The following is a 46,895-nucleotide window of genomic DNA, read 5'->3' as shown; positions in this document are numbered from 1 at the left end:
GTGATTCCGAGTCAGTATCAGGAAGCACCTCAGAATCTACTTCAGAAAGTGGATCTACAAGTACTTCAGAGAATAATTCAACGAGCGGTTCAGAATTAAATAATTCTTTGCCGATCACAGGATATTCAGATTCAGAATACTTTGAACTCCTTGGTGGTTTATTACTAAGCTTGGCCATTATTGGTATTAAGCGTAAGAAATCATAATCAAGATGATTAGATTAGTTTGCAAAAAAGTAGTTGCACAAGTTGCAGCTACTTTTTTTGTGTAAAGATATACATTTTTTGACCGATTGTTCAATAAGGTGAACTTAATAACTTGATAAAAACAAATCATTCAAAAGGACATCCATTTGGATATCAAAGGGTGGGAATTGATATTTGCAAACTTCCCTTGTTGCATTTGTTTACTTGTGATAAGATTATCAGGTGCTCGTTTGTGATTTGCAAACGAAGATATTTTTGTAGGAACAGTAAGAGGGGAATTAGAAATGTCACAAATTTCAGTAACGCCAGAGACGTTGATCCAACAAGCTAAGGTATATACCCAAGCACGTGATCAAATTGAAGCAGCAAAGCAACAAGTTAAGTCAATGAATGATCAGATTGCTTCTGAATGGCAAGGTCAAGCTTTCCAATCATATTTGCAACAATATGCTCAATTGGAAAAGCAAGTTAATCAATTCGAAGAACTTTTGACCAACATCAATCAACAATTAAATCAGTATGCTCAAACAGTTCAAGAGCGTGATCAACAAGATGCTAAAAGTTTTGGGTTCTAAAAATAATTGGTGAGTAAATTTTGATGAGTTCGTTTGAACTCATCTTTTTTTTGGGGATTAACAGGAGATCAAGTGAATGAGTGGGTTGCGGAAGAAGTTAAAGACCGCTTCGATAATTATTACGGGACTAGTGCTGATCTGTGGGCTAGGCTGGGTTGCTTTTGGTAATCAGGCTGTTCATCGTGTGAATACACAAAAAACAGGTAGCATGAATTATGTTCTAGTAAACGAAGATACTGGTGGTAGCTTCAATAACAAAAAATATAATCTAGGACAAGAACTATTAAATTTGATTGGTAAGGATACAAACAATACTTGGGCGAATGCAACGTTAGACGTTGCGAATGCCGGACTGAAGAATGGATCTTATGATGCTGAGATTGTGATTCCACAAGATTTTACAGCTCACTTATTAGATTTAAAAAGTATCAATCCAACGCAAGCGGAGATTAGTTATCAAGTTCGAGATGGTAAAAACGCGCTTGCAACTTCGGCTATTAAGCAACAAGTTGGCGGAATATTGAACACTTTTGATAAAAAGATTGTGGAGATGTATCTGACTAGTATCGTTGATAATTTGTCAGAGGCGCAACGAAACGTTTCAGGAATTGTAACCGGACAGTCAACTCAAGCTCAGACATTAACGAATAGCGTTGCAAAACCATTGAACGATTTACCAGATACGTTTTCAGCGGTTACAAGTGATGCAGATGGACTTGAACAGCAGAACAATGCTTGGGAGGATCAACAAAATCAATTCTCTAAGAGTACGCAAGAACTTTTGACACAAAATAGTGATAGTATTTCGCAGAATGCATTAACTCTGCAGGACTATGTTAAATTACAAGAAATAATTAGTAAGCTAAATCAGAAGACTAGCCAAGATGTGGTTACAAGTCAATCTGATGAAGATACAAAGATTTACAAAGAATATTACGATAATTTGGATACGAAAGTTTTGCAAGAGTTCTTATTGCTGAACTCTGAAGATGGCGCAACAGGAATTTTGCCGGAGTTAAGTGCAACAGGAAAAACATTTTCTGATAACCAATCGGCGCGAATTGAGGAGCTGAAACATGAATTGGCGTCCTTGACTAATCAACAGAGTGATGTTCAAACCCTTCGTAAGCAGATTGCGACGAATTTCTTTGGGGACAGTTCATTGGCCGACGGCACGAAGAAATTATCAACAAACGATCTTTCTGATGACAAAGTTAAAGAAGCTTTGCAAAAATGGATTGCCGGTAGCAATGACGATGGTCAAACGAACTTACCAGAAAAAACATTCACGGATATCAATGCCAGTTTAGAGACTCTGAATGTTGATGATCTAACGCAAATGCTTAAAGCTTTGAAAACAAATGGCCTAATTAGCGCGGATCAGTGGACGCAGTATATGGCTGATATTAAAGTTATCCGGCAATACGCAACAGACAATGGAGTTACATTTCCAACAAGTGATGCATCAGCATTTAAATATGTTTCTGATGGCACTAGTGATGCAGCGGTAACGAAAACGGAAGAGAAAACGAGTTCATTTGGTACATCAATTGACTTGAGCAAGACAACTACTCTGACGCTAACGGGTACTGGTAGTGGAACTGTTGATTTGAAAAATACAAGTGACTTAAAGCGTGCGATCAATAGCCAGCTTGGAAGTTTGGGCGGACTAGTAACACCAGTTGATGTAAGTTTTGATGGCAATAAAATTACAATTACCCCAACGCCGGATAGGAATAATCAGCCAACTTCTACTGAGACAAAGACATTAGATGCGATACCTTTGGACTTTGAATGGACACTGGGGGATGATACACCGAGTGGATATTTTGATATGAACGTCAAGTTGGTTAAAAATACGGATGGTAAGGATTTGGGCAATCTTCTTGGTGATAACGACGACGGACAGGACTTCTCGGAGTTCTTTGACATCACAAAGTCAGCACGTGCCCTTAAAACAGATTTGCCTCAGTTGCTGGGACAACTTAGTGTGCTAGATACAAATGCAGCTAATATCGCACTGATTTATAGTGAACCAGATAATGTAAACATAACTGCTTTAGCGAAGTTATTAACTGATGGGAAAACATTGAATTCTGTTGCGGCGTCAGGCTCAATTTATAAACTTTATAATAAGTTGACAACAACGCAGCGAACGGACATGATCACCGACGCTATGCTCAAGAGTTTTAAAGAAAACGGGCTTGAAGTTTTCAACTCCAGTACAGATCAATACAACGCACTCGGTGCGGTAATTGGTGGCCCTGATGCTGACAACTCATTGAGTAAAACATTGAACCTGATGACCGATCCACAGACTTTGACTAATCAAGCTAACAATGTCTGGAGTTGGTACGGCACAGCAATGACCGAGATTGATGCGCAGTATAAAACATGGCAGAAAAACCCAAGTAAGACTGTGAAATATGAGCAGTATCACGAGGGAACGGCTGATGAGAATACGATTTATTATGATGATGATCAAGGAAAGTCACTTAATGAGCAATTCCAGTCATTGGCCAAATCATCGAAGGATTCAGCGGACTCAACTAAAGAATCGGCAGCTGAAATTAAGCCATTAACTGACGAATTCAAGAGCCTGACTAGTACAACTAAAGATGTAAAAAATTCGGTAACCAATGTTTTGGATGATATGAACGGCTTAAGCTCAACGATGACTAAGACTGTGACTAATAACCAGACCTATTCGAATAACTTTGGTAAAGTTCTAGCGAATACTCATAATGGTGGTGCTAATAACATGAATGTCTTTGGTTTCTTAGCGAATCCTTTGACGAGTGTTGGAAGAACGGGTGTCTATCAACAAACAACGCTTGTACCATATTTGCTAACGATTATTAGCAGCGTAGTTGCGATTGTTGCAGCGTACCTACTTATGAAAGGTGATAAACTTCGTAAACTGACAGAGGCTGATCGGATGCGTGTGTTAACTCGTAGATGGTACAACACGCCAATTGCCATTAAGATCATTGGCGGTGCACTTGGTTTGGGAATCCTTTTAGCAGTGATATTAAAGCTTGCTTTCAGAATGGCATCGCCGCTTTTGATGGTGACCTTCGGTATGGTGATTGTACTGGGAATTCTATTAACGACGATCATATGGCGCTTAATGGGTAAATTTGGTGCAATGATTGTTGCTGCAGTGATTGCCTTCTATTTGATGCTCACGCCAGTCTTGGGACTGACAGTTTCGTCTGGAACATGGTTCATCTGGCTGTATCGCTTGTCTCCTTTGCAAAACATCGAGAACTTATTCACGGTGATATATGGTGGCGGCACAGTTGGTTGGCAAGCAGTGTTGATATTTTTGATAATTGCACTGATTGCGCTATTTGCTAACTTCTTTGTAAAGCCAAAAAATACCTACAGCTTAGAGGAGTTAGATGGGGAATGAAAAAGATAGTGGGATTAGGGTTTGTTGTCATACTACTGATGACTTTGACAGCTGGCAGTCCAGTTCATGCGGAAAATGGTAATTTGGATTTGAATGATCAGGTGCTATCGGGAACCGATGAGTCAACAAAAGTTAGTGATCAGAATATTGAATACGAAGTTGCGCCGGACTTGTTCATGAAGACGAAAACGACGATTGTAAAAAAAGCCCAACAGGCGGATGAAGATAAGATTGCGGTAGCAAATACGGTTAATTTTTCGAAATCGAAAGCGGAAGATGATCAAATTAATAGTAATCAAAGTGAAAAAGGTTTGTTTGCAAGTAAAAGTGTTGACTGGAATAAAACGGGGACTGGTGGTCAAAGTTCAATCGCAAGCTATAGTGAACAAATATTTACAACTTGGTTAATCAGAATAGTGCTTGGCTTACTAGCTTTAGCGGTAGTGATTGCTGGTATTTTCATTGGGCAGAAATATTCTGAGCGTATCCGGACCTTAGGACGTAAGAAAAATTAATGGGGAACAAAATGGCAGAGAGAACAGTAATAAATATTGGGGTTTGGTATCAGGGACAGGTTGTTGATTTGGCGGTACCGGTCGCTGTGACCTTACCACGATTGAAACAATTATTGATTGCAGTATTTAAAGAATTAGGAATTGGGCTGCCAGAGAATTGGCAATTAAGTATAAAAAATAAGAGACTAAATTTATCAGAAGATGTACCACTGAGTGCGTATCCGGTTGGTAATGGGGATCAGTTCGAGATTGAGGTTGGGAAGTAAAAATGGAAATTCAAGTGGGAAAAGAGTTATTGGACATTACACGGGTTAAGAATGAAGTAACCGTAGTATTGAATGCAAGTCAATACCGTGATGTATCAGAGTCAATGTTAACAAGGCTGGTTACTGCCAATTCAACCTTTGTTCCGGGAATGGGACAAATTGAGGATAGCCAGATTCGTTTCCAATATGAATTGCCAAAGGGTGCCTTAACATTGAATCAAGCACTTACAAAGCAAAGTACTATTGAACGTTTACGATTGGCACAGAAGGCAATTAAGTTGGGCGACTGGTTTAATGGCGATATCATTCCAGTGTTGAATCCAATGAATTTATTTGTAGTAGCAGGTGATATCAAGATTGCTCATCGTGGTTGGCGTGGTCTTTGGGCACCTATGCAAAATAATGATGTTGCAGATTTGACCGCTCTACGTGCTTTGGTTGCATCAATTGTCAATTCAAAATTAGCTTTTGAAGATGCAATGGGCGATGCGAAAGTAGTCCGAGACGCCTTTAGTCGCGATATTTTGACGGCAAACTCAATCGATGATTTGAGAGTACTGATTGATAATCAATTGCAGATTGCGCTAAATGAGCAGGCAATCTCAAAGGAGGTTGTTAAGAAGACAACTTTCAAGACTTACAAATATGGCTTTATGTTGGCAATTATTGCTGTTTTGGCGATTGGTGGCTATGCCATTTATCAAGGTGTTGAAGTTGGACCTAAGCAAGGGCGTGTGATTGCAAGTCAAGCTGATTTTATGACGAATGACTATGATGAAACTACTAAAACGTTAGAAAATGATCAGCCGGAGTCATTACCAAAATCAGCTCAGTATGTATTGGCGGCCAGTTATGTTAATTTGGATTCTTTAACTTCAGCACAGAAGAAGACCGTTTTGAACAATCTCTCTCAAAATACCGAAACTAATATCTTGTTGTACTGGATTTATTTGGGTCGAGGTGACTTTGATAAAGGCTTGAGCTTGGCGAAAAACGTTGGCGATGATCAACTAATTTTACATGCTTACGCAAAGCTCTATGATAGTACACAAGCAAACACCAAGATGTCTGGAAGTAAGAAACAAGAATTGTTGGCAACATACAAGGAACAGATTAACAAATATGTTAAGAAGCTAGGGGGCAGCACTGATGGCGTGGAAAAGTAATGAATCAGATGCGTTTCCTGATGTAGCTAACATTGATGATCAAATCCTTAGTAAAACTGATGTTAAATTGGACGTATTTTATCTTTCGGATCGTTTTGAACATGGTGAGATATCACAAACTAAGCCGACTTATCAATTGCGCAATAACAACGTGATTGATATAGATGGACAGATCTTAGCTAGTGAAGCCCCTTTGAATAATTCGCTCCTGATTAAAGCGCACAGTGAGCTTGAAACAATTGTGACGAACTTACCGGGTCAAACGATGACTGTCAGTAGCGATGAAAGCGCAACTGTTAGAACAGCAAGTGGCAACAGTATGGCAGTTATCAGTATGGATGAGCAGGGACTAACGTTTAGTGTCTATGGACGTGGGGGAGATTTGTTCGTAAATGATCAACGAGTTCCAGTTCTAACGGGTGCATTTACTGTTGGAACGCGATTGCTATTGAATGGTGTGTTGATTGAACGTGCGGAAGAGCAGTTGAAGATTACTGGAATCTGGAACGAATATGATTTGGATGAAACTGTGTTACGCAAAGCCAAATTTGAGCCAACCTATCCAGTCGAATTTCCGGATTATCGCAGGTCACCACGAATTATATATACAAAGCCTACTAATGAAATTGCATTGGCACTTCCAGAAGCTGAGCAACCGGCGCAAAAGGGCGAATTAATGCGAACGATTTTGCCACCATTAGGTATGTTTGCGATGAGTGGTTTAATGGCAGTGATGTCTGGGCGCAATCCATTGCTATCCCTAGGAATGGGCGGAGCGGGAATCTTTACCGCAGGATTAACAACTTCATCCTACTTTAAAAATAAGAAGCTTGATAAAGGTGCGAAAGAAGAGCGACTTGATCGTTACCAACACTATCTTTTACAGAAATCAGTTGAATTAAAAGATGTCGCTGAGACCCAAAGGCACGCAGAGGCGTATCAATATCCTGATATGGGTGAGCTGACGCAGTTGATTGAACACTATGATTCACGAATTTACGAGAAAACAGCCGATAATAGTGATTATCTAAATTTCTCTTTGGGAAAAGGAACCGTTGATGCATCGTATAAAGTTGATTTCAAGTTGGAAGGTGATCCAAAGGATGATTTAGAACGAAGCGCATTAGACTTGGCGGTACATTACCGGCAATTAGCGGATATGCCGATTAGTACGACATTACGGAACCAGACGTTAGGGCTTGTTGGTGTTTATCCAATTTTGAAAAATGCAGTTACAACAACGTTATTGCAGATTGCAACTTTCCATTCTTATCGTGATGTTCAGTTCATCGCTTTAGTGCCTGAACAGAGCTATGATGACGATTGGGCTGAATGGCGTTGGTTGCCACATTTCCAAATGCAAGAATTGAACTTACGTGGTATTATTCACAACGCACAATCTCGCGATATGGTTTTGGGGTCGTTTTATCAATTGCTGAACAAACGACGTCAGTTGGTTCGCGAGGCCGGGCGTGATTTGCCACAATTTGCAGTTCAATATGTCTTAGTAATCTTGGACAGTTCATGGCTTGCTGGTCATGGTTTGAATGAATTTTTGGCTGAGGATATGAACCAATATGGTGTCTCGGTGATTTGGGGTAAAGAAGATCGGGCGATGTTACCAGAAACGGTAACGACGATGATTGAATATACCTCAAATGCCTCAGCTGAATTGGTCACAGAAGACCAAAAACTGCGCGAAATTAATTTCAAGCCGTTGCAACTGCCGAAGGATGTAACGATTAGTGATTTGACAACTCGTTTGGCTAACTTAAAACACGTCGAGGTTGAAAAGAATGCAATTCCGACAGCAGTAACGTTCTTGGATATGTACAACGTTAAGCGAATTGAAGAATTAAATATCGTTAACCGTTGGCACAAGGCAGATACCAGTAAATCGTTGGCAGTTCCACTTGGACTACGTGGAAAAGATGATGTGGTGGACTTAAATTTGCATGAACGTGCTCATGGTCCGCATGGATTAGTTGCTGGAACGACAGGTTCAGGTAAATCTGAAACCTTACAGAGTTATATTTTGTCATTAGCCGTGAATTTTGCACCTGAAGATGTTGGTTTCTTGCCAATTGATTTTAAGGGTGGTGGAATGGTTAATTTGTTCCAAAACTTACCGCATTTAATGGGCGCGATTACTAATTTGGATGGAGCTGCATCGGCACGTGCCTTGGCATCAATTCGGGCTGAATCACAAAAGCGTCAAGCCATGTTCAATCAGTATGGTGTCAATAATATTACCAAGTATGCGAAGTTATATAAGAAGGGTAAGGGAATCTCAAATGATGACCCAGATAAGGCAAAGTATCCAACTGAGCCGATTCCACATCTTTTCTTGATTTCTGATGAATTCGCTGAATTGAAAGCCAATGAGCCAGACTTTATGGCTGAGTTAGTTTCGGTTGCTCGAATTGGTCGTTCGCTTGGAATTCATCTGATCCTGGCAACTCAAAAGCCATCTGGGGTAGTCGATGATCAAATTTGGTCGAATTCACGCTTCAAGTTGGCTTTGAAGGTTCAAGATGTCCAAGATTCACAAGAAATCTTGAAAACACCTGATGCAGCCAGTATTGTTGAGCCTGGTCGGGCGTATCTACAAGTTGGTAATAATGAAATTTATGAATTGTTCCAAAGTGCCTGGTCGGGTGCAACTTATGATCCAGAAGCAGTTGTCGAGGAAAAAGTTGATGAGCGGATTTGGCTAGTTAATGATCTGGGGCAACGTCAATTAGTGGCAACGGATATGGATGAAGATGATGCACAGGCTGATGCAGTTGCACTTAATAAAGCCGAGCAAGTCTCACAGCTGGAAGCAGTCGTTGATTATATTGCTGAGTTAGCAAAAGAGAATGCGGCTGTAATTCCTGAGAAGCCATGGTTGCCACCACTTGGTGAACATATTGTTACACCAGTTGCTGACTTTGAAAGCAACTGGGCAGACGGTGAACGCCGCCTTGCTGTGCCATTTGGTGTAATGGATCTACCTGCAAAGCAAGCGCAAGAAGTTTTGAATTTTGACTTAGAGGAAATGGGTCATACTGCTATTTTCGGCTCTGCCGGATATGGTAAGACGATTGCCTTGCAAACAATCATTATGAATCTAGCGCGTGTGAACACACCTGAGCAAGTTCAATTTAATTTGTTGGACTTTGGAACCAATGGACTGTTCCCAGTCAAGAATTTGCCGCATGTTGCTGATTTGGCAAGGCTGGACGAAGAAGAAAAAGTTGTGAAGTTTGCTAAGCGGATTCGCGAAACATTGGATGAACGAAAGGCTGCATTTGCACAAGCTGGAGTGGCTAGCCTGTCACAGTATGAGAGCAAAACTGGTCAACAAATGCCAGTGATTGTTACCGTCGTGGATGCGTATGATGCACTTCGTGAGAGTGATCTGGAAGATGGGCTTGAGCCGATCTTCAATCAGCTCTTACGTGAAGGTGCAAATGTGGGGATGTATTTCATCACAGCGGCATTGCGTGAAAACACCTTCAAGATTTCGATGATGTCAAATATGCCAAATCTACTAGTTTATTATTTGGTTGATGATACATCGGCACGCAGTTTGATTGGTAACGATGCGATCTTACAGCAGGAAATTATTGGAAGAGCCCAAATCAAGTTAGATGAGCCCGTTGGTTATCAGACATATCTGTCAGCTGAAGGGGAAGCTGATTTGGATCGAATGCATGCAATGGAGACTGAGATTAAGGCGATGGAAGCAATGTGGTCAGGTGATCGACCAATGGCGGTTCCAATGTTGCCAGCTGAGTTGTCGATTGCGGACTTCTACGCCCTACCAGCGGTTGAAAAGCAGTTGGAGCTTGGTAATTTACCAATGGGGATGGATGTTGAAACAACTGAGATTGTTGGTTATCAACCTGAAAAGGATGATTTCTTCTTGATTGTTAACGAAACACCAACTCAGGCAGAATTACTAACACCGGTCATTGTGGAAGATTTGGCACGTCTGCAAAATCAAAAGAACACCGAAGTATATATTTTTGATGCGGCGGATCAATTTGCTGAGGATGATGCTAGATTCACACAGGTACTGAAGGAAGATAAGTTTGCTGAAGTTTTGCCGAACCTTGCGATGACTGTTGATAATCGAATCATGCAAGCAGAAGGTAATACGCCAGCAATCTGGTATTTCCCTAGCTGGAAAGAATTTACGATGAAGACAATGCCTTCAGAGGCCTTCTTTAGTAAAATTATTAAACATGTTAGAGAAAGTAATATCCATTTGATCATTCAAGCGGAGAAGAGTGCTTTAGATTTCGATATGAACGAAGCTTCAAATTATTTGAAGCAGATTGTTCGATCAGGCTTGGTTGGCTCAAAGCTGAACGATCAGAAATATGTCAAAGTTAAGACGAGTTTCAATGAACCCGAGGTTCCTGAAGATCAAACAAATTACTTTGATGGTCGGCATGCTTCACGGATAAAAATTCCCGGCGGAGAACTTTAATCGGTTTTACGTTGGTTAAATAATAGAATTGACAGTTGGTAATATTATTACTAACTGTCTTTTTGTTAACAGTCGCGGACAGCCATGATTAAAATTAAATAAAACCTAATCACAATGACTAGTACAATGCGCTATAATAGGTTAGGAAAATAAAAGAGGTCGATTAGATGTACGAATATTTAAATGGGGTCATTACAATGATTGATCCAACTTTTATCGTTGTGGAAGTTAGCGGAGTTGGATACCATGTCCAAGTGGCTAATCCGTATGCGTTTACTTTAGATAAGACGACGCGCGTATATATTGAACAAGTCGTCCGTGAAAATGAAATGGCTTTGTATGGCTTTGCAGATAGTAATGAAAAGATGCTATTCTTAAAGTTACTTGCCGTATCGGGGATCGGACCTAAGTCAGCGTTAGCAATCTTAGCGCGAAATGATCATCTTAGCTTGGTCCAGGCAATTCAAGACAATGATGTGACTTATCTGACTAAGTTTCCAGGCATTGGGAAAAAGACTGCTCAACAAATTGTCTTGGATCTGCAAGGTAAGTTGGGTGAATTACCATTCATTAATGAAATTGATGTTGATTTGGTAGTACCAATTAAGACAGTTGCAGATAATCAAGCGTTGGCTGATGCCTTAGAGGCCTTGGGGGCCTTGGGTTATACTGCCAAACAATTACAAAAGGTAGAAAAGGAATTAGGTCAGGCAAGTTTGGTTGATTCAGCCGCCTATATTTCTGCAGGACTAAAATTATTGAACTAAAAAGTGAGGCAGCGATATGGATGATGAAATATTAAATAATCAACCGCTTGATGCTGGCGAGGAAAGTATTGAGAAGTCACTGCGACCAAATCGACTTGACCAATATATCGGTCAGCAAGCACTCAAGGAGCGGCTGGCGGTTTATATTCAAGCGGCGCTTCAACGGGAAGAGCCACTTGATCACGTTCTTTTATACGGCCCGCCAGGTCTTGGGAAAACAACTTTAGCCATGGTAATTGCGAATGAACTTGGCGTGAACATTCGGACGACAACTGGTCCAGCAATCGAAAAGAGTGGCGATCTACTAGCTTTGCTTAATGAACTAACTCCAGGTGACGTCTTATTTATTGATGAAATCCATCGAATGCCACGGGCGGTCGAAGAAATGTTGTATTCGGCCATGGAAGATTACTACGTTGATATTATCGTTGGTGAAGGTCAGGTTGCACGACCAGTGCATTTCCCATTACCACCATTTACTTTGATTGGGGCAACTACCCGCGCTGGAATGTTGTCTCAGCCGTTGCGTGACCGTTTTGGAATTGTAGAGCACATGAACTATTACAATGCACGGGAATTGACTGATATCGTTCAGCGCTCAGCGGATATCTTCGATACGGAAATTCAGTCAGCTGGTGCGTTTGAGTTGGCCCGCCGTTCACGTGGGACACCACGAGTTGCGAATCGCCTATTACGGCGGGTGCGTGACTTTGCAATGAACCGTCAGCAAAACCTAATTGACGATCAATTAGTTGATTATGCTCTGCAACTATTAGAGGTTGATGTAGCAGGATTGGATCAAGTTGACCACAAAATCTTGCATACGATGATTGACTATTATCAGGGCGGACCTGTAGGCGTGAATACTATCGCGGCTAATATTGGTGAAGAAGTGGAGACGATTGAGTCGATGTACGAACCATACTTACTACAAATTGGTTTTCTACAACGAACGCCACGTGGACGAGTTGCTACTCAGGCTGCGTATGAGCACCTGCAAATCCCATTTGAGAATAAGGAGCATTAATAATGGAAGAGAAGCATTACACATTAGAAGATTTCGATTATGATTTGCCACATGAATTGATTGCCCAAACTCCTTTGAAACAACGTGATACATCACGTTTATTGGCTTTGAATGCAATTACTGGTGCATGGGCAGATAAGCACTTTTATGACATTATTGACTATCTTAATCCCGGCGATGCTGTGGTTATGAACAATTCACGTGTATTGCCAGCCCGGCTATACGGTGAGCGTCCAGAGACTGGTGGGGCGGTTGAAGTGTTGTTGCTACGTCAGGATCATGACGATGTTTGGGAGACGTTGGTCAAACCCGCCCGAAAGTATCCAGTTGGTCAAACAATCACTTTTGGTGATGGAAAGTTGACGGCGGTTGTGACCGAGGAACTTGAACATGGCGGCCGAATGATTGAATTTAAGTATGACGGAATCTTTTTGGAGATTTTGGAAAGCTTAGGTGAAATGCCTTTGCCACCATATATTAAAGAGAAATTAGCAGATCAGGAACGTTATCAAACCGTTTATTCAAAGGTAAATGGTTCAGCGGCAGCGCCAACAGCGGGATTGCATTGGACACCAGAATTATTGCAAAAGGTTGCGGATAAAGGAATCAAGTTAGTTGAGTTAACTTTGCATGTAGGTTTGGGGACGTTTAGACCGGTAGAAGAGGATAACATTGAAGATCATAAAATGCATTCTGAATTCTATCAGTTATCAGCAGAGGCAGCTAACACCTTGAATGAGGTACGTGCTAACGGTGGTCGTATTATCGCCACAGGCACAACGTCAATCAGAACGTTGGAGACAATTGGTTCAAAATTTGATGGTGTGTTACAGGAAGATTCAGGATGGACAGATATCTTTATTAAGCCAGGCTACCAATGGACAGTTGTTGATGCATTTATCACTAACTTCCACTTACCAAAGTCGACATTGGTAATGTTGGTCGCTGCTTTCACTGGTCGAGAGAATATATTGAACGCTTATCAACATGCCATTGATGAACGTTATCGGTTCTTCTCATTTGGTGATGCAATGTTTGTTCATAAATAAGGAGTAACCAATGAAGCGAAGTAAGTTTGATGAGTATCTATTAGAAAAGTACCCAATCAAAGAAGAATATGTTAATGACCCGAACCGGCCAGTTATTTATGAGCTTTTGCATGTTGAAAAAGATACAGGGGCACGCTTAGGTCGGATTTATACGCGTCATGGAATTGTACACACACCGATGTTCATGCCGGTTGGAACACAGGCGACGGTTAAAAATGTTTCACCACGTGATTTGGATGAGATTAATGCACAATTTGTGTTGTCCAATACTTATCATTTATGGTTACGTCCAGGTGATGATTTAATTGCCGAGGCTGGTGGATTACATAAGTTCATGAATTGGGATGGGCCAATGTTGACTGATTCTGGTGGATTCCAAGTTTGGTCACTCGCAAAGCATAATAGTATCGCCGAAGAAGGTGTTACCTTTAAGAATCATTTGAATGGTGATGAGATGTTTCTCTCTCCAGAAGTTGCGATGCGAATTCAGAATAACCTCGGATCTGATGTGATGATGCAATTGGACGAAGCAATTCCGTATTTTGAGAGTTATGAATATGTGAAAAACTCGGTTGAACGAACAACTCGTTGGGCAATGCGCGCAAAAGAGGCGCATCAACGACCAAAGGATCAGGCCTTGTTTGGGATTATCCAAGGAGCTGGTTTTAAGGACTTGCGTAAGTTGTCAGCGGATGGATTAGTTGGTCTTGATTTACCTGGTTATGCGGTTGGTGGCCTCTCAGTTGGCGAAACAAAGGAAGAAATGAATCGAGTTTTGGACTTTACGATGCCAATGCTACCAAGCGATAAACCACGCTATCTAATGGGAGTTGCAGCGCCCGATTCATTGATTGATGGGGCAATTCGCGGAATTGATATGTTTGATTCTGTGTTGCCAACTCGAATTGGTCGTAAGGGAACGTTGATGACTAGTCACGGACGAATTGTGATCAGAAATCATAAGTATGCAAATGACTTCTCATTGATTGATATTGAGACTGAAGATTATGGTTCACAGACCTTTACGAAAGCTTACTTGCATCACTTGTTTAAGACAAATGAATTGTATGGACAAAATATTGCCAGTGTTCATAATCTACGTTATCTGTTAAAGTTAATGGAGGACATGCGCCAAGCAATCGACGAGGATCGCCTTCTGGAGTTCCGAGCTGATTTAATGGAGCAATATGGGTATAATAAGGCTAATGCCCGGCTATTTTAATGTAATGAGGAGCTATTTTACATGAATTCTATGAATATTTTACTTATCTTGGGTCTTTTTGTTGTTATGTACTTCTTTATGATTCGTCCACAACAACAACAACAAAAGAAGCGCGTTGAGATGCTTTCAAACTTGCAAAAGGGTTCTGAAGTTATCTTACGTTCTGGGTTGCACGGAAAGATTGATAGTCTTGATAACGAAAACAAGACGATGACAATCGATGCTGATGGTGTATACATGACTTTCGAACAAAGTGCAATCCTTTCAATTGTTGCACTAGATAAGCATGTTGAAGCTAAGCCTGACAAGCGTGAGGTAAAGCGTGAAGAAAAAGCAGTTGAGTCAGAGGCGCCAGTCGAAGAGGCTGTAGCATCAGAAACACCTGCTGAAGATTCAGCAACTGAAGCTAAGGATTAGTTCTTAATTTAAAAGGACCCTATGAAATGAAGAATCTGCTAAAAATGCTTTTAAATTTTTAGTAGCTCTTTATAAATTAGGGTTTTTTTATTGGGCAAATATTTGATGGTGGGAGGGGCGTATGGCTGATTTGTTAGAAATACCGATTAATTTAAAAAGTGAACGTCGAATTTTGCACATCGATATGGATGCCTTTTATGCGCAAGTTGAAATGCGCGACCATCCTGAGTATCGATCAGTCGCTTTGATTCTTGCGCGTGATCCTCGTACATCCGGTGGGCATGGAGTAGTTGCGACTGCAAATTACCCGGCTCGTAAATTAGGCGTACACTCTGCGATGAGTTCGGCGGAAGCACTGCGCTTGGCTCCCAATGCGGTTTTCCTTCCACCAAATTTTGATCTATATCGAGAGGTATCTGAACAAGTTCATGAAATCTTCTATCGACTTACACGGAAAGTTGAATCGGTGGCCTTGGATGAGGTTTATTTGGATATAACGGACTCGTATACCACCTTTCAAGATGCGATCATGGTTGGACATCAGTTACAGCAGTCAATTTATGCAGAGTTGAATTTAACGAGCTCAATTGGCATCTCGTATAATAAATTTCTAGCGAAATTGGCCTCGGAACATAATAAGCCGGTTGGGCTCACGGTGGTCAAGCCGAGCGAAATTCGGTCATTTCTTGATCCAATGCCAATCGAGGAGATTCGGGGCGTTGGAATAAAGACTGCCGAAAAGATGCATACCCTAAAGATTGAAACTGGTCACGACCTGTTCTTACAAGATCAATCAACCTTGTTACAAAACTTTGGCAAAATGGGGTATGAATTTTACCGAAGAATTCGGGGTGTCGATGATCGTCAAGTGGAGTGGCAGAGAGAACGTAAGTCGATTGGTAAAGAACGAACCTATAACCCTTTCCTCGACACGGAGGAACAAGTAGCAAATGAACTAAGGCATATTACCGAGCTATTAGTTGCGTCGCTGGATCGACGTCAAATGCAAGGAAAGACGCTTGTAATTAAGACGCGGACAGAGGATTTTGAGACTGAGACACGGCGTAAGTCATTTCCCGATCTGATACCTAATGACATTCAGTTTATTCTTGAAGAGGGGCAGGCCCTTTTTGAAGAGTTAGGCGGTTATCAGCGCCCGTTACGGTTGCTGGGACTTACAATTACGAATCTGCAGAATCAAAGTCAGGCAGAAATTCTGTTGCCATTATTTTGATTTGATCCGGTGAAAATAGCTGTCCTATGCTATACTTAGAACATTATTAATCCTAGCAAATTACCTAGATATAGAAATGGAAAAAAGCATGACAGCGCAAACTGCAATTTTAGCAGAAATAAAAAAAGCTTCAAAAATAATTATTCATCGGCATCAACGGCCTGATCCAGATGCTTTTGGGTCACAATTTGGGTTGGCTGAACTAATAAAAACATCTTTTCCGGAAAAGCAGGTATATGTTGTTGGAAAACAAGTACCTAGTTTATCGTGGATGGGCGATATGGATGTGATCGAGGACGCCGTTTATCAAGACGCACTTGTGATAGTTACAGACACTGCCAATGAACCAAGAATCGATGATCGCCGTTATGATATGGGGGCAACGGTGGTTAAAATTGACCATCATCCAAATGAGGATCCGTATGGCGATTATAATTGGGTGGTTGAGGGTGCTTCTTCAACGAGTGCTCTAATTTTTGCCTTTTACAAGGAATTTGAAAATGAGTTAAAAATGTCAAACCAAGGTGCAGCCTACTTATATGCTGGAATTGTTGGTGATACCGGACGTTTCCTCTATGCAACAAAGTCAGAGACGATGCAGGTTGTTGCTGACCTAATGAAGTTTGATTTTGATTGGTTTGAGATTAATCAAAAGCAAGAGACAATCTCTCTAGAAGCGGCACGTGCATCAGCTTATGTTTATGACAACATGGTGATGTCAGAAGCAGGGCTCAATTACATTATTTTAACTAATGAAGTTGTTGCTAATTTTGACCTTGGTGAATTTAGTACAGCCTTTATTGTGCCACTATTAGGCCGGATTAACACAGTCAAAGTATGGATTGTATTTGAGCAACAAGATGAGGGTTACTATCGTGTCCGCTTACGTTCACGTAACACCGTTATTAATGAAATTGCTAAACGGCATGGCGGCGGAGGACATCCCTTTGCATCAGGTGCGTTGGCAAAAGATGAAGCTGAAGTTCAACAAATTATTGAAGAGACAAATGCTTTACTAGAAGAGGAGGCCTAATGGCTAAGTTTACAGACTATAATCTGCGTCCAGAAATAAATGGCGCGTTAGAGAAGATAAGATTTAATGAACCAACAGAGGTACAAGCACGTCTAATCCCAGTCGTTATGCAAGGGCGCTCAGTTGTTGGTCAATCACAAACTGGTTCCGGAAAGACGCATACTTTCTTAATTCCGATTTTTCAGAAGCTTGATACAAACAATCAAGGTGTTCAGGCGATTATTACGACACCTTCACGTGAATTGGCGCAACAGATTTATGCAGCTGCCAAGCAAATTGCAAGTAATTTTGCTGAAAATACTGAGCCACGAATTGGTTTGTATATTGGTGGAACGGATAAGGCTCGTCAATTGCAGCAATTGAAGTCCCAACAACCACAAATCGTAATTGGGACACCAGGACGAATTAAGGATCTTTATGAGGCAAATGCAGCCTTGGATATTCACACAGCAGCAACCTTGGTAGTTGATGAAGCTGATATGACCTTAGATATGGGCTTCTTGAACGAAGTTGATGCAATCGCAGCAGCATTACCAGCCGATCTACAAATGTTGGTCTTTTCAGCAACGATTCCACAAAAGTTGCAGCCCTTCTTGCGTAAATATCTAACAAATCCGGTTGTTGAAGAAATTCCTGCTGAAACAGTTATCTCGCCAACCATCGAGAATATTTTAGTTGGAACAAAGGGACAGACCAAGGATGAATTGGTTTATTCATTGTTGACAATGGGGACACCATACATGGCCTTGGTTTTCGCCAATACCAAAATTCGTGCCAAGGCCCTTGCAAAGTACTTGCGTAATCGTGGGCTAAAGGTTGCCGAAATTCATGGTGATATTCAACCACGTGAGCGTAAGCGGACAATGCAAGCGATTCAAAATTTGGATTATCAATATGTAGTTGCGACTGATCTAGCAGCGCGTGGAATTGATATTCCAGGTGTGTCTCTGATCATCAACGATGGTATTCCAAATGAACTTGAGTTCTTCGTACATCGTGTGGGTCGGACTGGTCGTAATGGTCAACCAGGAACTGCCATTACGGTTTATAACCCTGATGAAGAAGATCGGGTTGGTGCTGTTGAACACATGGGTGTTGCATTTAAGCCGATGACGTTGACAAAGAGCGGTGAGCTTCGTGATGGTTATGATCGTCGCCGTCGTGAGCAGAGAAATAAGACGAACGTTAAACTTGATCCAACGATGATTGGATTGGTAAAAAAGAAGAAAAAGAATGTTAAACCTGGCTATAAGCGTCAAATTAAATCTGCAATTGCAAGGGATGCTCGTTATAAGAAGCGTGTCGAAGAACGTGCATCACTTCGAGCAACTCGCAAAGCTAAAAAGAAGGCTAATAACGGTTAAAGAGCGCAAACTCCGGATCTAATTTAGTCTGATCAAAACCACTACTTATGCAAGCGTACTAGTAGTGGTTTTTTATCGCCGTGGCAGTTAGATCTTATATAGAACAAATTGGAAGCGGTATATAATGTTTCAAAATGTGCTAAAATTATACGCTAGATAAAGAAAAGTGAGGAGCTGAACTATGGAAGTTATTTATTTACATCATCCATTTCGGCCAGATGAAATTAAAACAGATGCAGTTGTGCTAGCAATGGGGTTCTTTGATGGGTTGCATTTAGGACATCAGGCTGTGATCGAGCGGGCGCGTATCGAAGCAGAACGCCGACATGTACCTCTTGCAGTTTTGACGTATGATCAACATGCTTCGGTGGTTTTCAAGCAACATACAGAACGCTTGACCTATTTAACAACCATTGAGAAAAAGCAGGCCTTGTTAGCGGACATGGGCGTTGATTTGATGTACATTATCAATTTCACATCAAATTTTGCGAAGTTGACGCCACAGCAATTTGTTAATCAATACATTGTCGAGATGCATACGGTTGCAGCAGTTGCCGGTTTTGATCACACTTATGGACCAAAAGATGCTAATATGGCACATTTGGCAGAATACGCGCAAAATCGCTTTGATGTGATTGAGGTTCCGGCAGTTGCTGTTGACGGCATCGAGGGTGCCTCGACAAGCGGCCGAATGTTTGTTGATAGAGGCGATGTAACTTCGTTAAACAAGTTGCTTGGACGGGTCTACGAGACGAGTGGGGTTGTTGTACATGGTGAAGCTCGTGGACGAGAGATGGGCTTTCCCACTGCTAACATTGAAGCACCAAGCGACGAGCGCCTACCGGGAGTTGGCATCTATATTGTCGAATTGGCGATTGGTGGTAATTGGCATCAAGGAATGGCCTCAATTGGCTATAATGTTACCTTTGGTGATAATCGTCCAAAGACAGTTGAAATTAACCTGTTTGATTTCAAAGAGGAAATCTATGGTGAGGCGGTCAGCGTACGTTGGCATAAGTATCTGCGTGGTGAAGTGAAATTCACGGGGATGCCTGCTTTAATTGAACAATTACACGATGATGAACGTCAGGCGCGTCGTTATTTTAAGGAAAAAGAATAGGAGGATACCATGTCATTTGATGGACTATTTACACATGCGATGGTAAAGGAACTTGATGACACGCTTGCAGGTGGTCGAATTATGAAAATTCATCAACCATATGCGAATGAAGTGTTTTTGATAGTTCGAAATAATCGTAAAAACTATCCACTATTATTAAGTGCTCATCCAACCTTTGCACGAGCACAAATTTCAAACATCAAATATGTTAATCCACAGACTGCACCAAATTTTGCGATGATGTTGCGTAAACATTTGGAGGGTGCGACTTTATTGCATATTGAGCAATTTGAAAATGACCGGATGATTAAAATCACTTCATCTGGGCGAAATGAAATTGGGGATGAGGAAAAAACTTCATTGGTCTTGGAGATGATGGGGCGACATTCCAATCTATTCTTGATTGATGAGGCTAGCCAGAAGATTCTAGATTTGATTAAACATGTGTCAGCAGATCAGAACCGAGTGCGGACTTTGATGCCAGGAGCTAAGTACATCTTGCCGCCAAAGCAGGATGTGATAAATCCTTATGCAAGTTTGGATGGGTTAGCGAATCTCATTCTTGATAACCCAGCTCAAAACGATTTAGCTAAGGCAGTTCAGAGTCGCTTTCAAGGTTTTGCCCGGGATTCAGCTAATGAGTTGGCACAAGTTGTGTCACAAAGTGGTGATGCACTTAAGTTAGCAGAAGATTGGTTGCAACATTTCAATGAAGTTGATCCGCAACTGATTTTAACTGCAAAAGGGGTTAATTTCGCTCCATTTGATTGGCTTAGTTTGCCAGGTGAAAAACAGCAATACGATACCTTGAGCGAGATGTTGGACGGTTATTTTGCTGAGAAATCAGAACGTGACCGTGTGCAACAACAGGCGGCGGTAGTTTTGCGAGTGATTCGAAACGAATTAAAGAAGAATCGAACCAAGCTAAAGCGACAACAAGCCGAGCTTAATGCAGCCGCCAATGCTGATGAATTTAAGGTCAAAGGGGAGTTGCTGACAACCTATCTGTATCAACTTGAGCGTGGGATGGAGCAAATTACGTTACCTAACTACTATGATAATGAGAAGCCATTGCAAATTACGTTGTCAAATCAATTAGGGCCATCGCAAAATGCTCAGAAATATTTTACTCGATATAATAAATTAAAAGTGTCAGTTAAATATCTGAACGAACAAATGGCATTGGCACAAGCTGAGGTTGATTACTTTGAGAATCTCTTGGCGCAAGTTGATATTGCTAGCCCACGTGATATTGAGGAAATTCGTGTTGAGTTAGTGCAAGAAGGTTATTTGCGTCAACAAAGTAAGAAGAAGCAGAAACCACAGGTTAGTCAACCTGAGAAGTTTTATGCTAGTGACGGGACTTTGATTGAAGTTGGTAAGAACAACCTGCAAAACGAACGTTTATCGATGAAGTCAGCCAATAAGAATGATATTTGGTTACATACGAAAGACATTCCAGGATCACACGTAATTATTCATGACCCTGAGCCAAGTCCCGATGTTTTGACAGAGGGAGCAATGTTGGCAGCATACTTTTCTAAAGCTCGTGAGTCAGCCAATGTACCGGTGGACTATTTGCCGGTGCGACGACTACGAAAGCCCAATGGTGCAAAGCCTGGTTTTGTGATTTTTGAAGGGCAGACAACGATTAATGTCACGCCTGATTATGCATTAGTACAAAAATTGCGTACGAACAAAAATCAATAATTTATTAAAAAAACATGAGCACTTAACAGTGTTCATTTTTTTTACATAAATTAAAGGTAAAATAGGTTAAATACAGGAGGGCAGACATGATTAAAGAAATGGCTGTTGCCGATTTACAAGGCATACAAGCAGGGATTGATGCTGGCGTTGACCGAATTGAATTGAATAATCATTTAGAACTTGGCGGTTTAACACCAAATTTTGATTTGGTCGCTAAGGCGGTTGAGCTTACGACAGCCGCGGGAATTGATTTAATTGTGATGGTTCGGCCAAGGTCGGGCGATTTTAATTACTCTCATCTTGAAATTGAAACGATGTTACAAACAATCTTACACTTACGGGCCTTAGGGGTTCGTGGAGTTACCTTTGGTGTTTTAACTCCAAAGGGGAATCTATCACGACATTATATGGTTGAACTACTTGAAGCAGCAGGATCAATGGAGGTCGTTTTTCATATGGCCTTTGATGATATCCCACATGAGAACCAGTCAATGACAATGGATTGGTTACTTGATCACGGTGTTCGACGAATTTTGACGCATGGTGGAGCATTAAGCCAATCAATTAACACAACAATGGATTGGCTGAAGGAGACGATTGCCAATGCGCCAGCAGGGATGACGATTCTGCCAGGTGGTGGGGTCAATTACGAGAATGCTGGAATAATTGCCAATGAATTATCAGTGTCTGAATTACATGGAACAAGAATTGTGAAGCTGGTGTAATTATGAAAACAATTTTGGAAGCCCTTTGGGATACAGAAAAAATTTATCGTGCAGATTTAACTAAGATTACTAAAAATAGTGGGGTAACGATTGCTGAGTGGCAATTGCTTGCACGAGTAAGTGCAGGGATTGATACACAAGACAAGCTGGCCAAAGATATGCTATTGGATAATTCAACTTTATCACGGCAATTAAGCTCACTGTATAAAAAGGAATTGGTTGATAACACTGCGATTGGCCGTGACAAAAGGCAACTTGTTTACGGTATTACAGAGGCAGGTGATACTGTTTTAACGACCGTAAATCAAGCCCATGAAGCGATTGAAGCCAATTTATTCCAACGCTGGGATCAAGAAGAGCAGCGAATGTTGCAAATTCTTCTGAATCGACTGGAAAAATCAATGACAAATGTAAGAATCAAGTCAGAATAATGACGAAAGTAAGTTGTTTTTGTGTTAAACTTATATATTATCATTTTGAATGGGTAGACAAACGGCTATCCTGGAGAGGATCTTTAACATGAAAATCGCGATTGTAACGGATTCAACAGCCTATTTGACGGCTGAAGAAGTTACAGAAAATAACATAAACGTCATTCCTATTCCTTTCATCTTGGATGGTGAAGTGTTTCAGGAAGGTGTTTCGATTTCTAACTCAGAATTTTACGAACGGTTAGCCCAATCGAAAAGCTTCCCTTCGACGTCGCAACCTTCTGCAGGAGAGACAGTTGAATTATATGAAAAACTTCGGGATGCAGGTTATGATACCGTGATCGCAATTCATCTTGCGTCAACAATCTCAGGTTATGTAGAAAATGTAGCTGCGCTTGGCGATGAAATTGAAGGTATGCATGTGTATGCATATGATTCAAAAATAACGGTTCGATTGATGGGTGCCTTAGTTATTAAGGCTGCTCAGCTTGCAAACGCTGGGAAAGAAGTTGCTGAGATTATTGCAACTTTGGATGAGCTACAAGCTTCAATGGATGAGTATCTAATCGTCGATGATTTACAAAATCTGGTGCGTGGTGGACGGTTATCAAACGCTTCAGCAGTAATTGGTAGTTTGTTGAAGGTAAAGCCAGTTCTGACTTTTGATGATGAGAGTGATTATATTGTTCCCTTTGAAAAGGTGCGCTCAATGAAAAAAGCAATGGCGCGGGTTGAAGAACTCTTTGAGCAGGGACGTGCAAAGGCGACTTATCCGCTACAGGCGACGGTTTATCATACTCATGCACATGAGGCTGGACAAGCATGGCGTGAAAAAATCCAAGCTGCAAATCCGGATATGAAGATTGATTTCGCAGAAATTGGTCCAGTTGTCGGTGTTCATCTAGGTGCGGGAGCATTGGCGTTGGCATGGATGCGCGATATTAATTCGCTGTAAGTTGATGGTACTTAATTTATTTAATAGTTTTAAGAACTAGTTTAGATAGTTTCGTTTGCTAAAAGACTTGCAAAAAGAATTATTAAAGGCGATAATAAGAGTAATTATTATAGATTTGACGGGGAAATGGAACTATGGCCCAAGTAAAAATTGTAACTGATTCAACAGCACGTTTATCAGACGAAGAAATTGCTGAATATGGTATTAAGGTTATTCCGCTGACCGTGATGATTGATAATACGGTCTATGCTGATGGTGAGACACTATCAGCTGTTGATTTTATGGATCGCATGGCAGAAGCTAATGAATTGCCAATTACGTCACAACCGGCTTTAGGGGCATTTACAGATGTCTACGAGGGTTTTGCACCGGATGATGAAATTATTTCATTGCATTTGACGCGCAATCTTTCAGGAACTGTGACGGCCGCTGAGCAAGCTGCTCGAATGGTGGATCGGGATATCACAGTTGTAGATACAACCTTTATCGATCGAGCATCCGCATTTCAAGTGTTGGAGGCGGCTAAGTTAGCGCAAAGTGGTGCCTCTAAGGTTGATATCTTGGCCAAAATAGCTGAAACACAGGCTAATACAAAATTGTTTGTTACGATTGCCGAGTTGAAGAACTTGGTTGCTGGTGGACGTTTGTCTAAGACAGCTGGATTCATTTCATCTGTGTTAAACGTTAAGCTGGGTGCACGGGTTGTTGAAGGTAACATTAATGTCGAAGCAAAGGGTCGCGGTCAGAAGGCGATCGCAAAGTACATTGATGGAATCATTGAGGAAGTCCAAGCTGATGCTAAGGATGTTGCATGGATTGGCTTATCTTATGCTGGTAATCCAGAAAGTGCCAAGGAATTGAGTCTTAAGATGCAGGAAGTCTTCCCTGGTGTAAAGATTGATGTCCAACAAACAACGCCGGTAGTTGCAACGCATACAGGTGTTGGTGCGTATGGCCTTTCATTTTTGGAAAAGTAAAATGATGGGTGAATCTAACTAAATTGGCAGATATAATCCTGTCACCATTTTAAAGCCGGTTAGCATTATTGTTAACCGGCTTTAAAATGGCCTTTGATAGTTAAGGTATAAATATTAGAATTTGGTAAAATAGAATAACGAGTAGGGAGGGACAGCTATGAAAAGAAGATTTCAGCTGATATTGGTTCTCCTTGTGACACTTGGATTTAGCTATGTTGGTATTTGGAACCAGCCGGTTGCCGCCAAAGAAAAAGCAACGATTCATTTAGTTGCAGTGGGTGATTCCTTAACTGAAGGGATTGGTGATACCACTGGACAGCAAGGGTATACTAAAAGAACGGCTAAATTGATTGCCAAAGAAAACAATGTCAAAGTGGTGACAGCAAATTATGGTAAGGCCGGCGATCGTTCGGATCAAATTATTAAACGTTTAAAGAAGAATAAGCAGGCACAAAAGGATTTAAAGAATGCAGACGTTATTACATTAACTGTCGGAGGCAATGATTTACAGCAGACATTGTTTACTGCTTTCCTCGCCGAATCAGAGGCAGACGTGACTAAGACGGTTGATGAAAGTATACCAACATATACGAAAAACCTGGAAAAACTTACCGATTATATTGAGAGTCAGAACAGTACCGCACCGATTTATTTGTTCGGTAATTATAATCCGTTATATGTTTATTTAGCTAATCGTGATGATATAAATAATGATGTCAAACGGTATAATGCAATTAATGCGGGAATGGCAGCAAGTGATTCGCAGATAAACTATGTATCTACATTTTCAACATTAACCTATGGACAATATAAGACGGCTAAACAGAAAAAAGCGCTGGTAAAGGCGGCAGTCAAGGCTAGTAGCGGTTCGTTAGACAATAAATCAGTTCAAGAGACTTTGAATGGTGACGATGAAGAGAAAAATGCGTATATTACGAATGAGGATCATTATCATCCCAACGATATTGGTTATGACAAAATGAGTGCGCTATTGGTTAAGCAGATGCAAAAAGATAAGAAAGCATGGCTAGGAGGATAAGGTGGAAAAGAGAAAAGTAACGCGGTTTGGGACACTGTGGCCTAGTCGTGAACGACGACAGGGAATGATTACCGGAGCAGGACTTATGCTGATCCTAGTTGTGCTTGCAGCTGTGGTTTTAATTTTTATGCCACAAAGCCAGAGTAAAACAACTGAGTCGAGCACAAAGATTGGGCAAGCGGGCTTTGAGGTTTCTGTTAATCGATCAGAGCTGAATGGTTTAGTCGATCAATATATAAATCAAGACGCCACATTAAACAAGTCACTTAGATTTCAGATGCAGTCTTCTGGCATGATTGTTTATGGCACATACCGATTGTTGGGTCAGAACGTAGACTTTGGGTTGAAAATGAATCCTGAGGTTACTTCAAAGGGGAATGTACTATTAAAGGCGAAGTCAGTTGCCGTAGGACAACTGCCCTTGCCAGTGAATTATGTGATGGGGTATGTTGAGAGTAATGTAGATCTTCCAAATTGGATCACAATTGATAAGAACGAGAAGACACTGCTAATTGATTTATCAAAGATGCCAGAAGTGCAAGGGGTCCGTTTTAAGGCTGAGAAGATTGATCCACAAGCAGATAAATTTGTCTTCCGAGGAGGCTTTGAATAATGCGACGATCTTTTTATCAATGGTTAATGACACAGCGGCAACCGGTTTCTGCTAACGAGGTAGAGACGTTTGCTAATGCAGCATTTTTTGATCAACAATTTCCTAAACAGAGTGATAATTTTGAACAAATATCATTATATTTGGAAGAAAATGCAAGCTATTTGCACTCAATGACGATCTTTGATCAGGCATGGAGCTTGTACTTGGCAAGTGAAAAATAGAGGTTATAATGGCACAAATTATTCAATGGTTCCCAGGACATATGGCAAAGGCGCTACGCCTGATGCGGGAAAATCTTAAATATGTCGACATTGTATTCGAATTGGTTGATGCACGCATTCCTTTGAGTTCACGTAATCCAGAATTGGATGAACTCTTAGGACAAAAGCCGCGACTATTAGTGATGACAAAAACCGATTTAGCGGATCCCGAGCGAACAAAAATGTGGAAGCAATATTTTGAAGCCCAGGGGATGACAGTTGTTGCTTTGGACACTCGCGGACACAAAACTCCTCAAGTAATGACTAAGGCTGCTCGGAATGTGTTGGCAGATAAGTGGGCCGCACTGGAAGAGAAGGGCGTCAAAGATAAGGCGATTCGGGCATTAGTTGCAGGAATCCCAAATGTTGGGAAGTCAACTTTGCTTAATCATTTGGTGACCAAAAATGTTGCGATAACAGGGGATCGTCCGGGTGTGACTAAAAAGTTGCAATGGTTGAAAACACCAACGAATTTGGAATTGCTTGATACGCCGGGAGTGTTGTGGCCAAAGTTCGAGGACCAGCGCGTTGGGTTACATTTGGCGATGACTGGAGCTATTAAAGATCAGTTGATTAATCAAGATGATGTTGCCTTGGCAACGCTTGCGTTCTTCCGTGATTATGCGCCCAAAGCGATCGTTGAGCGCTATCATTTACCTGCAGACGCGTGGGAATTGAATACTGATGTAGAGCTGTTATTGTTGATTACACAAAAATTAGGCTTTAAGGACGACTATGATCGGGCATCAGAACGTTTACTAATTGATTTGCGCCGGGGAAAACTGGGAACTTATACAGTTGAATTACCCGAAGATAACATTGGAACTGTGATTGATGGCAACAAATAAGTTGACAGTCGGTCAAATTAAAACTCATTTGGTAGATGGCGAATTTAGCCGAATTGAGCTCGAAGAGTGGCGGAGCGATTCACGAAAGGGTGTCAGAACACTGATGGGTCAATTCGATCGGCAAATCGATCAGAGGAAAGCAAAAAAGGCCGCCTTTAATGAGCGACTTGCTTTTGAACGAATTGCTTGGGCCGATCAAGAGATAGTTGCGGGTATTGACGAGGTGGGCCGAGGGCCACTAGCTGGACCAGTGGTCGCGGCTGCGGTGGTAATTGATGAGAATTTTGATTTGCAGGAGGTCCATGATTCGAAGCAGCTTTCGCTAAAAGCGCGACAGGAATTGGACCTTGCAATTAAAAACAAAGTTGTTGATTATGCTTTTGGCGTGATTTCAGTTGAGATGATTGATCAGGTTAATATTTATGAAGCTAGTCGGCTGGCCATGAAGTTAGCTGTCGAGAATCTGACAGTCAAACCGCAACGTTTGCTGATTGACGCCATGACTGTTGACCTTGATTTGCCTCAGGAAAAGCTGATTAAAGGTGATGATCGTAGCATTAGTATCGGAGCGGCTAGTATTTTAGCAAAAAACTTTCGGGATGCACTAATGCAAGACTATGCGCAGACTTATCCAGGTTATGATTTTGAGCATAATGCCGGTTATGGTACCGCAAAGCATTTGCAAGGAATGGCTGAATTGGGAATTACGCCTATTCATCGGCGAAGTTTTGCGCCTGTAAAAAAATATCTATGAATTTTTGATAAAATCACGAGTGAGTTAGTCCTTTATTACTAGAGGGATTGATATGAACATTCGTGATTTTATTTTGGCGTTGTTTTTAGTAAAGCATTTGAGTTATCGTGGTCGAGCGAAAGTTTGGCAATATTTATCAGAACATCCGACGGTCGCTTTACCTTTGCCCATTAATCTGTTGAAAAAGATTACTGGCTCTGAACATCTCGGTAATTATCCTTCTATAAATGAACTAATTGAATTGAAGCGATTAGCATACATTACGATTATTGACGAATGCTATCCGGCTATGTTGAAAGAGATTATTCATCCACCGCTAGTGCTTTTTTATTGTGGTAATCTGCAACTACTAGCGATGAAGAAGGTTGGTATTGTTGGTGCGAGAATGCATAGTCAGTGTGCGACCAAGATTATTAAAGGTTGGGGTAAAGGTCTAACCAAGCAGGCATATGCGATCGTTTCGGGTTTAGCACAAGGGATTGATAGTTTGGCGCATGATACAATGCTTAACAATGGTGGGAGCACGATAGCCGTTATTGGAACTGGATTGAATGTTGTTTATCCGGCACGACATAGGACGTTGCAACACAAGATTGGGCAACACGGTTTATTACTTTCTGAGTATCTACCAGATACGGGGCCGCGACAATATCATTTTCCAGAGCGCAACAGGATTATCGCGGGGCTTTGTTCAGCAATTGTAGTGGTCGAGGCGCGAAAAAGATCGGGTTCGCTGATTACAGCTCGGTTAGCATTGGAGGCTAATCGGAGTATTTTTGCTCTACCGGGACGAATTGATGATCTTAATTCGTTTGGGACTAATCAGTTAATAAATGATGGCGCAATTCCAATTTTGTCGAACGAGGATTTGTTTGAAAAGTTGGCCGAACATCAGTTCTATATTTGATATTTTCTGAACACTGTACTTGACATATTTGAATGATGTTAATAATATGAGTGGTACTCAATTCGCTACGACGTAAATGTCGATAAATTTTGTCAAATCTGATAAATAGTGTAATATTGAGCTATATTATTAATAAAAGAGAGGTGCACGCATGGCAAGTACAACTGAAGCAAAGCCAGCTAAGAAGCCTGCGAAAAAGCGCGCCACAACGAAGCGTAAAAAGAATTTGGTGATTGTGGAGTCGCCTTCAAAGGCAAAGACGATTGAAAAGTATCTAGGAACCAACTACAAGGTTGTTGCAAGTATTGGTCATATTCGTGATTTACCAAAGTCACAAATGGGTGTCGATATTGAGAACAATTATGAACCAAAATATATCAATATTCGCGGTAAAGGCGATGTAATTAAGGGACTTAAAAAAGAGGCCAAGGCGGCAAAGCACGTTTATCTTGCATCTGATCCGGATCGAGAAGGTGAGGCGATTGCTTGGCATCTATCACATATTTTGGATTTGGACCTTGATGCTGGTGAAAATCGAGTTGTCTTTAATGAAATTACGAAGGATGCGGTTAAAGAAGCTTTTAAACATCCCCGTCAGATTGATATGGATCTAGTAGACGCACAGCAGGCGCGTCGTGTTTTGGATCGATTAGTTGGCTATTCAATTTCGCCAATATTGTGGAAAAAAGTTAAAAAGGGTCTTTCAGCAGGCCGTGTACAATCGGTTGCTTTGGGTCTCGTAATTGCTCGTGAAAATGAAATCCAAGCTTTCCAACCAGATGAGTATTGGACTTTAGATTCGGAGTTCACTAAGGACCGGCATAAGTTCAAGGCTGCATTTTGGGGGCTTGATGGTAAAAAGACGGACGTTCCTGATAATACCAAAGTTCAAGAGATTTTGGAGCGCCTTGATCAAAAAGGTAATTTTGCAGTCACAAAGGTGGAAGCAAAGGAGCGTAAACGTAACCCGCAACCACCATTTACAACTTCAACGATGCAACAGACTGCCAATACCCAATTGAACTTCCGGACTCGTAAAACCATGATGGCCGCGCAGCAACTTTACGAGGGAATTAATCTTGGTGGGAAAGAAGGAACGGTTGGGTTGATTACGTATATGCGTACCGACTCTACTCGTATTTCAAGTCTTGCAAAGGGTGAGGCGGCAACATTTATCGTTGATGAATATGGCCCCGAATATGCGGCAAGTAAGCCCGTCGCTAGTAAACAACAAGAAGGCGCTCAAGATGCCCATGAGGCAATTCGGCCAACTTCTGTCATGCGAACACCAGACTCAATCAAAGATAAGTTGACTAGTGAGCAGTTCCGGCTGTATTCATTGATCTGGTCAAGATTCGTTGCTAGTCAAATGACCGCTGAGGTCTTGGACACAATGGCAGTTACAATTGAGCAAAATGGGGTAATGTTCCGAGCAAATGGGTCGAAAACAAAGTTCGCCGGTTTCACAAAGGCGTACCCGGCTGCACGTGAAAAGGATAATAAACTACCTGAGTTACTCGTTGGGGATGATGTCAAATTGGCGCAACTTTCACCAGAGCAACATTTCACACAGCCACCTGCCCGGTATACCGAAGCTGCCTTGGTTAAGGCCTTAGAGGAAAATGGGGTTGGTCGTCCATCGACGTATGCTGCTACGATTGAGACAATTCAAAAGCGTAATTATGTACGATTGGATGCCAAAAAGTTCGTACCGACAGAGCTTGGAGTCTTGGTACAGAACACGGTTCAAGAATTTTTCCCCGATGTAACAAATATTAAGTTTACCGCCGGAGTTGAGACAGACTTAGACAATGTTGAGCGTGGTCAAGAAGAATGGGTCGAAGTAATCGATGAGTTCTTTAAGCCTTTCCAAAAAGAACTGCTTAAGGCAGAGGTCGAGATGGAGAAGATCGTCTTAAAAGATGAGCTTGCCGGCTTTGATTGTGACGTCTGTGGAGCGCCAATGTTGACCAAGATGGGACGATATGGAAAGTTTTACGCTTGTTCACGTTTCCCAGATTGCCGTAATACACAAACGATTGTCGAAGAAATCGGTTTGACTTGCCCAAAGTGTGGGATTGGTCAGATTGTAGAACGCAAGACAAAGCGTGGTCGAACTTTCTATGGTTGCTCACGTTATCCAGATTGTGATTTTGTATCATGGGATAAGCCAACTGAGAAAACACTTGCTGATGGGACTACTCCTAAGGAAGATGATGAAAACAAGGATGACGATAAGGCATCTGAGACCACAAAGACTACAGAGGTAAAGTCCTAAAATGATGACATCAGAGACGAACTACTTAGATTTATTTGTTGAATATCTAAGAGTTGAACGTCAATATTCTGCTGAAACAATCAAAGCATATCGGTCAGATATACGACAGGTGATCGACTTTATTAAGATTGAAGATGAAAAAAAGAATATTTTGTTGATGGATCAATTGGATGTGCGGATTTATTTAGCGCAACGATATGAGGCTGAAGATAGTCCGCGGACGATTGCGCGTAAGGTAAGTTCCTTACGTGCTTTTTTTCAATTTATGATTCGCAATGACTTGGCAAAAGAGAATCCTTTCGCTGACGTACAACTTAAAAAAGGTGGTCAACATTTGCCACGACATTTTTATGAACAAGAGTTGAAGCGATTGTTTGAATATGTAAAAGAAGGTGACGGTCCACTTGAGATTCGTAATCGCTTGATATTGGAAACACTGTACGGAGTTGGGCTGCGCGTTTCAGAGCTGGCAAACTTGAAGATTAACGCTGTTGATCGACGTAACAAGATTATCACTGTGCTGGGTAAGGGAAATAAAACACGGACCCTACCATTTGGTGATTATCTGGCGGATGCATTTTCGGAATATCTAACAGTTGCTCGGCCAATTTTGGTGGCGAAGGCTGAACAAGACGCAGGATTTGTTTTTTTAAATCAACGGGGCAACAATATTTCGGCATCTGGCGTTGAATATATTCTGAAGCAATTGGCGAAGGCTGCTGGTATTAGTCAAAATGTGACTGCCCATATGTTCCGGCATACTTTTGCCACTGACTTGCTAAACCATGGTGCTGACTTACGTTCCGTTCAAAGTCTGTTGGGGCATAGCAATTTATCGACGACCCAAATTTATACACATGTAACGACTCAGGATTTACAAAAAAGTTATCGGAATTTTTTCCCACGAGCTTAAATTATGAAAGCGCTCCCCAAATTAATAGTAAAGCCTTCAGAACTTTGTTAAAATATAGCTGTGAAGGCAGAAGTATACGGAGTGATAAATTATGTCAGTAAAATTAGATAATGGTAGTATCTGTGTTGAAGTGTCAGAGCATGGAGCAGAGTTGATCTCAGTTATTAATAAAGAGACTGGTTTAGAATATATGTGGCAGGCGGATCCCAATTTTTGGGGACGACATGCACCAAATCTGTTTCCGATTGTGGGGCGGCTGCGTGGAGATCGTTATAAGTATCGTGATAAAACATACTTCATGACACAACATGGCTTTGCCCGTGATAATGAATTTAATGTCGTTGAGCAAAGTGATACTACAGTAAGGCTTCGATTGACTGATAGTGAGGAGACTCATGCAATCTATCCTTTTCGATTCCAGTTCGACGTTGAGTACCGTCTTACCTCACAAGATACACTGGGAATTGCCTATATCGTGACGAATACCGATAACCATGATATTTATTTCTCAGTCGGTGGTCACCCGGGGTTCAATGTTCCACTGGTTGAAGGTGAAAAGTTTACGGATTATTATCTCAATATTGAGCCGCGACGACATTATGAGCGTGCTAAATTAATGGGACCATATTTGGATAATAATTTAGAGAGTTCTTTTGATACGCGAGTACCGCTACGTTTGCGACGCGATGACTATAAGGACGATGCGATTATTCTGCGCTTAGGGGGGAATCCAGTCTCAATCGTGCTTGCACGTCTGAATGAATCACATGGAATTACGATGCATATTCAAGATGCAAAGTATGTAGGACTTTGGACACAATATGTAAAAGAAGCGCCCTTTGTGGCAATTGAGCCTTGGTGGGGAATTGCGGACACAGTTGATGCAGATGGAAATATTGCTCATAAGTACGCAATTAATGAGCTGTCGCCGGCGCAAACATTTACAGGATCATATTCACTGACATTCTTTTAGACGATAATTAGGTCGTACATTTTCAACTTTGGTTACACCATTGTTCTTGAAAAGCGTATGGCTTTTCTTTTTTGAAGATTAAGGAGGCAGATATTAATGAAGAAATATTCATGGCTGCTAGGATTATTGGTTGTACTTGTCATTGGTGGAGTAATATTTAAGCACTTAAATACACAGACAACAACTAGTGATTCGAGTAAAAGCACCAGTTCAAAGGCTACCTCAGCTACCTCACAAAGTGATCTACCAGCGGCGAGGGCTTCTGATTGGAACTTATTAGTAGTTAATCGAGACCATCCGCATGATGAGCTTAATCCAACGCTTACGACGGTAGCGGGGGTGCAAGTTGACCAGCGAATTGCAAACGCTACGACTGATTTTTTGGCCGCTGCGCAGAAGGTTGATTCGGCAGAACACCTGATATCTGGATATCGATCGGTCGCTTATCAGACACAGTTATATGACCGATATGTTGACCAAGAAATGGCCGGAGCAGCTGGAACCGTAAATGCAGGTGGCGGTTCAATAACGCGTGCACAAGCGGAGAAAAACGTTCAGACTTATTCCCAGCCGCCAAAGATGTCCGAGCATCAAACGGGGCTGGCTATTGATATGAGTACCGTAGATTCTCTTAACGAGAGTCCCAAGGCAGTCGTAAAGCAAATTGCGGCTCTTGCACCAAAGTATGGGTTTATTCTCCGTTTTCCAGCGGATGGAAAGAAGAGTACTGGTGTTGGTTATGAGGATTGGCATTATCGCTACGTCGGGGTTGCAAATGCAGAGTACATCACGAAACATAATCTGACGCTTGAGGAATATGTCGCAATGTTGGATAAATAAGTGCAAAAAAACGAATAAGATTTAGCAGATAGCTAATCCTATTCGTTTTTGTTGTTTTAAGATTGACGATGTTTTGACCAATAGTATAATCCAAAAGGCACTAGGCTTTCGGTGCCAGCTTTAATTCGCTTAATATTCTCACGATGCCGATAGAAAACAAAAATTGTCAGGGCAACGGCAATAACGGTTAAGAGCCAGTCTTGTTCAATAATGGCGGCTAGCGTTACGAGCGTGAAGCCAATCATTGATCCAAGTGAAACCATACTTGATAATAGGATAACCGTAATAAATACTAGCGACGCAAAGACAAATAAATGCGGTGTATATGCCAGTAAGACGCCGGCACTGGTAGCGACTGCCTTACCACCGCGGAACTTGATCCACATTGAGAAGGTGTGACCAATGATGGCGCCTAGACCAACGAAGAAAAGCCACTCTTTACTAGGGACATTGCCCCAGATTGCCGCCATATACGCACCAGCAGTTCCTTTTAAAATGTCCAAAACAAGGACGGTAAGTCCGGCGCGATTGCCTAAAACGCGGAAGGTGTTAGTGGTTCCAATGTTTCCTGAACCTGCATTCAATATGTCTTGATTATAAAATAGCTTGCCAATCCAGTAGCCAAAGGGAAGTGACCCCAAACAGTAGGCTAAAATAAATGAAATGATGAAGTGCATTGAACTCATCAAATTTCCTCCTAGAAATATTTTGCAAATTTGCAAAAATAAAAATCAAATCTTATTATAGCAGGAATGACCGAAAAAAAAGTAAGATATTGCTATGATTTTATGTGAGTTTAAAAACAAAACTTGCAAAAAAACAAGACCTTGCGATATTATGAAAAACAGAGTGTACTAAAAACATAGATTAAAAAAAAGAAAGGGAGCGTCCATGGCAAGTAAAAATAGTTATTCGGATGATTCCATCACAGTCTTAGAGGGACTTGAAGCAGTTCGCAAGCGTCCCGGTATGTACATCGGTTCAACTGATGGACGAGGGCTGCACCACCTAGTATATGAAATCTTTGATAACGCAGTTGATGAAGCGTTAGCAGGTTATGGTGATGAGATTAATGTAATTATTCACGCGGACAACTCAATTACTGTAGTTGATCATGGTCGTGGAATGCCAGTTGGGATGCACGCATCCGGAAAACCGACACCTGAGGTAATCTTGACGGTACTACACGCCGGCGGAAAATTTGGTCAAGGTGGCTATAAAACATCTGGTGGACTCCATGGTGTGGGTTCATCGGTTGTTAATGCACTATCAAAGTCACTTACAGTAACGATTGTTCGTGATGGGGTTAAATACCAAGAGCATTTTATTGACGGTGGAAAGCCTGACGGTACGTTGAATAATTTGGGTAAGACCAAGGAGCCAAACGGAACAACCGTAACCTTCAAGCCAGATCTTACAATTTTCTCAACTACAATTTATAATTTTGATATTTTGGCTGAACGATTGCGTGAGTCGGCCTTTCTACTAAAGGATATCAAGGTAACTTTGACTGACGAACGTATTGGACAAGAACGTGCTGAAGAGTATCACTACCCAGAGGGCATTCAAGCATTTGCAGCTTATTTAAATGAAGATAAGGATACACTTGGTCCTATCATGTACTTTGATGGTAAGTTACAAGATGTTGAGGTAGAGGTGGCTGCTCAATATAACGACGGATATTCGGAGACGATGATGTCTTTCGTTAATAATGTGCGGACGCCAGGTGGTGGAACACATGAGGCCGGTTTAAGAACGGCATGGACTAAGGCATTTAACGATTACGCGCGTAAGGTTAGCCTTTTAAAAGAGAAGGATAAGAATTTAGACGGATCCGATGTTCGAGAAGGTCTGGCAGTAGTGATTTCGTTACGAATCCCGGAAGACCTCCTACAATTTGAAGGTCAAACCAAGGACAAGCTTGGAACTCCAGAAGCTCGTTCAATCGTTGATACGGTGATTCAAGAACAATTAGGATTCTATCTGATGGAGAACGGTGAATTCTCGCAAGGGTTGATCCGTAAAGCGCTACGTGCCCGTGAAGCGCGTGAGGCGGCCCGTAGAGCACGTGATGAGGCTCGTTCAGGTAAGAAGAAGGGGAAGCGCGAAAAGCTCTTGTCAGGTAAGCTATCACCCGCACAGTCAAAGAACGCATCCAAGAATGAATTGTTCTTGGTTGAGGGAGATTCTGCCGGAGGCTCAGCCAAGCAAGGGCGAGATCGCAAGTTCCAAGCGATCTTACCTTTGCGTGGTAAAGTTTTGAACACTGAGAAGGCCAAGCTGGCGGATATCATGAAAAACGAAGAGATTGCCACGATTATCTACACAATTGGTGGCGGTGTTGGAGCAGAGTTTGATGTTGCGGACATTAATTACGACAAGATTATTATTATGACCGATGCCGACGACGACGGCGCGCATATCCAGACATTGCTATTGACCTTCTTCTATAAGTACATGCGACCATTAATCGAAGCTGGTAAAGTATATATTGCTTTGCCACCACTGTATATGTTGCGTAAAGGGACTGGTAAAAAGCAAGATATTCAATACGCATGGACAAATGCTCAACTTGCAAGTAAACAAGAAGTGACTGGCGATCGTGGTGTGACATTGCAACGCTTCAAGGGGCTCGGTGAAATGAATGCCGATCAGCTTTGGGATACCACGATGAATCCAGATTCACGGACTTTGATTCGCGTAATGATTGATGATGCGATGTTGGCAGAAAAACGAGTCACTACGCTGATGGGTGATAAGGTTGAGCCACGACGTAAATGGATTGAGGCTAACGTGGCTTTTACCCTTGAAGAAGGTGGTTCAATTTTGGAGAGTGATGACGAATCAACTGCTGTGGCGGTTGAAACGGATGATTTTCAAGTGCCGGTAATTGAAACATGGCAAGATAGTGAGGACTCAAATGGCTGATCAAAATATTCAAGAATTAAGCCTAGAATCCGTCATGGGTGACCGTTTTGGGCGCTATTCAAAATACATTATTCAAGAACGTGCATTACCCGATATTCGTGATGGCCTGAAGCCAGTACAACGACGAATCTTGTATGCCATGAATAAGGACGGAAATACTTACGACAAGCAATTCCGTAAGTCCGCAAAGTCGGTCGGAAATGTAATGGGTAATTTTCATCCACATGGTGATTCATCGATTTATGAAGCCATGGTGCGGATGTCGCAAGATTGGAAATTACGTGCACCACTAGTTGAAATGCATGGTAACAACGGTTCAATTGATAATGATCCACCAGCCGCAATGCGTTATACGGAAGCTCGTTTATCAAAATTAGCCGGAGAAATGCTGCGGGATCTTGATAAAAAGACTGTTGAAATGGTTTTAAACTTCGATGATACGGAGTACGAGCCAACGGTGCTACCAGCACATTTTCCAAACTTATTGGTAAATGGGGCGACCGGAATATCAGCAGGTTATGCTACCGATATTCCACCACATAATCTAGTTGAAGTGATTGATGCCTTGGTATATTTGTTAGCGCATCCGAATGCCAAACTAGCAGAATTGATGGACTTTATCAAAGGACCTGATTTTCCAACTGGTGGAATTATTCAAGGAATTGATGGGATTAAGTCTGCTTACGAAGACGGTAAGGGACGCGTTGTATTGCGTTCAAAGACGCAGATTACACCGCTTAAGGGTGGCAAGTCGCAGATTGAAGTCACAGAGATTCCATACGAAGTTAACAAGGCCGCTTTGGTTAAGAAGATGGACGAAATTCGTTTGAATAAAGATGTTGCTGGAATTGTCGATGTTCGTGATGTTTCTGATCGTGACGGACTATTAATCGTAATTGAATTAGCAAAAGATGCTAATGCGGACGGGATTTTGAATTATTTATTCAAAAAGACGGATTTGCAGATTACTTATAATTTTAATATGGTTGCGATTCATAATCAGCGACCTGAGCGGGTTGGCTTGAAGACGGCCTTAACAGCCTTCTTGAATCATAAAACTGACATTATTACTAAGCGGACGCAGTTTGATTTGGTAAAGGCGCAGGAACGTCAGCATATTGTAACTGGTCTGATTAAGGCATTGTCGATCTTGGATGAGGTGATTGTCGCAATTCGAGCATCAGAAAATCGTAAGGATGCTAAACAAAATCTGATTGAACAATTTAATTTCACCGATGCGCAAGCTGAAGCAATTGTAACTTTGCAATTGTATCGTTTGACGAATACCGATGTGACTCAGTTACAAGCTGAGTTTGCTGAATTAGAGGAGAAGATCGCCAAGTATCAAGAGATTCTATCTGATCCTAAAGCCTTGCGTCGGGTTCTACGTGGCGAATTACAAGCAATCAAAAAGGAATACCGCTCCGATCGTCGGACAGCAATTGAATCAGAAGTGCAAGAGCTAACCATCGATCGAACGGTCACAGTTGCTGATGAGGATGTGGTTGTCTTAGTATCGCGCGAAGGTTACGTTAAACGTGCCTCACAGCGTTCATATTCAGCTTCTGGGGATGAGAATGGTCTTCGTGAAGATGATGAGCCAGTTTACCTTAATAAGGTCAACACACGTCAACATATGTTCATTTTGACTAATCTGGGAAATGTGATCTATCGTCCAGTACATGAGATTCCTGAGGCAAAGTGGAAGGATGCGGGGGAACACTTATCACAAACGATTACTGGAATGGCTTCCGAAGAGCTAATTATTGCGGTGAAGGTGATCGATGACTTGAATCAGCTAACTGGTGATTGGTTGGTTGCAACTAATGATGGCATGATTAAGCGGACCGCCTTTGCTGACTTGGCACCGCGTTCGTCATATAAGAAACGGGCGATGCCTGTAATCAAATTGAAGGACGCACATGCCCAAATTGTAGGTCTGCAATTGTTGGATCAAACCCAGCTATTGCAAGCAGATGTATTGATAGTAACGCACAGCGCTTACGGATTACGTTATCCGATCAACGAAGTGCCGACAACTGGTCCGCGAACGGCCGGGGTGAAAGCAATTAATTTGGGTGCCGACGATTACGTCGTTAGCGCGATGGCAATTACCGAGCAACAGGCTGTAGCAGTGGTCTCGAATCGTGGAGCCTTTAAGTGGATGCCAGTGAGTGAGGTGCCAGTTACAAGTCGTGCTCGTAAGGGTGTTGCAATCATGCGTGAGCTAAAAAAGGATCCGCATCGTTTAGTTGCCGCATTAGCAGTCGCACGTGAGCATCCGCAGGCAATTACAATCGTTACCGAACGTAATAAACGGTTTGATTTCGTCCCTAATGAGCATCCTTTGGGACAACGTTACAGTAATGGTAGCTTTATCATTGATGTCGATTCAGATGGACTGCCTATCCGGATGACAACTTTCTTGGAAAGTTTAGTTCTGGCATAAAGACGTTACTTAAAATGTGTTAAACTAAAATCATAAATTTTGAATGGAGATTCTAAACATGGCAAAGACGCTTGTTTTTGGACACCAAAATCCTGATACAGATACAATTTCCGCTGCTTTGGCGGCTTCATATTTGTTAAACAATGCTTATCATGAGGAGACCGAGGCAGTTGCACTTGGTAAGCCAAATGCTGAGACACAGTATGCTTTGGATTATTTCAAGGTTGCTGCTCCACGTGTGATTAAGGAAGCTGATACTGAAACAGTTGTTTTGGTTGATCATAATGAAGCTGGTCAATCTGTTGCAAATATTGCTGATATTACTGTTACGGGTGTCTACGATCACCATAAGATTGACTTTAAGTCAGCAGCACCAATGTACTTTATTAACATGCCATATGGTTCAACGGCTACGATTTTGTACTACGAGTTCAAGAATGCTAATGTGGAAATTCCAGCAGAGCTAGCAGGAATGATGGCGTCGGCAATTATCTCTGATACTTTGTTGTTGAAGAGCCCTACGACTTCACCGATGGATCAACCAGCACTTGAGGCTTTGGCAACGTTAGCTGGACTAGCAGATTATCAAGCTTACGGATTGGCAATGCTTAAGGCAGGGACTGACCTGTCATCACGCACAGCTAAAGAGTTGATTGATGGTGATGCTAAGTCATTTGATATGGCTGGTCAGAGTGTTCGAGTTGGTCAAGTCAATACTGTCGATGTCGAAGATGTCTTTGCACGTCGCGATGAGGTTGTTGCAGCAATCGAGGAAGAGCTTGCCAGTGAAGACTATGATACATTCATTTTTGTTGTGACAAACATTCTGGAATCAAACTCAGATGTGCTTGTCTTGGGAGCAAATCAAGATAAGGTTGCAAAAGCCTTTGCAACCACTTTGATTGATGGACGTGCATCGTTGCCTGGTGTGGTATCACGTAAGAAGCAAGTTGTACCACCATTGCAAGCAGCATTTGAAGCATAAGAATCCTGAATTATCCGATTCATAAAACTATAAAACTGTTAACTTTCATCTGTCATGAAGGTTAGCAGTTTTTTTGTGACAAATAGAAAAGTTTTTTTACCAAATCGCGACAATTTGGCGACAGTTATGTTATATTATTATCTATTGATTACAAATGAAGGTATGAACATGAAAAAGCTTATTTTCCTAATTAATCCGGCGGCACAATCCGGAAACGCCATGCAGATTTGGCAAAAATTTGAAGCTTACCTAAAAGGAAAACAAATTGACTATCAAGCTCAAATCAGCACACGACCACGTGATATCTATAATTGGAGCTATATTTGGCAAAAACATAACAGCTATAACAGTGTCTTGGTAATTTTGGGCGGTGACGGCTCACTCAATGAGGCTGTTAACGGTCAATTAGCAGCGAATATTGGTTGGTCGGCGCCAATTGCTTATATTCCAGCGGGCTCTGGCAATGATTTTGCACGCGCTTATAATTTATCAAATAACTTACAGCCCGAGGTAATTATTCCACAGTTAGTGACGGCAATTGAGACTGAACAGGTTCAGCAGCTTGATATTGGTCGGATGCTGGATCGTGTTAATCATACAAGGCGTTATTTTGTTAATAATCTGGGCGTTGGATTTGATGCCGCAACAGTGGCGGCGACGAATGATTCGACCTTAAAGAATTCACTGAATCGGCTCCATCTGGGGAAATTAGCTTATTTTCTATCACTTTTTGGTGTGCTAAGGACACAAGATACTTTTAATGTATCTTTAAAGAGCGATCAAGGGCAGGTGCAGTTTAATCATGGATATTTGTTAACTTTCTCAAATCATCCCTATTTTGGTGGTGGAGTGCAGATCATGCCTGACGCGAATCCAACAGATGGCAAGATGGATTTAATTATTATTGAGAAAAGGAATATGCCACAACTGTTGCATACTTTATTCAAGGTTTTACGTTCAGAGCATTATGGCATGCAACAGGTTTACCGTTGGACAAGTGACAAGTATGAAATGGTTATCCCACGATTGGAGTATGGACATGTCGATGGTGAAGAACTAGGGGTACATGCTTTTGACTTTGAAGTAACAAGCCAAAAGCATTCATTTTATTTAATTACGACAGACAAATAAAAAGGTTCCGGAAATTTCCGGAACCTTTTTCATTTAGATAATCGCCCCAGAATATTTTCTTGGGGTAATATCGAGGAAATTATAGTTAGTCAGTTCTTTTGGATCTAGGACAAATGAATCGGCGCCAAACGAGATCATTAAATTGATAGGGGTGATATTAAGGTCACCGGTATACGTGGTGATAACAGGTTTGTGGGAGGCAACAGCGTACCCAACTTCCATCGCAGTTCCAATATCTTGAGATTCAGCGGGGAAGAGGGCGACAACTAGATCAGAGTTATCAATAGCCTTAACATCGGACTTGTAAGTCATCGTAGCCCATTCAAAATTAGGAGAAAACTCGCCGTCTTCAATAAACTCCTCACCGCCATATTGATGAAGTAATGGGACGTGAATGTGAGCAATTGTCGGATTTTGTAGCAGTGCCCGGTAAGCATCCAACAAGAGCGTTGTTTGGAGTTCGTCAAACCAGCCAGCGGCTAAGTAAATTGATTTAGCACCAAGGTCTTTTTTAGTACTTGCAGGTACTTGCATCTGAATAGTGTTGAGTTGTTCAATTACGTCGGTTACGGTCATTATCACTGTCTCCTTAATTAATAAAACGAAAGTATCTAACAAATTTAGTTTATCATTAATCGCTATAAAAATATGGGTGAAGGCAGTGTTGCAGGCAGAAAAAAAGGATTAATAGCAATTGCTATTAATCCTTTTTAGAATGTTAATTAATTTTGAGCCGACTTTTCATTAATCATAATGAATTCGGGTAAGATTAGCGGACGTCGCTTAGTCTTTTCATACAAGAAACGCTGCAGATGAGAAACGACTGCGTTACGAATTGTATGTTCAGATGCGTTTTTGTCACGCATTGCGGTCAGAATAGCATGGAAAATTTCCTTGCGACCTTCATTGATCAATTCTTCTGATTCACGCATGTAGATGAAGCCACGTGATAAAATATCAGGGCCGGCAGTGATTTCCTGGCTGTTCAAGTCGATTGTTGCGACAACCACAACCAATCCATCTTGCGATAACATTTGACGGTCACGTAACACAGCTGCGCCGACATCGCCAATACCATTACCATCCACATAAGTGTCTTCGGCAGGGAAATGATCAGCCAAGCGTGCAGAATCAGCAGTCAAAGCCAATACATCACCATTATCTAGCACGAAAGTGTTCTCAGGTTCGACGCCAATCTCGTGGGCCAAGCCTTCATGAACTTTGAGCATCCGGTATTCACCGTGGACGGGCATAAAGAACTTAGGCTTAATCAGAGAAAGCATTAGTTTCTGCTCTTCCTGACCACCGTGACCAGAGGCGTGAATGTTGTTTACTTTACCGTGAATAACTCGAGCACCAGCTTCTTCTAATTCATTGATAACACGATTAACTGATTGAGTATTACCAGGAATTGGTGAACTTGAGAAAATCACTGTGTCATCAGGTTGAATTGAAATCTGTTTATGCGTACCATTAGCAATTCGAGCTAAAGCAGCCATTGGCTCACCCTGCGAACCGGTTGAGAGAATCAAAACTTCGTTTGCAGGTAGGTGATTGATTTCATGAGCGTCGACAAGCATTTCCTTTGGAATATCGAGGTATCCAAGAGCCATACCATTCGTTACGGCTGACTCCATCGAACGACCAAATACAGCAATTTTACGTCCGTGTGCCAAAGCGGCTTCAGTGGCCATTTGGACACGTGACATATTAGATGCGAAAGTCGCAAAGATAATCCGACCATCAATGTCATCAAACAATTTATCAATGGTCTTACCAACCCATTTCTCAGACTTGGTAAATTCAGCGCGCTCGGCGTTAGTTGAATCGGACATCAAAAGTAGGACACCCTCAGAACCAATTCGAGCCATCTTTTGTAGATTAGGTGGCTGTTTTGTTGTTGGAGTCAGGTCAAACTTAAAATCACCGGTTTCAACAATTGTTCCAGAAGGAGTATGAATTGCAACTCCAAATGTGTCTGGAATCGAATGGGTTGTTCGGAAGAACTCAACCGACATATTATCAAATGTTAGAATTGAGTCTTCGTTTAATTCGTGAAGCTCAGTGCTATTTAATAGACCATGTTCATCAAGTTTGTTTTTAATTAAAGCCAGAGCGAGTGGGCCTGCATAGACGGGTACATTGACGGCATTCAAGAAGAAATGAATGGCACCAATGTGATCCTCGTGACCGTGTGTGATAACCAATGCCTTGATTTTGTCACGATTTTCCTTGAGGTAGGTGTAATCAGGGATTACGTAATCAATTCCCAAAAGTTCGTCTTCGGGGAATTTAACACCGGCATCAATAATGATAATTTCATCACCATATTGAATACCATAAGTGTTCTTACCGATTTCGCCTAACCCACCAAGGGCATATACAGCTGTCTCGTCTGGACGAATCTCCAGATCCATTACCATAAGCTAGAACTCCGTTAGCTTAAAGTCTGCGGTTGTTTGCTCGTAGGCTAAAGCTTTCTCTGACAATTCCTCGATGAACTCAACATTGTATTCAGTGTTGCTTTCAACTGCTAAACGCGCAGCTGGCATCGAATCCATGTCGACATAGAGGGACATAGTGTTTTCCCGTTTTGGGTTTTGAATTTTGTTTGGTTGATAATAAACCTTATAAATCATAAATTTTTGCTCCTTGTTATCGAATCAGTCCGGTAATATCCAGACATTACTATGAATAAGTTTAGCAGATTTATGTATTTAAAGCTATATAAGAGCAACGAGCTCTTTGCTGGATAAGCTAATGCACAAAAGAGAGGCTTTACCTTTATCCGGACAATCAAATTTAGTAAACTAAGCTTATAGAAAATCACGGAGGCAAAAGAGGATGCGTGGATCAATTTGGAATAATTTGAAGTTTCGTCTGAGCGGTGCCAAAAACAAATGGCGCCGAACCTATGTGACGATGACAACACCCGCCGAGGTAAAACTCGCAAATGAACTGAAAAAGCAATTACCAACACGCTTTGCTAGTTATCTGTATGTTGGGGGGCAACGTGATCAAGCTACCGGACAAACACTAGCTGGCTACCTACTATTGACCTATAATCTGCCGGCGAGTCAGGGCGTAGTTGTTCGTGGTTCAACAGAGTCAACGATTGAAGCCGAACTGAACGCAATTATTGATGGCTTGGATAATATCTCAATCATGAACAGACAAGGCGGATCGTATGTTGTAGTTACTAGCCTAAAGGACTTAGTTCGCGAGTATAATGATTTCTCATTGGCCGAAGATGTACATGGAGCGTTAGCATCAAATTCAACAATTAAGCAGTTGAAGGCCGAGATAGCAACCTTGGCCTTAACATATCGGAATATTCGATTCGTTGCTTATGATCAGGTTGATAATCCGAAGGCACAGTTCTTGCAAGCAAAATTAGAACGGATTATGCTTGCTCACGCCGATTCTAAGAGGAGAAAATAATGCGCGGATGGTTATTGGTTGGTGTTGGTCTAGTAATTTTATTAATTGTTATTGTGACGATTATTCGGCGTCATGGCCGGCGCGTGACTGAGCGTGAAATCATTGAGTCACAGCAAATAGTCAATCAAGCTATAAAAAGCGCCTTGACAGTGTTGAAGGCGTTTGGTGTGCTTGAACCTAAAGATTTGACATCGGAATTGGTTGCCAATATTTGGGGCCATAATGTTATGGCGTTTGAATTTATTCTGCCGACAGAAAGGCGCGATGACGTAAAAAAAATTACTGAACGGCTGGATCTTGCCTTGAGCGATTATGCCCAAGCAAACGGCTTACATGCTTTTGGCATGCAAAAGGACCCATTGGTTGTGACCGATACTTGGTATGACAACGTGCATGACTATTTGCATATTGATGTTGCCTGCGTTAATAATGCGCAAACGTTGGCGTATTTGCGAGATTTGAAAAGGTTGAATCAGCCGTTGTTCTAAAAACTATATTTAGATATTGAGTAAACGATTGGCGACTTAATTGGCTAAAACGTGAGTAATTTAGGCGGGTAAGCCGGTCGCTTGCCTCGAAATAATGCTATACTGAAAATTAGTAATTATTGATTTAGGAGTGACAAAGATGTATTTAATGAACGATATTGTGCGCGATGGAAATGCCGTTTTGCGAGCACAAGCAGCAGTTGTTGAATTTCCATTATCAGATGAATTAAAAGCAGTAGCCAAGAATATGATGGACTATCTGGTTGTCAGTCAAGACGAAGAGCAGAACGAAAAGTATGGTTTGCGTCCAGGTGTTGGTTTAGCAGCTCCGCAGGTAGGTGTATCAAAGTTATTTTCATCGATTCTAATTCCCAGTGCGGATATTGACGAGCTAGATGAGGCAGATGTTGAAAGTGAAGATTACTTCTTCAAGGGTACGATTTTTAACCCAGTAATTACGCGTCAGTCTGTGAAGCAGGCGGCACTTTCAACAGGTGAAGGATGCCTATCAGTTGATGAGGATGTACCAGGATTCGTACCACGCTCAAATCGTATCACTGTAAAGTATCAGGATGAGACCGGAGAATCGCACGAATTAAAGCTGGAGGGCTATCCAGCAATTGTTTTCCAACATGAAATTGATCATTTGCATGGGGTACTGTATTATGACCACATTAATAAGCAGGATCCTTGGACTGAGCCAGCAAATACAAAGTTGATTGGATAAAATATGTCAGGCGATAAACAATTTAATTATCCGATGCTGGATGGATGGACGACCGCTGATATTATTGCCGTTTCGACTCTGTATTCGGCAGTCGCACAGGCCAACGAACAAGGCATCAAGAAGACTGATTTGATTGCGGCCTACCAGGCTTTTAAGTTGGTTGTACCCAGTAAGGGCGAGGAGAAGCAGCTTGATCGCGAATTCGGTTCAGAGTCTGGTTACAGCATTTACCGAACAATGCAGGCTGCGAAACAAGCGAAGAACATCGTAAGGCTGGAGGGGTGATATGACCCCGACCGAAATTAGAGCTTTAGACTTACAAGGTTTAAAATGGTTGCACACAGCACGATCATTGATTATTCAGCGAATGTCTGAGAATTTCCAAGTTGAAACCAAAGCTTCGCGGAGTGATTTGGTGACAAGTGTTGATCGTGAGGTCGAACAGTTATATGTTGAATTAATTCGGCAAGCGGATCCGGACGCATCAATTATCAGTGAAGAAGGTTACGGTGATCATCCGCAGGATCTCGCAGGGCATGTCTGGTTTATTGATCCGATTGATGGAACGATGAATTTTGTGAAACAACAAAGTGAGTTTGCATCAATGTTGGCGTTGTATATCGACGGCGAACCAATTTTAGGCTGGATTATGGACGTTATGGCAGAT

44 protein-coding genes (1 of these 44 only partly in view) are annotated in these 46,895 nt (G+C 41.7%); 40 read left to right on the top strand and 4 right to left on the bottom strand.

Translation table 11 applies throughout. The features are described from left to right. The 31 genes from ESZ50_RS09645 to ESZ50_RS09495 all read left to right on the top strand — a co-directional run. Window positions 1–206: LPXTG cell wall anchor domain-containing protein (locus ESZ50_RS09645; RefSeq protein ID WP_148623424.1), on the top strand; the 206-nt coding region annotated here is incomplete at its 5' end. A gap of 284 nt (window positions 207–490) precedes the next feature. Beyond that, a complete protein-coding gene (locus ESZ50_RS09640) occupies window positions 491–781 on the top strand; it encodes a WXG100 family type VII secretion target (protein ID WP_148623422.1) in 291 nt (96 codons plus the stop codon). Window positions 782–857: 76 nt separating this feature from the next. Next, window positions 858–4,196 carry a type VII secretion protein EsaA gene (gene esaA / locus ESZ50_RS09635; RefSeq protein ID WP_148623420.1) on the top strand — a complete coding sequence of 1,113 codons (3,339 nt, stop codon included), beginning with the start codon at window positions 858–860 and terminating at the stop codon, window positions 4,194–4,196. Next, window positions 4,193–4,711, top strand: a complete 519-nt coding sequence (gene essA / locus ESZ50_RS09630) for a type VII secretion protein EssA (protein WP_148623418.1) — start codon at window positions 4,193–4,195, stop codon at window positions 4,709–4,711. Before esaA ends, essA begins: the two co-directional genes overlap by 4 nt. An 11-nt stretch (window positions 4,712–4,722) precedes the next feature. Next, the gene (locus tag ESZ50_RS09625) at window positions 4,723–4,977 is read left to right on the top strand and encodes an EsaB/YukD family protein (protein ID WP_187387616.1); all 255 of its coding nucleotides are present in this window, start codon (window positions 4,723–4,725) and stop codon (window positions 4,975–4,977) included. A gap of 2 nt (window positions 4,978–4,979) precedes the next feature. Next, window positions 4,980–6,143 (top strand): type VII secretion protein EssB, encoded by a 1,164-nt coding sequence (gene essB / locus ESZ50_RS09620; protein WP_148623415.1) that lies wholly within the window; start codon window positions 4,980–4,982, stop codon window positions 6,141–6,143. Further along, on the top strand, window positions 6,127–10,623 hold the full coding sequence (essC, locus tag ESZ50_RS09615; RefSeq protein ID WP_148623413.1) for a type VII secretion protein EssC: 4,497 nt from the start codon (window positions 6,127–6,129) through the stop codon (window positions 10,621–10,623). Before essB ends, essC begins: the two co-directional genes overlap by 17 nt. Window positions 10,624–10,790: 167 nt before the next feature. Continuing rightward, on the top strand, window positions 10,791–11,390 hold the full coding sequence (ruvA, locus tag ESZ50_RS09610; RefSeq protein WP_148623411.1) for a Holliday junction branch migration protein RuvA: 600 nt from the start codon (window positions 10,791–10,793) through the stop codon (window positions 11,388–11,390). Window positions 11,391–11,406: 16 nt separating this feature from the next. Then, complete coding sequence (gene ruvB, locus ESZ50_RS09605) at window positions 11,407–12,417, top strand: Holliday junction branch migration DNA helicase RuvB (RefSeq protein WP_148623409.1); 1,011 nt, start codon at window positions 11,407–11,409, stop codon at window positions 12,415–12,417. Then, a complete protein-coding gene (gene queA, locus ESZ50_RS09600) occupies window positions 12,417–13,466 on the top strand; it encodes a tRNA preQ1(34) S-adenosylmethionine ribosyltransferase-isomerase QueA (RefSeq protein WP_281282892.1) in 1,050 nt (349 codons plus the stop codon). The genes ruvB and queA overlap by 1 nt, the downstream gene beginning before the upstream one ends. A 10-nt stretch (window positions 13,467–13,476) precedes the next feature. Continuing rightward, on the top strand, window positions 13,477–14,688 hold the full coding sequence (tgt, locus tag ESZ50_RS09595) for a tRNA guanosine(34) transglycosylase Tgt (protein ID WP_148623406.1): 1,212 nt from the start codon (window positions 13,477–13,479) through the stop codon (window positions 14,686–14,688). 21 nt (window positions 14,689–14,709) lie between these two features. Further along, complete coding sequence (gene yajC, locus ESZ50_RS09590; protein WP_148623404.1) at window positions 14,710–15,105, top strand: preprotein translocase subunit YajC; 396 nt, start codon at window positions 14,710–14,712, stop codon at window positions 15,103–15,105. A 121-nt stretch (window positions 15,106–15,226) separates the two neighbouring features. Continuing rightward, complete coding sequence (gene dinB / locus ESZ50_RS09585; RefSeq protein WP_148623403.1) at window positions 15,227–16,339, top strand: DNA polymerase IV; 1,113 nt, start codon at window positions 15,227–15,229, stop codon at window positions 16,337–16,339. Window positions 16,340–16,427: 88 nt separating this feature from the next. Then, window positions 16,428–17,372, top strand: coding sequence for a DHH family phosphoesterase (locus ESZ50_RS09580; RefSeq protein ID WP_148623401.1), 945 nt, complete (start codon window positions 16,428–16,430; stop codon window positions 17,370–17,372). Further along, the gene (locus ESZ50_RS09575; RefSeq protein ID WP_148623399.1) at window positions 17,372–18,736 is read left to right on the top strand and encodes a DEAD/DEAH box helicase; all 1,365 of its coding nucleotides are present in this window, start codon (window positions 17,372–17,374) and stop codon (window positions 18,734–18,736) included. Before ESZ50_RS09580 ends, ESZ50_RS09575 begins: the two co-directional genes overlap by 1 nt. 181 nt (window positions 18,737–18,917) lie before the next feature. Then, window positions 18,918–19,856 carry a riboflavin biosynthesis protein RibF gene (gene ribF / locus ESZ50_RS09570; RefSeq protein ID WP_148623397.1) on the top strand — a complete coding sequence of 313 codons (939 nt, stop codon included), beginning with the start codon at window positions 18,918–18,920 and terminating at the stop codon, window positions 19,854–19,856. 9 nt (window positions 19,857–19,865) lie between these two features. Next, entirely contained in the window at window positions 19,866–21,566 is a 1,701-nt protein-coding gene (locus ESZ50_RS09565) for an NFACT RNA binding domain-containing protein (RefSeq protein ID WP_148623395.1), read from the top strand. Window positions 21,567–21,652: 86 nt separating this feature from the next. Beyond that, complete coding sequence (locus ESZ50_RS09560; protein WP_148623393.1) at window positions 21,653–22,291, top strand: copper homeostasis protein CutC; 639 nt, start codon at window positions 21,653–21,655, stop codon at window positions 22,289–22,291. 2 nt (window positions 22,292–22,293) lie between these two features. Continuing rightward, entirely contained in the window at window positions 22,294–22,722 is a 429-nt protein-coding gene (locus tag ESZ50_RS09555) for a MarR family winged helix-turn-helix transcriptional regulator (RefSeq protein ID WP_148623391.1), read from the top strand. 88 nt (window positions 22,723–22,810) lie between these two features. Beyond that, window positions 22,811–23,677: a DegV family protein gene (locus ESZ50_RS09550; RefSeq protein ID WP_148623389.1), complete on the top strand. Its 867-nt coding sequence runs from the start codon at window positions 22,811–22,813 to the stop codon at window positions 23,675–23,677. A gap of 134 nt (window positions 23,678–23,811) precedes the next feature. Continuing rightward, complete coding sequence (locus ESZ50_RS09545; protein ID WP_148623386.1) at window positions 23,812–24,654, top strand: DegV family protein; 843 nt, start codon at window positions 23,812–23,814, stop codon at window positions 24,652–24,654. 157 nt (window positions 24,655–24,811) lie between these two features. Next, entirely contained in the window at window positions 24,812–25,693 is an 882-nt protein-coding gene (locus tag ESZ50_RS09540; protein WP_148623384.1) for a GDSL-type esterase/lipase family protein, read from the top strand. Between the two features lies 1 nt (window position 25,694). Beyond that, window positions 25,695–26,306 (top strand): YpmS family protein, encoded by a 612-nt coding sequence (locus ESZ50_RS09535; RefSeq protein ID WP_148623382.1) that lies wholly within the window; start codon window positions 25,695–25,697, stop codon window positions 26,304–26,306. Continuing rightward, window positions 26,303–26,527: a YozE family protein gene (locus ESZ50_RS09530; RefSeq protein ID WP_187387618.1), complete on the top strand. Its 225-nt coding sequence runs from the start codon at window positions 26,303–26,305 to the stop codon at window positions 26,525–26,527. Before ESZ50_RS09535 ends, ESZ50_RS09530 begins: the two co-directional genes overlap by 4 nt. An 8-nt stretch (window positions 26,528–26,535) precedes the next feature. Then, on the top strand, window positions 26,536–27,414 hold the full coding sequence (ylqF, locus tag ESZ50_RS09525) for a ribosome biogenesis GTPase YlqF (RefSeq protein ID WP_148623379.1): 879 nt from the start codon (window positions 26,536–26,538) through the stop codon (window positions 27,412–27,414). Continuing rightward, window positions 27,401–28,168 (top strand): ribonuclease HII, encoded by a 768-nt coding sequence (locus tag ESZ50_RS09520; protein WP_148623377.1) that lies wholly within the window; start codon window positions 27,401–27,403, stop codon window positions 28,166–28,168. The genes ylqF and ESZ50_RS09520 overlap by 14 nt, the downstream gene beginning before the upstream one ends. Before the next feature lie 52 nt (window positions 28,169–28,220). Beyond that, a complete protein-coding gene (dprA, locus tag ESZ50_RS09515) occupies window positions 28,221–29,075 on the top strand; it encodes a DNA-processing protein DprA (protein WP_148623375.1) in 855 nt (284 codons plus the stop codon). Between the two features lie 151 nt (window positions 29,076–29,226). After that, the gene (gene topA / locus ESZ50_RS09510) at window positions 29,227–31,353 is read left to right on the top strand and encodes a type I DNA topoisomerase (RefSeq protein ID WP_148623373.1); all 2,127 of its coding nucleotides are present in this window, start codon (window positions 29,227–29,229) and stop codon (window positions 31,351–31,353) included. Window position 31,354: 1 nt separating this feature from the next. Further along, on the top strand, window positions 31,355–32,266 hold the full coding sequence (gene xerC / locus ESZ50_RS09505) for a tyrosine recombinase XerC (RefSeq protein WP_342781911.1): 912 nt from the start codon (window positions 31,355–31,357) through the stop codon (window positions 32,264–32,266). Between the two features lie 91 nt (window positions 32,267–32,357). Further along, window positions 32,358–33,239: an aldose 1-epimerase family protein gene (locus tag ESZ50_RS09500; protein ID WP_148623371.1), complete on the top strand. Its 882-nt coding sequence runs from the start codon at window positions 32,358–32,360 to the stop codon at window positions 33,237–33,239. 96 nt (window positions 33,240–33,335) lie between these two features. Further along, on the top strand, window positions 33,336–34,079 hold the full coding sequence (locus ESZ50_RS09495) for a M15 family metallopeptidase (protein ID WP_148623369.1): 744 nt from the start codon (window positions 33,336–33,338) through the stop codon (window positions 34,077–34,079). 56 nt (window positions 34,080–34,135) lie between these two features. Here the strand turns inward: ESZ50_RS09495 and plsY are convergent, their stop codons facing one another. Then, a complete protein-coding gene (gene plsY / locus ESZ50_RS09490) occupies window positions 34,136–34,765 on the bottom strand; it encodes a glycerol-3-phosphate 1-O-acyltransferase PlsY (protein WP_148623367.1) in 630 nt (209 codons plus the stop codon). A 205-nt stretch (window positions 34,766–34,970) separates the two neighbouring features. On the opposite strand from plsY, the gene parE reads away from it, so the two are divergent. The 4 genes from parE (at window position 34,971) to ESZ50_RS09470 (ending at window position 41,572) form a co-directional block, all read left to right on the top strand. Continuing rightward, on the top strand, window positions 34,971–37,007 hold the full coding sequence (gene parE / locus ESZ50_RS09485) for a DNA topoisomerase IV subunit B (RefSeq protein WP_148623365.1): 2,037 nt from the start codon (window positions 34,971–34,973) through the stop codon (window positions 37,005–37,007). After that, a complete protein-coding gene (parC, locus tag ESZ50_RS09480; RefSeq protein WP_148623363.1) occupies window positions 37,000–39,456 on the top strand; it encodes a DNA topoisomerase IV subunit A in 2,457 nt (818 codons plus the stop codon). The genes parE and parC overlap by 8 nt, the downstream gene beginning before the upstream one ends. 58 nt (window positions 39,457–39,514) lie before the next feature. Further along, a complete protein-coding gene (locus tag ESZ50_RS09475) occupies window positions 39,515–40,441 on the top strand; it encodes a manganese-dependent inorganic pyrophosphatase (RefSeq protein WP_148623361.1) in 927 nt (308 codons plus the stop codon). Between the two features lie 168 nt (window positions 40,442–40,609). Next, window positions 40,610–41,572, top strand: coding sequence for a diacylglycerol/lipid kinase family protein (locus ESZ50_RS09470; RefSeq protein WP_187387615.1), 963 nt, complete (start codon window positions 40,610–40,612; stop codon window positions 41,570–41,572). Window positions 41,573–41,605: 33 nt separating this feature from the next. Here ESZ50_RS09470 and ESZ50_RS09465 read toward each other — a convergent pair whose 3' ends face one another. The 3 genes from ESZ50_RS09465 to ESZ50_RS09455 form a co-directional block, all read right to left on the bottom strand. After that, entirely contained in the window at window positions 41,606–42,148 is a 543-nt protein-coding gene (locus tag ESZ50_RS09465) for a nucleoside 2-deoxyribosyltransferase (RefSeq protein WP_246111541.1), read from the bottom strand. A 146-nt stretch (window positions 42,149–42,294) separates the two neighbouring features. After that, window positions 42,295–43,995: a ribonuclease J1 gene (rnjA, locus tag ESZ50_RS09460; RefSeq protein ID WP_148623358.1), complete on the bottom strand. Its 1,701-nt coding sequence runs from the start codon at window positions 43,993–43,995 to the stop codon at window positions 42,295–42,297. Window positions 43,996–43,998: 3 nt separating this feature from the next. Then, the gene (locus ESZ50_RS09455) at window positions 43,999–44,211 is read right to left on the bottom strand and encodes a DNA-directed RNA polymerase subunit epsilon (RefSeq protein ID WP_148623357.1); all 213 of its coding nucleotides are present in this window, start codon (window positions 44,209–44,211) and stop codon (window positions 43,999–44,001) included. Window positions 44,212–44,416: 205 nt separating this feature from the next. Between ESZ50_RS09455 and ESZ50_RS09450 the strand changes: the two genes are divergently transcribed. The 5 genes from ESZ50_RS09450 to ESZ50_RS09430 form a co-directional block, all read left to right on the top strand. After that, entirely contained in the window at window positions 44,417–45,013 is a 597-nt protein-coding gene (locus ESZ50_RS09450) for a hypothetical protein (RefSeq protein WP_148623355.1), read from the top strand. Continuing rightward, a complete protein-coding gene (locus tag ESZ50_RS09445; protein ID WP_148623354.1) occupies window positions 45,013–45,501 on the top strand; it encodes a hypothetical protein in 489 nt (162 codons plus the stop codon). Before ESZ50_RS09450 ends, ESZ50_RS09445 begins: the two co-directional genes overlap by 1 nt. A 139-nt stretch (window positions 45,502–45,640) precedes the next feature. Beyond that, window positions 45,641–46,228, top strand: a complete 588-nt coding sequence (gene def / locus ESZ50_RS09440; protein ID WP_148623353.1) for a peptide deformylase — start codon at window positions 45,641–45,643, stop codon at window positions 46,226–46,228. A gap of 3 nt (window positions 46,229–46,231) precedes the next feature. Then, window positions 46,232–46,513: a UPF0223 family protein gene (locus ESZ50_RS09435; RefSeq protein WP_148623352.1), complete on the top strand. Its 282-nt coding sequence runs from the start codon at window positions 46,232–46,234 to the stop codon at window positions 46,511–46,513. Window position 46,514: 1 nt separating this feature from the next. After that, window positions 46,515–46,895: the start of an inositol monophosphatase family protein gene (locus tag ESZ50_RS09430; RefSeq protein ID WP_148623350.1), read on the top strand. It continues 396 nt past the right edge of the window; only the first 381 of its 777 coding nucleotides appear in the window; the start codon lies at window positions 46,515–46,517; its stop codon lies beyond the right edge, outside the window.

The sequence above is a fragment of the Weissella muntiaci genome (assembly GCF_008107635.1).
Taxonomy (GTDB): Bacteria; Bacillota; Bacilli; order Lactobacillales; family Lactobacillaceae; genus Weissella; species Weissella muntiaci.
Note: the sequence above shows the minus strand (reverse complement) of the source record. Positions and strands in the feature narration are given on the sequence as shown.

Bases quoted from the DNA above. Each gene is read 5' to 3' on its own strand.
- yajC (WP_148623404.1), top strand. From the start codon at position 14,710: ATGAATTCTATGAATATTTTACTTATCTTGGGTCTTTTTGTTGTTATG.
- parE (WP_148623365.1), top strand. From the start codon at position 34,971: ATGGCAAGTAAAAATAGTTATTCGGATGATTCCATCACAGTCTTAGAG.
- ESZ50_RS09565 (WP_148623395.1), top strand. From the start codon at position 19,866: ATGTCATTTGATGGACTATTTACACATGCGATGGTAAAGGAACTTGAT.
- tgt (WP_148623406.1), top strand. From the start codon at position 13,477: ATGAAGCGAAGTAAGTTTGATGAGTATCTATTAGAAAAGTACCCAATC.
- plsY (WP_148623367.1), bottom strand. From the start codon at position 34,765: ATGAGTTCAATGCACTTCATCATTTCATTTATTTTAGCCTACTGTTTG.
- rnjA (WP_148623358.1), bottom strand. From the start codon at position 43,995: ATGGTAATGGATCTGGAGATTCGTCCAGACGAGACAGCTGTATATGCC.
- ESZ50_RS09540 (WP_148623384.1), top strand. From the start codon at position 24,812: ATGAAAAGAAGATTTCAGCTGATATTGGTTCTCCTTGTGACACTTGGA.
- ESZ50_RS09520 (WP_148623377.1), top strand. From the start codon at position 27,401: ATGGCAACAAATAAGTTGACAGTCGGTCAAATTAAAACTCATTTGGTA.
- ESZ50_RS09435 (WP_148623352.1), top strand. From the start codon at position 46,232: ATGTCAGGCGATAAACAATTTAATTATCCGATGCTGGATGGATGGACG.
- essC (WP_148623413.1), top strand. From the start codon at position 6,127: ATGGCGTGGAAAAGTAATGAATCAGATGCGTTTCCTGATGTAGCTAAC.
- essA (WP_148623418.1), top strand. From the start codon at position 4,193: ATGAAAAAGATAGTGGGATTAGGGTTTGTTGTCATACTACTGATGACT.
- xerC (WP_342781911.1), top strand. From the start codon at position 31,355: ATGATGACATCAGAGACGAACTACTTAGATTTATTTGTTGAATATCTA.
- ESZ50_RS09500 (WP_148623371.1), top strand. From the start codon at position 32,358: ATGTCAGTAAAATTAGATAATGGTAGTATCTGTGTTGAAGTGTCAGAG.
- ESZ50_RS09455 (WP_148623357.1), bottom strand. From the start codon at position 44,211: ATGATTTATAAGGTTTATTATCAACCAAACAAAATTCAAAACCCAAAA.
- ESZ50_RS09450 (WP_148623355.1), top strand. From the start codon at position 44,417: ATGCGTGGATCAATTTGGAATAATTTGAAGTTTCGTCTGAGCGGTGCC.
- dprA (WP_148623375.1), top strand. From the start codon at position 28,221: ATGAACATTCGTGATTTTATTTTGGCGTTGTTTTTAGTAAAGCATTTG.
- ruvB (WP_148623409.1), top strand. From the start codon at position 11,407: ATGGATGATGAAATATTAAATAATCAACCGCTTGATGCTGGCGAGGAA.
- ESZ50_RS09475 (WP_148623361.1), top strand. From the start codon at position 39,515: ATGGCAAAGACGCTTGTTTTTGGACACCAAAATCCTGATACAGATACA.
- ESZ50_RS09495 (WP_148623369.1), top strand. From the start codon at position 33,336: ATGAAGAAATATTCATGGCTGCTAGGATTATTGGTTGTACTTGTCATT.
- topA (WP_148623373.1), top strand. From the start codon at position 29,227: ATGGCAAGTACAACTGAAGCAAAGCCAGCTAAGAAGCCTGCGAAAAAG.
- ribF (WP_148623397.1), top strand. From the start codon at position 18,918: ATGGAAGTTATTTATTTACATCATCCATTTCGGCCAGATGAAATTAAA.
- parC (WP_148623363.1), top strand. From the start codon at position 37,000: ATGGCTGATCAAAATATTCAAGAATTAAGCCTAGAATCCGTCATGGGT.
- ESZ50_RS09580 (WP_148623401.1), top strand. From the start codon at position 16,428: ATGACAGCGCAAACTGCAATTTTAGCAGAAATAAAAAAAGCTTCAAAA.
- ESZ50_RS09560 (WP_148623393.1), top strand. From the start codon at position 21,653: ATGATTAAAGAAATGGCTGTTGCCGATTTACAAGGCATACAAGCAGGG.
- ESZ50_RS09550 (WP_148623389.1), top strand. From the start codon at position 22,811: ATGAAAATCGCGATTGTAACGGATTCAACAGCCTATTTGACGGCTGAA.
- ESZ50_RS09445 (WP_148623354.1), top strand. From the start codon at position 45,013: ATGCGCGGATGGTTATTGGTTGGTGTTGGTCTAGTAATTTTATTAATT.
- ESZ50_RS09470 (WP_187387615.1), top strand. From the start codon at position 40,610: ATGAAAAAGCTTATTTTCCTAATTAATCCGGCGGCACAATCCGGAAAC.
- ESZ50_RS09640 (WP_148623422.1), top strand. From the start codon at position 491: ATGTCACAAATTTCAGTAACGCCAGAGACGTTGATCCAACAAGCTAAG.
- dinB (WP_148623403.1), top strand. From the start codon at position 15,227: ATGGCTGATTTGTTAGAAATACCGATTAATTTAAAAAGTGAACGTCGA.
- ylqF (WP_148623379.1), top strand. From the start codon at position 26,536: ATGGCACAAATTATTCAATGGTTCCCAGGACATATGGCAAAGGCGCTA.
- ESZ50_RS09465 (WP_246111541.1), bottom strand. From the start codon at position 42,148: ATGACCGTAACCGACGTAATTGAACAACTCAACACTATTCAGATGCAA.
- ruvA (WP_148623411.1), top strand. From the start codon at position 10,791: ATGTACGAATATTTAAATGGGGTCATTACAATGATTGATCCAACTTTT.
- ESZ50_RS09625 (WP_187387616.1), top strand. From the start codon at position 4,723: ATGGCAGAGAGAACAGTAATAAATATTGGGGTTTGGTATCAGGGACAG.
- ESZ50_RS09545 (WP_148623386.1), top strand. From the start codon at position 23,812: ATGGCCCAAGTAAAAATTGTAACTGATTCAACAGCACGTTTATCAGAC.
- esaA (WP_148623420.1), top strand. From the start codon at position 858: ATGAGTGGGTTGCGGAAGAAGTTAAAGACCGCTTCGATAATTATTACG.
- def (WP_148623353.1), top strand. From the start codon at position 45,641: ATGTATTTAATGAACGATATTGTGCGCGATGGAAATGCCGTTTTGCGA.
- essB (WP_148623415.1), top strand. From the start codon at position 4,980: ATGGAAATTCAAGTGGGAAAAGAGTTATTGGACATTACACGGGTTAAG.
- ESZ50_RS09555 (WP_148623391.1), top strand. From the start codon at position 22,294: ATGAAAACAATTTTGGAAGCCCTTTGGGATACAGAAAAAATTTATCGT.
- ESZ50_RS09575 (WP_148623399.1), top strand. From the start codon at position 17,372: ATGGCTAAGTTTACAGACTATAATCTGCGTCCAGAAATAAATGGCGCG.